General features: G+C 67.8%; 57 protein-coding genes (1 of these 57 only partly in view). 32 read left to right on the top strand and 25 right to left on the bottom strand.

Annotated features, from left to right (window positions below):
* From WEE69_08995 to WEE69_08970, 6 genes are all read right to left on the bottom strand, one after another.
* Positions 1–1,452 carry the 5' portion of an acyl-CoA dehydrogenase gene (locus WEE69_08995; GenBank protein ID MEX1145427.1) on the bottom strand. The gene continues 738 nt to the left of window position 1, outside the view, so the window shows 1,452 of its 2,190 coding nt (coding positions 1–1,452); its start codon is at positions 1,450–1,452; the stop codon falls past the left edge of the window.
* Positions 1,453–1,456: 4 nt separating this feature from the next.
* A complete protein-coding gene (locus WEE69_08990) occupies positions 1,457–1,666 on the bottom strand; it encodes a ferredoxin (protein ID MEX1145426.1) in 210 nt (69 codons plus the stop codon).
* A gap of 101 nt (positions 1,667–1,767) precedes the next feature.
* Entirely contained in the window at positions 1,768–3,015 is a 1,248-nt protein-coding gene (locus WEE69_08985; protein ID MEX1145425.1) for a cytochrome P450, read from the bottom strand.
* Positions 3,016–3,111: 96 nt separating this feature from the next.
* Complete coding sequence (locus WEE69_08980) at positions 3,112–4,461, bottom strand: FGGY-family carbohydrate kinase (protein MEX1145424.1); 1,350 nt, start codon at positions 4,459–4,461, stop codon at positions 3,112–3,114.
* A complete protein-coding gene (gene hisN, locus WEE69_08975; GenBank protein ID MEX1145423.1) occupies positions 4,458–5,246 on the bottom strand; it encodes a histidinol-phosphatase in 789 nt (262 codons plus the stop codon). The genes WEE69_08980 and hisN overlap by 4 nt, the downstream gene beginning before the upstream one ends.
* 24 nt (positions 5,247–5,270) lie before the next feature.
* Positions 5,271–6,455: a thiolase family protein gene (locus WEE69_08970; protein MEX1145422.1), complete on the bottom strand. Its 1,185-nt coding sequence runs from the start codon at positions 6,453–6,455 to the stop codon at positions 5,271–5,273.
* A gap of 92 nt (positions 6,456–6,547) precedes the next feature.
* Between WEE69_08970 and WEE69_08965 the strand changes: the two genes are divergently transcribed.
* The 4 genes from WEE69_08965 to WEE69_08950 all read left to right on the top strand — a co-directional run bounded on the left by WEE69_08965 (position 6,548) and on the right by WEE69_08950 (position 9,764).
* On the top strand, positions 6,548–7,003 hold the full coding sequence (locus tag WEE69_08965) for a MaoC family dehydratase N-terminal domain-containing protein (protein ID MEX1145421.1): 456 nt from the start codon (positions 6,548–6,550) through the stop codon (positions 7,001–7,003).
* 6 nt (positions 7,004–7,009) lie between these two features.
* Positions 7,010–7,456: a VOC family protein gene (locus tag WEE69_08960; GenBank protein MEX1145420.1), complete on the top strand. Its 447-nt coding sequence runs from the start codon at positions 7,010–7,012 to the stop codon at positions 7,454–7,456.
* Between the two features lie 77 nt (positions 7,457–7,533).
* Complete coding sequence (locus WEE69_08955) at positions 7,534–9,012, top strand: AMP-binding protein (GenBank protein ID MEX1145419.1); 1,479 nt, start codon at positions 7,534–7,536, stop codon at positions 9,010–9,012.
* Complete coding sequence (locus WEE69_08950) at positions 9,009–9,764, top strand: DUF2889 domain-containing protein (GenBank protein MEX1145418.1); 756 nt, start codon at positions 9,009–9,011, stop codon at positions 9,762–9,764. Before WEE69_08955 ends, WEE69_08950 begins: the two co-directional genes overlap by 4 nt.
* A 6-nt stretch (positions 9,765–9,770) precedes the next feature.
* Here the strand turns inward: WEE69_08950 and WEE69_08945 are convergent, their stop codons facing one another.
* Together WEE69_08945 and WEE69_08940 are read right to left on the bottom strand one after the other, a co-directional pair.
* Positions 9,771–10,613 (bottom strand): TIGR03619 family F420-dependent LLM class oxidoreductase, encoded by an 843-nt coding sequence (locus tag WEE69_08945; GenBank protein MEX1145417.1) that lies wholly within the window; start codon positions 10,611–10,613, stop codon positions 9,771–9,773.
* Positions 10,610–11,413 (bottom strand): SDR family oxidoreductase, encoded by an 804-nt coding sequence (locus WEE69_08940; protein ID MEX1145416.1) that lies wholly within the window; start codon positions 11,411–11,413, stop codon positions 10,610–10,612. The genes WEE69_08945 and WEE69_08940 overlap by 4 nt, the downstream gene beginning before the upstream one ends.
* A gap of 68 nt (positions 11,414–11,481) precedes the next feature.
* Here WEE69_08940 and WEE69_08935 point away from each other — a divergent pair, with 68 nt between their 5' ends.
* Entirely contained in the window at positions 11,482–12,276 is a 795-nt protein-coding gene (locus WEE69_08935; GenBank protein ID MEX1145415.1) for an SDR family oxidoreductase, read from the top strand.
* Between the two features lie 68 nt (positions 12,277–12,344).
* Here the strand turns inward: WEE69_08935 and WEE69_08930 are convergent, their stop codons facing one another.
* The 3 genes from WEE69_08930 to WEE69_08920 all read right to left on the bottom strand — a co-directional run bounded on the left by WEE69_08930 (position 12,345) and on the right by WEE69_08920 (position 15,625).
* A complete protein-coding gene (locus WEE69_08930) occupies positions 12,345–13,265 on the bottom strand; it encodes a hypothetical protein (protein MEX1145414.1) in 921 nt (306 codons plus the stop codon).
* Positions 13,266–13,351: 86 nt separating this feature from the next.
* On the bottom strand, positions 13,352–14,122 hold the full coding sequence (locus tag WEE69_08925) for a class II aldolase/adducin family protein (GenBank protein MEX1145413.1): 771 nt from the start codon (positions 14,120–14,122) through the stop codon (positions 13,352–13,354).
* A 27-nt stretch (positions 14,123–14,149) separates the two neighbouring features.
* Positions 14,150–15,625, bottom strand: a complete 1,476-nt coding sequence (locus tag WEE69_08920) for an aldehyde dehydrogenase family protein (protein MEX1145412.1) — start codon at positions 15,623–15,625, stop codon at positions 14,150–14,152.
* Positions 15,626–15,679: 54 nt separating this feature from the next.
* On the opposite strand from WEE69_08920, the gene WEE69_08915 reads away from it, so the two are divergent.
* Positions 15,680–17,236: a Ppx/GppA phosphatase family protein gene (locus tag WEE69_08915; protein ID MEX1145411.1), complete on the top strand. Its 1,557-nt coding sequence runs from the start codon at positions 15,680–15,682 to the stop codon at positions 17,234–17,236.
* On the opposite strand, the gene WEE69_08910 is transcribed toward WEE69_08915, so the two are convergent.
* On the bottom strand, positions 17,217–17,855 hold the full coding sequence (locus WEE69_08910) for a TetR family transcriptional regulator (protein MEX1145410.1): 639 nt from the start codon (positions 17,853–17,855) through the stop codon (positions 17,217–17,219). The two genes, WEE69_08915 and WEE69_08910, sit on opposite strands and share 20 nt — an antisense overlap.
* A 57-nt stretch (positions 17,856–17,912) precedes the next feature.
* Between WEE69_08910 and WEE69_08905 the strand changes: the two genes are divergently transcribed.
* The 6 genes from WEE69_08905 to WEE69_08880 all read left to right on the top strand — a co-directional run bounded on the left by WEE69_08905 (position 17,913) and on the right by WEE69_08880 (position 24,251).
* Positions 17,913–18,815: a hypothetical protein gene (locus tag WEE69_08905; GenBank protein ID MEX1145409.1), complete on the top strand. Its 903-nt coding sequence runs from the start codon at positions 17,913–17,915 to the stop codon at positions 18,813–18,815.
* An 11-nt stretch (positions 18,816–18,826) separates the two neighbouring features.
* Positions 18,827–19,624, top strand: a complete 798-nt coding sequence (locus WEE69_08900; GenBank protein ID MEX1145408.1) for an SDR family NAD(P)-dependent oxidoreductase — start codon at positions 18,827–18,829, stop codon at positions 19,622–19,624.
* Between the two features lie 31 nt (positions 19,625–19,655).
* Positions 19,656–20,795, top strand: a complete 1,140-nt coding sequence (locus WEE69_08895; protein ID MEX1145407.1) for an amidohydrolase family protein — start codon at positions 19,656–19,658, stop codon at positions 20,793–20,795.
* Positions 20,792–22,483 (top strand): amidohydrolase family protein, encoded by a 1,692-nt coding sequence (locus tag WEE69_08890; GenBank protein MEX1145406.1) that lies wholly within the window; start codon positions 20,792–20,794, stop codon positions 22,481–22,483. The genes WEE69_08895 and WEE69_08890 overlap by 4 nt, the downstream gene beginning before the upstream one ends.
* Positions 22,484–22,761: 278 nt before the next feature.
* Positions 22,762–24,003: an amidohydrolase family protein gene (locus WEE69_08885; protein ID MEX1145405.1), complete on the top strand. Its 1,242-nt coding sequence runs from the start codon at positions 22,762–22,764 to the stop codon at positions 24,001–24,003.
* A complete protein-coding gene (locus WEE69_08880) occupies positions 24,000–24,251 on the top strand; it encodes a hypothetical protein (protein MEX1145404.1) in 252 nt (83 codons plus the stop codon). Before WEE69_08885 ends, WEE69_08880 begins: the two co-directional genes overlap by 4 nt.
* On the opposite strand, the gene WEE69_08875 is transcribed toward WEE69_08880, so the two are convergent.
* Positions 24,218–25,396 (bottom strand): lytic transglycosylase domain-containing protein, encoded by a 1,179-nt coding sequence (locus WEE69_08875; protein ID MEX1145403.1) that lies wholly within the window; start codon positions 25,394–25,396, stop codon positions 24,218–24,220. The two genes, WEE69_08880 and WEE69_08875, sit on opposite strands and share 34 nt — an antisense overlap.
* Before the next feature lie 131 nt (positions 25,397–25,527).
* Here WEE69_08875 and WEE69_08870 point away from each other — a divergent pair, with 131 nt between their 5' ends.
* The 4 genes from WEE69_08870 to WEE69_08855 are packed head-to-tail and all read left to right on the top strand — an operon-like array spanning position 25,528 to position 27,888.
* Positions 25,528–26,241, top strand: a complete 714-nt coding sequence (locus tag WEE69_08870) for an alpha/beta hydrolase (GenBank protein ID MEX1145402.1) — start codon at positions 25,528–25,530, stop codon at positions 26,239–26,241.
* Between the two features lie 23 nt (positions 26,242–26,264).
* The gene (locus WEE69_08865; protein MEX1145401.1) at positions 26,265–26,663 is read left to right on the top strand and encodes a hypothetical protein; all 399 of its coding nucleotides are present in this window, start codon (positions 26,265–26,267) and stop codon (positions 26,661–26,663) included.
* A 14-nt stretch (positions 26,664–26,677) separates the two neighbouring features.
* Positions 26,678–27,424 (top strand): class I SAM-dependent methyltransferase, encoded by a 747-nt coding sequence (locus WEE69_08860; GenBank protein ID MEX1145400.1) that lies wholly within the window; start codon positions 26,678–26,680, stop codon positions 27,422–27,424.
* Positions 27,421–27,888, top strand: a complete 468-nt coding sequence (locus WEE69_08855) for an OsmC family protein (protein ID MEX1145399.1) — start codon at positions 27,421–27,423, stop codon at positions 27,886–27,888. Before WEE69_08860 ends, WEE69_08855 begins: the two co-directional genes overlap by 4 nt.
* Positions 27,889–27,975: 87 nt before the next feature.
* Here WEE69_08855 and WEE69_08850 read toward each other — a convergent pair whose 3' ends face one another.
* From WEE69_08850 to WEE69_08840, 3 genes are read right to left on the bottom strand one after another with little or no spacing between them, the layout of a single operon-like run.
* Positions 27,976–29,499: a carboxyl transferase domain-containing protein gene (locus WEE69_08850; protein MEX1145398.1), complete on the bottom strand. Its 1,524-nt coding sequence runs from the start codon at positions 29,497–29,499 to the stop codon at positions 27,976–27,978.
* A gap of 9 nt (positions 29,500–29,508) precedes the next feature.
* On the bottom strand, positions 29,509–30,429 hold the full coding sequence (locus WEE69_08845) for an acyl-CoA dehydrogenase family protein (GenBank protein MEX1145397.1): 921 nt from the start codon (positions 30,427–30,429) through the stop codon (positions 29,509–29,511).
* A complete protein-coding gene (locus WEE69_08840) occupies positions 30,426–31,577 on the bottom strand; it encodes an acyl-CoA dehydrogenase family protein (protein MEX1145396.1) in 1,152 nt (383 codons plus the stop codon). The genes WEE69_08845 and WEE69_08840 overlap by 4 nt, the downstream gene beginning before the upstream one ends.
* Positions 31,578–31,678: 101 nt before the next feature.
* Between WEE69_08840 and WEE69_08835 the strand changes: the two genes are divergently transcribed.
* Positions 31,679–32,098, top strand: a complete 420-nt coding sequence (locus WEE69_08835; protein ID MEX1145395.1) for a hypothetical protein — start codon at positions 31,679–31,681, stop codon at positions 32,096–32,098.
* Here the strand turns inward: WEE69_08835 and WEE69_08830 are convergent.
* Positions 32,095–33,567, bottom strand: coding sequence for an alpha/beta hydrolase (locus tag WEE69_08830; GenBank protein ID MEX1145394.1), 1,473 nt, complete (start codon positions 33,565–33,567; stop codon positions 32,095–32,097). The two genes, WEE69_08835 and WEE69_08830, sit on opposite strands and share 4 nt — an antisense overlap.
* An 81-nt stretch (positions 33,568–33,648) precedes the next feature.
* Between WEE69_08830 and WEE69_08825 the strand changes: the two genes are divergently transcribed.
* The 4 genes from WEE69_08825 to WEE69_08810 are packed head-to-tail and all read left to right on the top strand — an operon-like array spanning position 33,649 to position 37,564.
* Positions 33,649–34,557, top strand: a complete 909-nt coding sequence (locus tag WEE69_08825) for a TIGR03619 family F420-dependent LLM class oxidoreductase (protein MEX1145393.1) — start codon at positions 33,649–33,651, stop codon at positions 34,555–34,557.
* Entirely contained in the window at positions 34,554–35,378 is an 825-nt protein-coding gene (locus tag WEE69_08820) for an SDR family oxidoreductase (protein ID MEX1145392.1), read from the top strand. Before WEE69_08825 ends, WEE69_08820 begins: the two co-directional genes overlap by 4 nt.
* Positions 35,379–35,393: 15 nt before the next feature.
* Entirely contained in the window at positions 35,394–36,188 is a 795-nt protein-coding gene (locus WEE69_08815) for a glucose 1-dehydrogenase (GenBank protein ID MEX1145391.1), read from the top strand.
* On the top strand, positions 36,185–37,564 hold the full coding sequence (locus WEE69_08810) for a glutamine synthetase family protein (protein MEX1145390.1): 1,380 nt from the start codon (positions 36,185–36,187) through the stop codon (positions 37,562–37,564). The genes WEE69_08815 and WEE69_08810 overlap by 4 nt, the downstream gene beginning before the upstream one ends.
* A gap of 19 nt (positions 37,565–37,583) precedes the next feature.
* On the opposite strand, the gene WEE69_08805 is transcribed toward WEE69_08810, so the two are convergent.
* Complete coding sequence (locus tag WEE69_08805) at positions 37,584–39,122, bottom strand: AMP-binding protein (GenBank protein MEX1145389.1); 1,539 nt, start codon at positions 39,120–39,122, stop codon at positions 37,584–37,586.
* A 97-nt stretch (positions 39,123–39,219) separates the two neighbouring features.
* The gene (locus WEE69_08800; protein MEX1145388.1) at positions 39,220–39,972 is read right to left on the bottom strand and encodes an SDR family oxidoreductase; all 753 of its coding nucleotides are present in this window, start codon (positions 39,970–39,972) and stop codon (positions 39,220–39,222) included.
* A gap of 81 nt (positions 39,973–40,053) precedes the next feature.
* On the opposite strand from WEE69_08800, the gene WEE69_08795 reads away from it, so the two are divergent.
* Positions 40,054–41,559, top strand: a complete 1,506-nt coding sequence (locus tag WEE69_08795) for an AMP-binding protein (protein ID MEX1145387.1) — start codon at positions 40,054–40,056, stop codon at positions 41,557–41,559.
* Entirely contained in the window at positions 41,556–42,365 is an 810-nt protein-coding gene (locus tag WEE69_08790; GenBank protein ID MEX1145386.1) for a hypothetical protein, read from the top strand. The genes WEE69_08795 and WEE69_08790 overlap by 4 nt, the downstream gene beginning before the upstream one ends.
* 6 nt (positions 42,366–42,371) lie before the next feature.
* Here the strand turns inward: WEE69_08790 and WEE69_08785 are convergent, their stop codons facing one another.
* Complete coding sequence (locus tag WEE69_08785) at positions 42,372–43,847, bottom strand: hypothetical protein (GenBank protein MEX1145385.1); 1,476 nt, start codon at positions 43,845–43,847, stop codon at positions 42,372–42,374.
* Between the two features lie 30 nt (positions 43,848–43,877).
* Here WEE69_08785 and WEE69_08780 point away from each other — a divergent pair, with 30 nt between their 5' ends.
* The 3 genes from WEE69_08780 to WEE69_08770 are packed head-to-tail and all read left to right on the top strand — an operon-like array spanning position 43,878 to position 45,997.
* Complete coding sequence (locus WEE69_08780; protein MEX1145384.1) at positions 43,878–44,885, top strand: TIGR03617 family F420-dependent LLM class oxidoreductase; 1,008 nt, start codon at positions 43,878–43,880, stop codon at positions 44,883–44,885.
* A complete protein-coding gene (locus WEE69_08775; GenBank protein MEX1145383.1) occupies positions 44,882–45,619 on the top strand; it encodes an SDR family NAD(P)-dependent oxidoreductase in 738 nt (245 codons plus the stop codon). Before WEE69_08780 ends, WEE69_08775 begins: the two co-directional genes overlap by 4 nt.
* Positions 45,620–45,637: 18 nt before the next feature.
* On the top strand, positions 45,638–45,997 hold the full coding sequence (locus WEE69_08770; protein ID MEX1145382.1) for a hypothetical protein: 360 nt from the start codon (positions 45,638–45,640) through the stop codon (positions 45,995–45,997).
* On the opposite strand, the gene WEE69_08765 is transcribed toward WEE69_08770, so the two are convergent.
* From WEE69_08765 to WEE69_08755, 3 genes are read right to left on the bottom strand one after another with little or no spacing between them, the layout of a single operon-like run.
* Positions 45,994–46,455: a cupin domain-containing protein gene (locus tag WEE69_08765; protein ID MEX1145381.1), complete on the bottom strand. Its 462-nt coding sequence runs from the start codon at positions 46,453–46,455 to the stop codon at positions 45,994–45,996. The genes WEE69_08770 and WEE69_08765 overlap by 4 nt on opposite strands.
* Positions 46,456–46,477: 22 nt before the next feature.
* Entirely contained in the window at positions 46,478–47,404 is a 927-nt protein-coding gene (locus WEE69_08760; GenBank protein ID MEX1145380.1) for an LLM class F420-dependent oxidoreductase, read from the bottom strand.
* Positions 47,405–47,418: 14 nt separating this feature from the next.
* Positions 47,419–48,960, bottom strand: coding sequence for an MDR family MFS transporter (locus WEE69_08755; GenBank protein MEX1145379.1), 1,542 nt, complete (start codon positions 48,958–48,960; stop codon positions 47,419–47,421).
* Between the two features lie 51 nt (positions 48,961–49,011).
* Here WEE69_08755 and WEE69_08750 point away from each other — a divergent pair, with 51 nt between their 5' ends.
* The 4 genes from WEE69_08750 to WEE69_08735 all read left to right on the top strand — a co-directional run bounded on the left by WEE69_08750 (position 49,012) and on the right by WEE69_08735 (position 52,160).
* The gene (locus WEE69_08750) at positions 49,012–49,470 is read left to right on the top strand and encodes a nuclear transport factor 2 family protein (GenBank protein ID MEX1145378.1); all 459 of its coding nucleotides are present in this window, start codon (positions 49,012–49,014) and stop codon (positions 49,468–49,470) included.
* A gap of 70 nt (positions 49,471–49,540) precedes the next feature.
* Positions 49,541–50,731 (top strand): LLM class flavin-dependent oxidoreductase, encoded by a 1,191-nt coding sequence (locus WEE69_08745; protein MEX1145377.1) that lies wholly within the window; start codon positions 49,541–49,543, stop codon positions 50,729–50,731.
* A gap of 10 nt (positions 50,732–50,741) precedes the next feature.
* Positions 50,742–51,578: an SDR family NAD(P)-dependent oxidoreductase gene (locus tag WEE69_08740; GenBank protein ID MEX1145376.1), complete on the top strand. Its 837-nt coding sequence runs from the start codon at positions 50,742–50,744 to the stop codon at positions 51,576–51,578.
* Between the two features lie 21 nt (positions 51,579–51,599).
* The gene (locus tag WEE69_08735) at positions 51,600–52,160 is read left to right on the top strand and encodes a dihydrofolate reductase family protein (GenBank protein ID MEX1145375.1); all 561 of its coding nucleotides are present in this window, start codon (positions 51,600–51,602) and stop codon (positions 52,158–52,160) included.
* A 27-nt stretch (positions 52,161–52,187) separates the two neighbouring features.
* Here WEE69_08735 and WEE69_08730 read toward each other — a convergent pair whose 3' ends face one another.
* Positions 52,188–52,895 carry an NUDIX domain-containing protein gene (locus tag WEE69_08730; protein MEX1145374.1) on the bottom strand — a complete coding sequence of 236 codons (708 nt, stop codon included), beginning with the start codon at positions 52,893–52,895 and terminating at the stop codon, positions 52,188–52,190.
* Positions 52,892–53,914, bottom strand: a complete 1,023-nt coding sequence (locus WEE69_08725; GenBank protein MEX1145373.1) for a Gfo/Idh/MocA family oxidoreductase — start codon at positions 53,912–53,914, stop codon at positions 52,892–52,894. Before WEE69_08725 ends, WEE69_08730 begins: the two co-directional genes overlap by 4 nt.
* An 88-nt stretch (positions 53,915–54,002) precedes the next feature.
* On the opposite strand from WEE69_08725, the gene WEE69_08720 reads away from it, so the two are divergent.
* Together WEE69_08720 and WEE69_08715 are read left to right on the top strand one after the other, a co-directional pair.
* Positions 54,003–56,327 (top strand): CoA transferase, encoded by a 2,325-nt coding sequence (locus WEE69_08720; protein MEX1145372.1) that lies wholly within the window; start codon positions 54,003–54,005, stop codon positions 56,325–56,327.
* Positions 56,324–57,435, top strand: a 1,112-nt coding sequence (locus WEE69_08715; protein ID MEX1145371.1) for a thiolase family protein, incomplete at its 3' end; no start/stop codon positions are given. The genes WEE69_08720 and WEE69_08715, both read left to right, overlap by 4 nt.

Raw genomic sequence — 57,435 nt, 5'->3', positions numbered from 1 at the left:
GCTCGCAAGGTCAGAGCCAGCACCCGGCTCGCTGAACAGCTGACACCAGGAGATCTCGCCCCGAAGCGTCGGCGGGATCCAGCGCTCCTGTTGCTCGGTGGTGCCATAGAGGATCACCGGCGGCAAGGCCCATGAACCCACCATGATCCCGGGGCGCGCCACCTTCGCCCGACGGAACTCTTCGTCGATGACGATCTGCTCCACGGCGTTGGCGCCGCGACCCCATGGGGCCGGCCAGGCCGGGACGAGGTAGCCCGCGTCGGCGACGGCCCGGCGCTGCTCGTCACCCGCGAGCCCTCTGACGTCGTCGATGAACGCCCGCGCCTCGGCGCGCGTCGCGTCCGCGTCCGGACCCAGGTCAACGGTGAGCTTGCGCCGGACGCCCTCGAGTGCGAGCGAACACACGCGGGCGCGCCAGCGGCTCACCGGGCCGAGGATGTTGCGAAGGACCATGGCGCGCTTCAAGTACATGTGCGCCTCGTGCTCCCACGTGAAGCCGATCCCACCGAGGATCTGGATGCAGTCCTTGGCGTTCTCGAACGCGGCGTCGATCGCCAGCGCGATGGCCGTCGCAGTAACGAGCGAGCGCGTTTCGTCGTCATCCGCGGCGCGAGCGGCGTCCCACGCCGCCGCGCGTGCGAGCTCGACTCGGCAGAGCATGTCGGCGCACTTGTGCTTGACACCTTGGAACTGACCGATAGGGCGACCGAACTGCACCCGCTCCTTCGCGTATGCGGAGGCCGTGTCGACGCACCACTGCGCAACGCCCACGGCCTCTGCCGCCGCGAGGATGTTCACGAGGTCGATGACCCGTGCGCCGTCCACCCCGGTGAGTCGCTTCGAATCAGGGACGAATGCCCCGTCGACGGTGATCTCGGCGACCCGGCGGGTGGCGTCCACACTGGACAGCTCGCGACACGTCACCTGGGTGGCGTCGAGCACCACCCAAGCGGCGCCACCCTCCATCCCCGCGGGCGCGACCAGCAGCGCCGCGAGGTTGCCGCCGAGCACTGCGCGCGCGGTGCCCGAGACTCGAAGCCCGTCCGCCGTCTGTTCGGCCCACAACCCGCAGCCGTCGCCCCCCGCCACCGCCGCGGGCGACGTGCCGCTCGCAAGCATCGGGAGCAGCTCCTTGCGCGCCGCGTCGTTGTCGGACATCTCGATCACCGCGGCCGCGAGCATCGTTGGAAGGATCGGCCCTGGAGCAAGCGCCCGCCCGAGCTCCTCGGTCACGATGGCGGCCTCGAGCAGCCCGTAGCCCGATCCACCGTGCGCCTCGTCGATGTGCAGGCCAAGCCATCCCTGGTCGGCGAGCTCGCTCCAGAACGGCGGCAGCGTCTCCGCCGGCGCGTCAAGCAACGCGCGCGGCACCGCGGGCGAGCAGTGGCGTTCGACCCAGCCGCGTACTGCCTCGTGCAGCGCGCTGTGCTCTTCGGTGATCCCGATCGGCATGGGCCTACGCGAGCCGCTCTTCGTCTCGCCAGACAGCAATCGCCTGGGTCGGGCACCCTTGTGCGGCGAGGACGATCTTCTCTTCAGGGTCGCCGGCAGGATCGACGACGTGCGAGATGTTGTCGTCACCGAGCTCGAAGGTCTTCGGTGCCCAGAACTCGCAGTTGCCACCGCCCATGCACTTCTCGGGGTCGACCTCGATGCGCAGCGCCACGACCGGACCTGGATCTCTACTGGCCTGGTCGCGGGGGGGGGGGGGGGGGGGGGGGGGGGGCCGGGGGCGGGGGCCCCCCCGCCCCCCGCCCTTCGGGCCGCTCACGTGCTCACCGCAGCGTCGAAGAGGACGGGGAGCGTGGTCGGAGAGCGGAATGTCTCCCCGTGGATGTGTGGGCTGTCTCGCTCGAAAGCCTCCGGATCGAAGCGCAGGTTTGCGCAGCGATCGAGCAGTCGGTTCACGGCGACTCGCATCTCGAGGCGCGCCAAGTGCATGCCGAGGCACATGTGAGGGCCGGTGCCGAACGAGATCATCGGCTTCGACTCGCGAAACAGGTCGTAGTCGTCAGCACGCTCCCACCGCGTCTCGTCGCGGTTCGCCGAGCCGACGTTCGGCACCAGCTGCATCCCCGCGGGGATCGGCGTGCCGGCAACCTCGGTGTCGCGGAGCGCCACGCGTGAGGTGATGATGAGCGGCGGCTCCCAGCGGATCGCCTCCTCCACCGCTTGCGTCATCAGCGAGCGGTCGGCGCGCAGTCGCTCGAGCTGGTCGGGGTTCGTGAGCAACCCAAACAGGAAGTTGCCGGTCGCCCGGTACGTGGTCTCGGCACCGGCCGGGAGCAGCAAGCGCAGGAACGAGAAGATCTCCTCGTCACCGAGACGCTCACCGTCGAGCTCCGCAGCCGCGAGCTCGCTGATGAAGTCGTCACGCGGCGCACGGCGGCGATCTTCGAGCATGTCGGCCAGATACGACCGCAGGGCCTCCGAAGACCGGATCCCGTACATCGGGTCCGCCGAGACATTGGTGATCGCGTTCGCCCATTCGTGGAACTGCGCGTGGTCTTCGACGGGCAGGCCGAGCACTACCGCGATCACCTGGACCGGGTAGCGGAAGGTGAACTCGCGTACGAGCTCGGCGCTCCCCCGAGGCGCGAAGGCGTCGATCATCTGATCGACGACGTCGACGACGAGCTCGTCCTCCCAGTGGGCGAGCGACTTCGGGCGGAACGGCACCGCGACCAGGTCGCGCAAGCGCTTGTGCTCCGGCTCGTCCATCCCCACCAGGACGTAGGGGCCCATCACGATGCTCATCCCGTCGCGGATGCTCGCCGACGAGAAGGTCTCGTTGTCCCGCAGGACCGCGGCCACATCGTCGTAGCGGTACACCTCGAACGCCTCGACTCGCTCTCCGGTGTCGCTCCATGCCGCGCGCCGGCCGATCGGCATCGTGCGCCGACATTCAGCCAGCCGAGGGTGTGGATTGCAGGCGCCAGGAGGGTCGATCGGATACTGCGCGAGCGGATCCCAGTCGGCGTACTGACCGGACGTGTCGACCGACGCCTTCGTCACGAGGCCAGAGGCTACCGGTCGCGCCGCAGGTACCCTGCGGTGCAGGTAGCCGGGGCCTGAGCGGCCCGGCGCTCAGCGCCGAGAGCGGGAAGCAGGTTACGACAGGTCGAGGAAGCGGCGGTAGCGAGCCTCCATCGGCGCGACCCACCGGTTGTCGGCCTCGAAGCGCCGCCCGATACGCGCCCAACGCCGTCCTTCCGTCACCGCGGTGACGTCTTCGAGACCGGCGGCGATCCGAGCCAGCCATGCCGACCCGAGCGCCCCGCCTTCGGGGACGGCGACGCAGTCGATCGGGAGCTGCGTCGCGTCGGCGACCGCCTGCACCCACTCATCGACCCGCACGCCGCCGCCCGTTGCGACGATGCGACGTGGCTCCAAGCCGATGTGTTCGCGCGCGGTGTCGAGCACTCGGCGTACGACAAATGCTGACGCTTCGAACGCGGCGCGTCGGATGGCTGCCGCGTCGTGGGTGAGATCGAGGTCGGCGAGCACCGCACGCCTCGATGGGTCGTGCAATGGCGCGCGCTCACCGCGCGCGTATGGCGCCCAGACCGGAACGCGGTTCGGCTCTGCTGTGCCGCCGTCACCGATCCAGCCGGAGACCCAGTTGCAGAACATCCCGCCGGCGTTGCTCGGACCGCCGACGAGCAGCTTGCCCGGTGCCGTGTGCGGGATCGTCCAGTACCCCGGCACGGGGTCCTGGCTGGTGGTCACCGCCCAGATGATCAGCGTCGTGCCGAAGATCACGAGCACATCACCGTCGTTGTCGGCCCCGGCCACGATCTGCTCGGCCAGCGCGTCGATCGCGCCGGATGCGAGCGGCGGACCGTCACCGTAGATCTGACCTCCCTTCCATCCGGGCGGCAAGACGCGCGGCATCTGCTCGGTGCCGACGCCGAGCTGCTCGCCGATGTCGGGACTCCACCCCGTCGCGTAGTCGTAGAACGGGTGCGCCGTGGCGGCCGTCGTCGCGTCGATCACGGCTTCACCCGAGAGCGCCTTGTTCGCCACGCCCTGCGCGGGCCAAAAGCCAGCGGCGTTCGGCGCTTCGCGCTTGGCCCATGTCATGAAGCCGAGCAGCTCACCGCGTTCGGTGGGCGCCTTCGCCGCATCCTTGCCGGCCGTCGCCTCGCGCCCGCGTTCATCGCCGTACAGCAATCCGGGAACCAGCGGCGCGCCTTCGGCATCGACCGCGGTGAGCGACGGCACCATTGCCGCGACGCTCACGCCTTTCACATCGAGGCCACTCGAGACCTCGGCCAGGGCCTGACTCGGACCGCGCCGCCAGGCAACGTTGGCGTCGTGTTCGAATCGGCCGGGTGACGGCACGTGAACGTCATGCGGTACGCGCGCGCTGGCCACCACATTCCCGTCGCCGTCCGCGGCGATCGCCTTCACCGAAGACGTGCCGATGTCGACGCCGACCGTGACCTCCGAGCTGCTCACGAGCCGACTCCGCTGCGGTTCAGCACCGAGAGCAGCTCGTCGTGCAACAAGCCGTTCGTGGTCACGCACGGCGCCTCGTTCGCCCACCCGTCGCCGGTCAGATCGCTGGTCCGCCCGCCAGCCTCTTCCACGATCGGGCGCAGGGCCGCGACGTCCCACACCGCGAGCACTGGCTCGATCATCGCGTCGGCCGCACCTTCCGCGACGAGCATGTGGCCCCAGAAGTCCGCGAAGCCGACGGGGCGCCAGCACCGTCGTGCGATCTCCCGCCACGCCGCGTCGAGCTCGCGCCACTCGAACTCACGCTCGTTGGGCGCGCAGACCTGCGCGTCCGCGAGATCGTGGACCTTCGACACCCGGATCGGGTCGCCGTCGGCGAACGCTCCCTGTCCGCGTGCTGCCCACCATCGTCGACCCAGTGCGGGGGCCGACACCACACCGACCACCAGGTCGCCGTCAACCTCGAGCGCTAGCAGGGTCGCCCACACCGGCACGCCGCGCACGTAGCTCTTCGTCCCATCGATCGGGTCGATGATCCACCGGCGTGGCGCGCCCGCACCCGACTCCCCCATCTCCTCGCCGAGGATGCCGTCGTCGGGACAATCGACGGCCAACCGCTCTCGGATCGCCTGCTCGACGGCGCGGTCGGCCTCACTCACCGGAGTGAGATCCGGCTTCGTCTCGACGTGGAGATCGTGCGCGCGGAACCGCGGCATCGTGATGGCATCGGCTGCGTCAGCGAGCGCGAGCGCGAGCGCGAGATCGGATTCGAGATCGGGGGGGATCGCCGGAATGTAGCGCCGGACGGCCTACGTGGCCGGAAGCACTTCGAACACGGTTGCCGAGCCCATCCCGCCGCCTGCGCACATGCTCGCGACGGCGTTACCACCGCCACGCCGGCGCAGCTCGTAGATGAGCGTGGTGACCATGCGCGCGCCGGTGCTCGCCACCGCGTGACCAAGCGAGCAGCCACTCCCGTTCACGTTCACGATCTCGTGTGGGAAGCCGAGGATTCGACTCGACGCGACCGCCATCGCTGCGAACGCCTCGTTGATCTCGACGAGCGCGATGTCATCGACCTTCAGCCCGGCGCGGTCGAGCGCCTTCGGGATCGCGACTGTCGGCCCGAGGCCGGTGTCGGCCGGCGGGAGTGCCGCCGACGCCCACGAACGAATGATCGCGAGCGGCTCGAGGCCGTGGTCCTGCGCGTACTCGGCGTCGCACACAACCATCGCGCACGCGCCATCATTGAGCCCTGATGAGTTGCCAGCAGTAACCGAGAAGCCAGGAATCTCAGGGTGCAGCGGCGGGAGCGCGGCGAGCTTCTCCATCGTGGTGTCGCGGCGGGGATGCTCGTCGGCGTCGAAAGCGCGCGTCTCCCCCTTCGCGACCGGCACGTCGACCGCAAGGATCTCGTCTTTGAAGCGGCCGTCGTCGGTTGCGGCGATCGCACGCATGTGCGAGTGGTACGCCCAGTGGTCCTGCTCTTCTCGTGTCACGTTGGCCTTCTGGGCTGTGTTCCACCCGACGGTGATGGACATGTCCATCGTCGGTGCGTCAGGAGTCTCGGGATGGCTCGGCGAGAGCCACTGCTGCACGCCGGAGTACGGGCCGCCCACCTTCTTGAACACCTGTGGTGACTGCGTGAGGCTCTCGGTGCCACCGGCGATCACTACACGATCCATCCCTGCGCGGATGTTCGCGGCTGCGGTCTGCACCGACGCCAGGCTCGACGCGCAATGCCGGTTGTGCGCCATCCCGGGCACTTCCATCATCCCGAGCTCAATCGCGGCGTAGCGCGCGATGTCGCCACCACCCTGGAGCACCTCGCCCAGCACGATGTCGTCGACGTCGGCGACGGGGATGCCGGAGCGCTTCAATGCCTCCTCTATGACGAGCTTGCCGAGGTCGAACGCGCTGAACGAGGCCAGCGACCCTTTGCGCGCGGTGCCGATCGCAGTACGGGTCGCAGAGACGATGACGGCGTCGCCCATTGAAAGTGCTCCTGTCCGGTGGCGTGGTCGGTCCTCCAGCGTATCGACTACCTTGCGCGGCTGACAGCGCGTCAGGGGCAGGGAGAGTTCTCGTGGCACTCACCGAGTTGAAGGGCCAGGCGACCGGTACCCAGAAGGTGGTCATCGAGCGCGGACCGGTGCGTGTGTTCGCCGAGGCGCTGCTCGACCCCGACGAGATCTACAAGCAGGACGCGGCGCCCGTACCGCCCACGTTCGCGTTCGTGATGCCGTACTGGGGTTCCATCGGTACCGGCGGCGCGGCAGGGCTGCCAATCGAGAAACTTCGCGGACCCGGGCGGGCGATCCTGCACGGCGAGCAGGCCTTCGAATACTACCGCTGGCCAAAGGTGGGCGACGTGCTCGAAGGCACGGGCACGATCAGCGACGTCTACGAGAAAGAGAAGTCGAGCGGCGGCAAGCTCGAGTTCTACGTGACCGAGACGGAATGGAAGGACGCCAAGACCGGCGACCCGGTGTGCAAGACGATCTTCACACTCGCGATCAACGTGCGGCCGCCGAAGGACTGAGGCAGCGTGCCGGTCGTCTTCAACCACCTCGGGCACTGCGTCGCCGACCTCGGGCGGTCGCGTCGCTTCTACGAGGAGCTCTTGAAGTTCGAGTTCCTGCGTGAGATCAACCCGCCTGACGACCCGTCGAACAAGTTGTTGCGGCTGAAGAACCCGATGGGCATGACCGCGTGCTACCTGAAGCGCGACGGGTTCATCCTCGAGCTGTTGCACTTCGCTGGCGAAGGGGCGAAGGCGCTGCCGCCACGCGAGCGGGCGATGAACGAGCCGGGGCTCACGCACATCTCTGTGAGCGTCGCCGTCGATGACATCTGTGCCCGCATCGGTGACTTCGGCGGCGAGGTGCTCGAAGACACCAACATCGGCTTCGGCGTGTTCGTGAAGGATCCCGACGGCCAGCTCATCGAGCTGCTCCCGTTGACTTACCGCGACAGCCTCGAGGCCGGCCACTGACGTCTTCCGCCATCGATCTCCTCCACGGCGCGACACTCGGCGACCAGCTCCGCGAGCACCGCCGCGCTCGGCCGCAGGTGCTCGGCGCCGTCGACGGTGACTGGCGGTTGACGTATCCGGAGCTCGATGACCGCGTCAATCGGGTCGCGAACGCGCTCGCCAGCGAGGGTGTCGCCGCGGGCGAGCGCGTGCTCTGGCTCGGTCAGAACTCGTTCCGGGTCCTCGAGCTGCTGCTGGCGTGCTCGAAGCTCGGCGCGATGTTCTGCCCGGCCAACTGGCGCCAGAGCCCCGACGAGCTCGCTTTCGTGATCGACGACCTCGCGGCGCGTGTCGTCTTCTGGCAGGAAGAAGAGGTCGGCGACACGGTGCGCGCGGGTCAGGAACGGGCCACGACCGCGGCGCACTGGATCCAGCACGACGACACCGGCCCTGAGGGTTACGAGGCGTTCCTCGCCTCCGGCGACGTTGCCGACCCTGAGATCCCCGTCGATCCAACGAGCGCGGCGCTCGTGATCTACACCGCCGCCTTCGGTGGACGACCGAACGGCGCCATGCTCAGCCATACGGCGTGCATGACGCAGGGCATGGTGTACGGCCCCATGACCGGCACGACCGGCGAGTCGATCTTCCTCAACAGCGGACCCCTCTTCCATCTCGGCACGCTGATGAACACCTTCTCCGTGTTCGTCGCCGGGGGTACCAACGTCTTCCTACGGCGGGTGGAGGGCGAGGAGCTGTGCCGCGTCATCGCTGAGGAACGGTGCACGGGCGCGTTCCTCGTCGGACCGATGATGGACCAGCTCGTGGAGCTGAACGCCGACGGTCGCTACGACCTGTCGAGCTTGCGGCTCCCCCGCGGCCGGCGTGAGCTCGACGCGATGTGCAGCCCTGACGAGAGCCCGTGGGCCGCCGCGCCCGGCGGCTACGGGCAGACCGAGACGATGGGGATGATGACGTTCACCTGCCTCGGCCTGGACGCGATCGGGACACACGGACGCCCGTCGCCGGTCGTGCAGATCCGCATCGTAAACGAGGAGGACGAGGACGTTCCGACGGGTGAGACCGGCGAGATCGTGACGCGCGGCCTGACGGTGATGAGCGGCTACTGGAACCGTCCCGAGGAGAACGCGGCACGCGGTCGCGGCGGTTGGCACCACACGAACGACCTCGGCTGCCGCGAGACCGACGGATCACTCAGCTTCGTGGGACCCAAGACCCGCATGATCAAGTCCGCAGCCGAGAACATCTACCCGATCGAGGTCGAGCGCTGCATCGCTTCGCACGACGCGGTCGCCGAGTGCGCGGTCATCGGCATCCCCGACCCGAAGTGGGTACAGAGCGTGAAGGCAATCGTCGTCTGTCACGAGGGCGCGTCGGTCACCGAGAACGAGATCATCGAGTACTGCCGCGTGGAGATCGCGTCGTTCAAGAAGCCACGCAGTGTGGAGTTCGTAAGCGAACTGCCGAAGATCGGTGGCTTTGCCATCGACTACGACGCGCTCGACGAGCGCTTCGGTGGGGGCAACTATCCGGGTGGGCGGGTTCGCAGCGCATGACGCATTTCCCCGAGGGCGCGTACCGTCGGCGGATCCGCCTGGTTGTCACCGCACCCGGTGTCGTCGAAGGCGGCCTCGAGGACGACTTCCACCACTTCGTGGTCACGCTTCGTCACGACGGTGAGCGCGTGACGGCAGCAGAAGCGGGTGCCGAGCGGTGGCCATGGACCACCTGCCCCGACGCCGCGGGCCCGCTGCGAACGGTCGCGGGCATGCCGTTGTCACTTCGGTGTCTCGCGATCGGCGAGCACGCCGATCCCAAGCAGAACTGCACCCACATGTTCGATCTCGCTGGGCTGGCGGTGGCTCACGCGGCGCGTGGCGGCCCGGTCGGCACGTCACGTCAATACGACGTCGAGGTGCCTGCCGGCGGGCTCGAAGGCGAACGGATCGACATCCGGCTCTGGCGTGACGACGAGCTCCTCCACACCTGGACCGTGGAAGGGCGCACGTGCCTCGCACCACCACCGTTCTCGGAGGCGCAGTGGCGCGGTGGCTTCCTCCGCTGGGCCGACAAGACGTTCCCACCGGAAGAGTCGGAGCCAGTGATCGTGCTTCGGCGCGGGTGTGACATCGGCATCGGACGGGGCATGGACCTCGACGCGGTCGAGGCGGCGACGGAGCTGGAGCCACTCATGGCCGGCATCTGCTACTCGATGCAGCCCGAGCAGATCGCGGTCGCGCTCCGGAACAAGGGAACGATCCGGGACTTCGATGCAGATCCTTCGGCGTTGCTGAAGGACGGACCGTAGGCGCGGCTAGCCGAGTCCGATCTCGTCCGCGAAGCGGCGGATTCCGTCGATGGCCTCGCGGGAACGACGCCACGGGCTGACGACCATGCGGGTGACGCCGATGTCCTCCCAACGCTTCACGTCGTCGCGCGAAGCCACCCGCCCGCCGAGGCAGAACTGGAAGTTGGTGTCGTCGCGCCCGCTCTCGGCGAGGAGCTCCCGGAGCTGCCCGATCAGCATTGCGCCGCGTTCGAAGTCGCTCTGCATGCCGATCCAGCCGTCGCATTGCTTGGCGGCCCGGCGGAGCGCAGCCTTGCTCTCGCCACCGATGAGAAGCGGCGGCCACGGCTTCTGCACCGGCTTGGGTTCGAACATGACCGTGTCGAACTGGAAGAACTCTCCCTCGTGGCTGATCTCCTGTTGCGTCCAGAGCTTCTTGCAGACCTCGATCGCCTCGTCGACGCGCCGACCTCTCGACTTGAAGTCAAGACCGACGGTCTTCCACTCCTCTTCGAGCCAGCTCGCGCCGATGCCGAACTCGACGCGACCGCCCGAGAGGATGTCGAGCGTCTGCACGCCACGCGCCGTCGTGAAGGGATGACGGAGGCCGATGTTGTAGACGTGCGTGCCGAGGCGGATCTGCTCCGTCTGGGCCGCGAGGAACGCTAGGTACGCGAATGCGTCGTAGATCGGCACGTTCGGCGGCACTGGAGGGTGCTCTTCACCCGGATGCGGTGAGCGGCTCATCTGTGCAGTGAGCACGAGGTGCTCGGGCAACCAAACGGATTCGTAACCGACCTCGTCGGCCACGAGTGTGGCCTCGACGAACGCCTTGTGGTGCAGCGCACCGAGCGCGATGCCGAACTTCACGCGCCGGGCCTCATCGCTGGATGCGTGAGGTAGCTGCCATCGTCGTTGCGGTGCCAGCCGCCCGCGACCAAGTTGCCGCCGTCGACATGGATGGTGGTGCCGCTCACGAATCGACTCATGTCGCTCGCGAGGTAAACCGCGGCGGCGGCGATGTCGTCGACGTGACCTTCGACCGGGAGCGGCGTGTGTACACCCATCTCACCGCCGATGCCCGGCGTCGGGATCACGTCAGGCGCGATGCAGTTGACCCTCACGTGCTGAGGCCCGAGCTCGAGGGCGAGGCTCTTCGTGAGGCTGGCGACCGCCGCCTTCATGGCCGAGTAGACGGCGAAGCCCGGTGCAGCCCGATGCGCCTCGATCGACGTGAGGTTGATGATCGATCCACCCCCCTGCGGCATGAGCGGCACGACGCCGCGGATGAAGTGGGTGACACTCACGAAGTTCTCTCGAATGAGCGAGTCCTGACCCTTCGCGTTGACGTCCATGAAGTTGGCGTAGAAGCCGCCGCCGGCGTTGTTGACGAGAACGTCGACTGCGCCGAGCTCGGCATGGACGGTCTCGAGGAAACCTGTGACCGCGTCGCCCTCTCGCACGTCCAGCTCAGCCGCGACGACACGTCGCCCTTCGCCTTCGATCACGCTCGCGGTCTTGTCCATGTTCTTGACGTCGCGGTCACAGATGGCGACGTGTGCACCGAAGCGAGCGAATGCCGTGGCAATCGCTTCGCCGATCCCGACCGCTGCACCCGTCACGATCGCAATACGGTCGGTGAGCAGCGCAGTCGATGGGTCGAGCGGCACGGCGGCGAACCCTAGTCCGGTGGTCGGACGGGCTGACGCCCACGTCAGGGTTGTGCGAGCATGCCGCCATGACGTACTCACTCGAAGGCAAGAAGGTTCTCGTCACCGGGTCATCGGCGGGCATCGGCGCGGCGCTCGCGGAGGGCTTCGCGGAACGTGGCGCGACCATCGGCATCTGCGGACGGCGCACCGACCGCCTCGCCGAGGTGCTCGAGCGCGTGCAGAAGCACGCCCCCGATTCGCGTTCGTGGGCGATCGACCTCAGTGACCTCGACGGCATCGCTCCCTTTGCCGCGAAGGTCGAGCAGGAGCTCGGCGGTGTCGACGTGCTCATCAACAACGCCGGCATCCCCAAGCGCCGCCACGTGACGCGCCTCACTCCGGACGAGTCCGAGACGGTCATGCGCATCAACTACTTCTCGCCTGTCCGGCTGACGATCGCGCTGCTTCCCGGGCTGATCGAGCGCAAGGGACACATCGTGAACATCTCGTCGGTCGCTGCTCGGCTCGGCCCACCGATCGAGTCGTGCTACGCGGCCAGCAAGGCCGCGCTCACCGCCTTCAGCGAGTCGATGGCGGTGGACTTGCGTGACACCGGCGTGGGCGTGCACATCGTGAACCCGGGCGTGCTCGACACCGAGTTGTTCCACCTCCCCGACAACGAGGAGGGGTTCCACAGCACCGACATCATGGTGCCGGTCGAGACGATCGTGGAGCCGGTGGTTGCGATGCTCGACTCCGGCACGATCGAGGGCTACGTCCCCGACTGGTTCAAGGACGTCACCGCCAACAAGTTCCAAGACCCCGACGCGTTCATCGCCGGCACCAAGTCGTACGCCACCCAAGTCGAATCGGAGCGGTAAGGAACACACTCTTGCGTCGCTGCTCCGGAACCATTCCGGTTGAGCGACGAAAGAGCGCTTGCGTTGCACTACGACGCGAGTCGTGCGGTTGCGCGGATCGCCGCGGTCAGAACGAAACCACCGTTCCGGAGATCGGCGGCGGTCGCAGTGATCGGCGCCCAGCCGAGCGACACGAGCCGATTTCTGCGGGCGCTGTCGCGTACGAGCGCGAGGCGACCCGTGTGATGCTCGTAGCTGTCGTACTCGATGGCGATCTTCAGATCGACGTACGCCGCGTCAACCCTGGCGACAAACGTGGAGCCATTATGGATGGAGTGCTGCAGCACCGGCGCAGGAAGCCCGTTCTCGCGCAGCACGCGAACTAGGAGCCTCTCAGCCTCGCTCTCCGACATGCCCTTCTCGGGAGCGTAGAGGTCCAACACCCGTCGGAGACGCTGCACGCCACGTCTCCCGGGCTTCGCCAATCGCATCAGCGTCGCCCGGACCGCAGCCGCCGTCGTCAGCCGTCGTCTCTCGGCAGCATCGAGCGCGAGCTCCACGGTTCGGTCGCCGCTCACGGCGGCAAGGTCGAGGAGAGTGCGCTCCACGCTCGTGGCTGGGATCCCGTCGACCGACGCCAGGTCAACTCCCTCGACGGCCATGGTCTCGTGCACCTCGACGCTGGGGTGCCGAGCGCGTAACCACCGAGGCGTGGTGATCTCGGCCGGCATGGTTCGACCGCCCGGTAGACCCCAGAGCGCGGCGGAGGACCGATGCGAAGCCACGGCACGGAAGCCACCTGCCCAACATGCCGCGAGCAGATCGCCCTGCCACGTCGGTGGCACGCCGGCAAGCCGGTACGAGTTCAGGTACAGCGCGGTCCACCGACCCGCTGCCAATCGGTGCTCGATCAGGTCATCGGTGAAGCCCAGCAACCGGGCGTGAGTTGTGGAGAACGTGCCGTGATTTCGAGCCGCGAACTCGGCGAGGCGAACGTCAGGCTTGGACATGGCGGAAATGCCATCACCAGGGTGTGACACCCCACGCTCTTGCGTCGCTGCTCCGGGACTATTCCGGTGCAGCGACGCAAATGTGGTTACTCCAACAGGTCGGGTTGCTCTCTGGTGATCTTGGCGTACATGGGCTGGAAGCTGAACCAACCGGCGAGGTGGCCGCCCACCTGCCTCGCGGTGAGGCGGGCGCGCTCGCCGTCGATGTGGACAGGCGTGCCTGCGGCCTCGGCGAGGAGCTGTGCCTGACACGAACGTTCCATCGTGATGAACCACCAGGCGGCTTCGTCGACCGAGTGGCCGACGGTGAGCAGCCCGTGGTTACGAAGGATGACCGCCTTCTTCTCGCCGAGCGCGTGGGCGATGCGCTTGCCCTCTTCGGGGTCCAGCACGACGCCCGTGTAGTCGTCGAACACGGCGTGGTCTTCGTAGAAGGCGCACGCGTCTTGGGTGAGCGGGTCGAGCTGGCGACCCAGCGTCGACCACGACTTGCCGTAGATGGAGTGCGCGTGCGCCGCCGCGACCACGTCGGGGCGCGCCGCGTGCACCTGCCCGTGGATGGCGAACGCCGCCGTGTTGACCGCCGCCGAGCCTTCGACGACCTCACCCTTGTCGTTGACGAGGATCAGGTCGGACACCCGGATGTGGCTGAACGACATGCCGAACGGGTTCACCCAGAAGTGGTCTGCGTGCTCGGGGTCGCGGGCAGTGATGTGCCCGGCGACTCCCTCGTCGAACCCGAAGCGGCCGAAGAGGCGGAACGCAGCCGCGAGTCGCTCCTTGCGGTGCTGGCGTTCCTCTTCGACCGTGTCGAATGTCGGTAGGTACGACGCGAGCACGTCGAGAGCATTGGCCATCAAGAACCCTCCTGCATCACAACCAGGCTACGCCGCAGGGGCGGGCAAGCCGAGCGTCTTGATCTCGAGGTACTCCTCGAAGCCGGCGACACCGTGCTCACGGCCGATGCCGCTCTCCTTGTAGCCGCCAAACGGTGAGTCGGGACCGAACCACGCCCCGCCATTGACCGAGACCGTCCCGGTGCGGATGCGCCGAGCGACGTTCATCGCGCGGTCGAGCGACGCCGAGGCCACCGACCCCGATAACCCGAAGCGCGAGTTGTTAGCAATGCGCACTGCGTCGTCATCGTCGGTGTACTTCAGGACGGCGAGCACCGGCCCGAAGATCTCCTCCTGCGCGATCGTCGAGTCGGGATCGACATCGACGAACAGCGTGGGCTCGACGAACCAGCCCTTCGGGAGGTGCTCGGGCCGCCCGCCACCCACGACCAGCTTCGCACCCTCGGCCGTGCCCTTCTCGATGTAGTCGAGCACTCGCTCGCGCTGACGCTCGTTGATGAGCGGGCCCATGATGTTGCCGGCATCGGTTGGGTCGCCGTACGGGAACGCCTCGAACGCGGCCTTCAGGACGTCGATGCCCTCGTCATAGCGGGATTCGGGCAGCAACATGCGAGTGGTGATCGCGCAGCCCTGCCCGGCGTGCACGCACGTCATCGCGCCGCCGCCCACCGTGGACGCGAAGTCAGCGTCGTCAAGGATGATGTTGGCTGACTTGCCGCCCAGCTCGAGGAACACGCGCTTCAGCGTGTCGGCACCGCGCGCCATGATCCGACGACCGGTCACCGAGGATCCAGTGAAGCTGATCATGTCGACGCGCGGGTCACCAGTCAGCACCTCACCGACCTCAGCCTTGTCGCCAGCAGTCACGATGTTCACGACACCCGGTGGGATGTCGGTCTCTTCGACGATGATCCGGGCGATCGCGGTTGCGCTCCACGGCGTGTCGGGTGCCGGCTTGAGCACGACGGTGTTCCCCGCGGCGAGCGCCGGACCGAGCTTCGACAGGTTGAGCATGAACGGGAAGTTCCACGGCGTGATCGCTCCGCACACGCCTACCGCCTCACGCAGCACCCGACGCGCGCTCCGCATCCCCATGAACTCGTGGACGGGGAGGTCGGTCTCCCACTCGTAGGCATCGATCTGGTCGATGTCCCACTGGAGGTCGTCGATGCACGAGTCGAGCTGCACGGCGTAGGTCAGCGCGATCGGGGCTCCGACCTCGGCGACGATCTGCGGGCGCAACTCCTCGCGGTGCTTGTCGAGACCGGCCTTGAGCTGTTCCAGCGCGCGCTTGCGTTGGGCGCGGTTGGTCGACCAATCGGTCTCGTCGAAGGCCTGGCGCGCCGACGCGATGGCGCGGTCCATGTCCTCGGCGGTCCCATCGGCCACCTCCCCGATGACCTCTTCGGTCGCCGGGTTGATGTTGGGGAACGTCTTCCCCGACGCGGCGTCAGTGAGCTTGCCGTCGATGAGCATGCGCGGCTCTGCCTGCAGATCGGCCATCGGTTCCTCCAAGGCGTTCGCGTTCTGGCGTGAGCGTACCGGTACCCTCGACCGATGCGCATCGCGGCGCTGGATCTCGGGACCAACTCGTTTCACCTGCTGGTCGCCGACGTGCATGCCGACGGCCACTTCGAGGCCATCACGCGCGAGAAGGAGATGCTCCGGCTGGGGGACGTCGTGAGCCGAGAGGGTCGCATCACCGACGCCGCCGCCGATGCTGCGGTCTCGACCGTGGGGCGCTTCAAGCGCATGGCGGAGGCGGCCGGCGCGACCGAGCTGCACGCTTGCGCCACCAGCGCGATCCGGGTCGCGTCGAACGGTGATGCGCTCGTCGACCGCATCGAGGACGAGACCGGCGTCGGCGTCGAGGTGATCAGCGGGATGCGCGAAGCGGAGCTCATCTTCGGCGCAATCCGGGCGAGCGTGCTCCTGGAACCCGCGCCGGCGCTGTGCTTCGACCTCGGTGGCGGAAGCGTCGAGATCATGGTTGGTGACGCCGGTGGCCTTCGCTGGGCCACGAGCGAGAACCTCGGCGTCGGTCGGCTGACCGCCGAATTCGTCTCCACCGACCCGATCAGCAAGGACGAACGCCGCCGGCTCCGCGCTCACCTCGTGGACGTGCTCACTCCTGTGGCGAGCGAAGTCGCCGCGTTCCACCCGAAGCTCTTCGTCGGGAGCAGCGGCACCCTCGGCGATCTCGCGCACATGGCCGCGGCCCGCCGAGCCGAAGACGTGCCGATCTCGCTCAATCAGCTCGCGGTCAGCCGCGACGAGCTCGAGCCACTGCACAAAGAGGTCCTCGCCTCGACCGCCGACCAGCGAGTGCGCCTCGACGGGCTCGAAGCTCGCCGAGTCGATCTCATCGCCGCGGGGTCGATCTTCCTCACTACCGCGATGGAGCTGTTCGCGTTCGACGAGCTCACCATCAGTGAGTGGGCACTCCGAGAAGGCATCGTCCTCGACGCAATCCGTCGCCACGATCCGGAGGACTGGTCCGACGACCCACGCGCGCTCCGACGCGCGTCTGTGCATGGCTTGGCGCGCCGCTGCAACTGGGACGAGGCACACTCTCGCCAGGTCGCAACCCTCGCCCTGGCGCTCTACGACCGCACGCAGGAGCTCCACCAGCTCGGGTCGGAGGACCGAGAGATCCTCGAATACGCCGCGTTGCTGCACGACATCGGCGAGCACGTGTCACCGTCGGGCCACCACAAGCACGGCGCGTACCTCGTGCAAAACGGTCGGCTCCGTGGATTCGCTCCCGGGGAAGTGCAACTGCTCGCAGCGATCGCGCGCTGGCACCGCCGCGGCACTCCAGTCACGGGCGACGAGTACGGGATGGTCGACGAATCCCGCCTCCGTAGCCTGACGGCACTGCTCCGCATCGCCGACGGCCTCGACCGAGGCCGCTCCGGCGCCATCGAGACGATCGAGGTGAACGTGGGGCCGTCGTTGGTCGTCGTCCAGGTACACGCGCACCACGACGTGGAGCTCGAGGTGTGGGGCGCTCGGCGCAAGCGCGAGCTCTTCGAGAGGATCTTCGGACGCGACCTAGAGCTGACGGTCAGAACGAATACGGCGCGTGGCGACCTCAGCCCGACGAGCCAGTGACCGTCTGGTAGATGATCCGGGCCGTCGTCTCGACGAGATCTCGTCGTTCGACACCCCAGAGCTCGAGGTCGAGGTGAAACGCGGCCATGCGCTCCATCATGGCGGCGAGCGCAGCGGCCGCGGCCATCGGTGTGAGCTCCGACGACACCCGACCCGATTTCTGCGCCTCCTCCACCTTCGCCGCGAGTCCTTCGCGCAACGGCCGGAGCGCGTCATTCCGGACCGCACGGAAGCGTTGGTCACCCTCTTGAGCCGCGAGGTTGCGCGTGCGTAGCACCGCACGGTGCATGTCCCAGTAGCCGACGAACGCGTCGACGAGCTCCCGCGCGCTTGCGAGCCCGTGACTCCCCTGCCAAGGTCGAGCGAGCAGCTCGCCGATCGGCGCGAGATCCTCCCCCACCTCGGCCGCAAGCGCGAGCACGGCCTCCTCCACATCTCGGAAGTACTGGTAGAAGGTCGCGGGAGACGTTCCGACCTCGCGCGCGATGTCGACCACCCGAAGGTCGCGTACGCCCCGTGTCTCCAGCAGCGTGGCGGTGGCATCCAGTAAGCGCCGTCTGGTGGCCGCGCCTCTCTTTCCGAGTGCGCGCCCGTCGAGCGCGACCACTTCCGAGCTCACGCGGCTCAGGCTACCGGTCGGTAGTGAAGGCCGGCATGCCTCGGTACTGTGCGCGACGTGCAACCTCGTTCGGGTCAGATCGTGGTGCTCGCGGGCCCGGGAGTGATCGCGGACGACGCCATCGACGGCCTGCGCGCCTTCGCCACGGCCGGGGATCTCGGCGTGGCCAACACCTGGGGCGCGAAGGGTGTGTTCGCGTGGGACAGCCCGCACCACCTCGGCACGTGCGGGCTCCAAGCGCGTGACTTCGAGCTGCTCGGCTTTGCCGACGCCGACCTCATCGTCACCACCGGCATCGACAACGCGGAGTCGCCACCTTCCCGGTACGCACTCGCGCCCACCAAGACGGTTGCCCCTCGCAAGCTCGCACGGCTCGCGGGGAAGTTCAGCTTCCGGGGCGAGCCGTTGCGCAACGATCTGTACCCGCGTCTCGCGGCGATCGCGCAGCCAGGATTCGTCGACGACAAGGTCCCGATGCATCCGGCCCGCGCGGTCGCTGACCTCGGCGCGATGCTTCCACCCGGCGGACTCCTCACCGCCGAGCCTGGTGTCCCGGGGTTGTGGGTGGCGCGCACCTTCCCGACTCCTGCCCTCGAATCCGGCCAGCCTCGACGGGTTGTGGTTCCCGCGCACCATGAACCCGGGCGCGTCACAGCCCTCGCGCTCGAAGCCGCTCGTCAAGGCCGTCCCGCGATCGCGGTGATCACCGCGCCGCTCGATGCTCCGACCACGGCGATGCTCACCGCGGAGGAGAACGCGGCAACGAATCTCGTCGTCGTGATCTGGGGCGAGTCCGGCGAAGCGCGTAACCCGGCCGACCACCGCTCGAGCCTCGCGACCGCGCTCGCGATTCCCGCTCCATCGATCGTCACCGTCGGCATCGCGCTCAATGACACTGATCTCCTCATCGAGGCGGCCGGCGAGGTCGTGGCGTGGGGTGGCCTGGATCCGTCGCCCTAGTGTCTGGCGCTGTGGACGACCCGCGGACAGCCATCGTGACCGGCGCGGGCTCGGGCATCGGCGCCGCGATCGGCACCGAGCTCGGGCGGCTCGGGTGGCGAGTCGCGCTCGGGGGCCGCCGCGTGGAGCGACTCGAGGAGACAGCCGCCGCGGTGCGCGCTGCAGGCGGTGAGCCATTCGTGCACGCGCTCGACGTGTCCGACCCGGACTCGGCGGCCACGTTCTTCGCCGCCACCGAGGAGGCCGTCGGACCGGTTGACGTGCTGATCAACAACGCCGCAGTCGCCACCCCGGGTTGGTTCCATGAGGTACCGGTCGGCGCCCTGCAACGGGAGGTCGCGACCAACCTGCTTGGTCCGATCCTCATGTCGCGACTTGCGATCACGTCGTTGCGTGCACGCAACGCCCGCGGTGACGTGGTGTTCATCACGTCGGACGCGACGCGAAACCCTCGCCCTCGCCTCACCACTTACTCCGCTACCAAGGCCGGCGTCGAAACCCTCGCCCACACGCTCTCGCTTGAGCTCGAAGGTACCGGGATCCGCTCGATCACGGTTCGCGTCGGGCCGACGTTGAGCGAGTTCGGGTTCGGGTGGCCGATGGACGAGCTCGAGGACCTGATGAGCTATTGGCCGCGCTTCGGTCTCGGGCGCCACGCCCATGTGCTCGATGCGGAGGCGGTAGCGCACGCCGTCATCGTCGCCGTCAGCGCGCCACCCGGCGTGCTGCTCGACACGATCGAGGTGCAACCCCAACCCCCGGTCGGCGATTACGGCCCCGCGCAGGCCTTGGAGCGCCCGGGAAGTTGACGGGCGACGGCGAGACGGGAATCCTGCGCTCATGACACAAGCGTCAGCCAACGACTACATCGTCGATGCCGACGGGCATGTTTGCGAGCCCGCCGACCTCTGGGAGAGGAACCTCCCCGCCGATCTGGCGGATCGCGGCATCCGGCTGCGCTGGAACGAGAGCACCGGGTACGACGAGTGCCATGTGGAGGACGGCATGGCCACCGACCGCGGCCTCGTCGGCCTCGGCAACGCGGGCGAGAGCTTCGATGACTTCGGGCGCGGCCGGCACTACGAGGAGCTGAACCCGGCGGGCTTTGACCCTCGCGAGCGCGTGAAGGTTCTCGACGCCGAAGAGATCGACCTGTCCGTGATGTACCCCGGACTCGGTCTCAAGCTCGGCGGCATCAAAGACCCAGAGCTCGCGGTGTGGTCGTGCAAGGTCTACAACGACTGGCTCGCCGAGTGGTGCGCCACCGCGCCCGACCGTCTCAAGGGTGCCGGCGCGCTTCCGCTCCAGGACCCGAAGGCGGCCGCAGACGAAGCCCGCCGAGTGCGCGAGCTCGGACTCGTCGGCACGTTCGTGCGACCGAACGCGTACAACGACAAGCCGTTCCACCACTACGACTACACACCGGTGTGGGAGGCGCTCGAGGAGACGAACCTCCCGCTCGGACTGCACATCGCCGGGCTCGCCGATATGCCCGGCGCGTCACTCGCGATGCGCCACCTCATGGCACCCGGCACGCACCACGCACTGATTCCTGTGATCGACCAGATGATGACGCTGTCGAACCTCGTGTACGGCGGCGTGCTCGAGCGGCACCCCACGCTCAAGGTGGTGGTGCTCGAAAGCGGCGGCGGTTGGATCGCACACTGGATGGACCGCCTCAACGAGTTCGAGGAGAGCTACCGGTGGGCCGCGGCCCCGATGTCGCTGTCGCCCGAGGAGTACTTCAAGCGCCAGTGCTGGATCAGCTTCGATCCCGGCGAGCGGACGCCCGGGCCACTCGCCGCGCTGGTCGGTACCGACCGATACATCTGGGCGTCGGACTTCCCGCACAACGACGCGAAGTACCCGGGGGTGGTCGACGAGCTGCGCGAGCACAACGACGACCTGCCTGACGACGCCCGCAAGGGTCTTTACGGCCTGAACGCGCTCGAGATGTACGGCATCCCCCTCCCTACGTGAGCGAGCAGCCGTTCGACCTGATCGTCCGCGGCGGTACCGTCGTCGACGGCACCGGTGCGCCAGCGCGCACGGCCGACGTCGGAGTTCGCGCTGGGCGCGTCGTCGCGGTCGGAGAGCTCGACGCCGGGGCGGAGCGAGAGCTCGACGCAGACGGCCTCCTTATCACCCCCGGATTCGTCGACGTGCACACGCATTACGACGCACAGCTTCATTGGGACCCGACCGCGTCCCCCGCGTCATGGCACGGGGTGACCACACTCCTCACCGGCAACTGCGGGTTCACCATCGCGCCGTCGAAGCCCGAAGACCTCCCGTGGTTGCTCCAGATGCTGAGTCGGGTCGAAGGGATGTCGTCGGACGCGCTCAGCGAAGGGGTCACGTTCAAGGGCGGGAGCCTCGGCGACTTCCTCGCGGGACTCGAGGGTCGGGTCGGTGTGAACGTGGGCGCCAACGTCGGACATTGCGCCGTCCGCCGCCACGTGATGAGCGACGACGCATCCGAGCGCGTGGCCACCGACGATGAGGTCGCGGCGATGCAGGTCCTCGTGCGCGACGCGCTGGCCGACGGCGCGGTGGGGTTCACGTCGTCGCAGCTCGAGCTCCACGTGGCCCACGACGGCCGCGGCGTGCCGTCGAACTACGCGTCGCCTGATGAGCTCGTGGCGCTGGCGTCCGTGCTCGCGGAGCGGGGTCGAGGGTCGATCGAGTTCATCCCCCGAACGTTCCTCAACGGCTACGACGATGACGACCGCGAGCTGATGCTCGCGATGGCGCGGGCGTCGGGCCGACCGGTCCACGTGAACACGTTGACGATGATGCCGCACGCACCCGACGGTTGGTCACGGAGTCTCGAGTTCGCGGAGACGGCGGCAGGGGACGGCCTCGAGATCCACCCGATGTTCGCGAGCAACCGGCAAGGGGCGCACTTCTCGCTCGGCTCGACGTTCCTGTTCGACGAGATGCCGAGCTTCCGCGACACGCTCACGCTCCCCTCCCCCGCCCGCGAGGAGCGGCTGCGCGACCCGGCACTGCGCGAGCAGATGCGCGGCGAGATCGCCGACCCGCGCGGCCGATCGTTCGTGTTCGTGTGGCAGGTGCTCAAGGTCGAGCAGGTCGTGAAGCCAGAGAACGAGCGCTGGCTCGAAAAGTCAGTGAGCGACGTTGCCGAGGCAACCGGCGCCGACCCCCTCGACGCCTTCCTCGACCTCTCGCTCGACGAAGGGCTCGAGACACAGTTCGTGCTGGCCGGCCCACCCAGCCGCTCGCGCCAGGAGGCGGTCGAGCGGATGATCCGGTCGCCGGTCATGATGGCCGGCTCGTCCGATGGTGGCGCGCACCTCCTCTCGTTCTGCGGCGCCGACTACACGACGCGACTGCTGACCGAGTGGGTGCCCGAAGTCCTGAGCCTCGAGGAGGCCATCGCTCGCATCACGTCGATCCCGGCACGCGCGACCGGCATCGAAGGGCGCGGCGTACTCGCCGAGGGTATGGCCGCTGACATCCTCCTCATCGAGCGGGACCGATTGAGCACGCCCGATGCGCCGCGCTACGTGCGCGACTTCCCTGCCAACTCGGGTCGCTACGTCGTGGACGCCGAGGGCTACCGCGCCGTCATCGTCAACGGTGAGGTACTCCTCGACGAGGGCGTGTGGACGGGCGCGACGCCCGGCGAGGTACTCCGGGGCTGATCGACCAGCCGAAGGACTGCGCTACCCCGCGGTGAGGTAGCGGTGCACCTCGAGAAGGTCATCTTCGGCTCGGACAGGCCGACCTGCGCCGTCATCGGCCCGATCTTCTCTTCACCGAACTTCTCGAACACTTCCTTCGTCTTCCACACGTCGGTGACGCGAATCCCGTTGTCGGTCTTGGTTCTTCTCGTCCGAGTGGTTGCGGATGTGCACGCGCCAGCGCCAGGGGTACCCTCGTCGAGGAGCCCGCCTGGAGCTCACGAGCGTAAGGGGACGCCGTGCACCTCGACGACATGATCCTCGTCAGCGTCGACGACCACGTGGTCGAGCCGCCCGACCTCTTCGAACGACACCTCCCCGCCAAGTACAAGGACTTCGCACCCCACGTCGTACACCGCGAATCCGACGGCGCCGACGTGTGGCAGTTCATGGAGATGCAGCTGCCCAACGTCGGCCTGAACGCGGTCGCCGGTCGACCGCTCGACGAGTACGGCATGGACCCCACGTCGTTCGACGAGCTGCGCGAGGGCTGCTTCAACATCGAGAAGCGCGTCCTCGACATGAACGCGAACGGCCTTCTCGGCTCGTTGTGCTTCCCGTCGCTCCCCGGCTTCGCCGGGCGCCTGTTCGGCAACCTCGAGGACAAGGTCGCGGCGTGCATCCTCACCGAGGCGTACAACGACTGGCACATCGACGAATGGTGCGGCACGTTCCCCGGCCGGTTCATCCCGCTCGCAGTGCCGATGATCTGGGACCCCGAGGCGACGGCGGCAGAGATCCGGCGCGTCGCGAAGAAGGGCTGCCACGCGATCACCCTGCCCGAGAACCCCGTGCCGCTCGGCCTGCCGAGCTTCCACACCGACCACTGGGACCCGGTCTGGCAGGCATGCGTGGACGAGGGCACCGTCGCGTGCATGCACATCGGGTCGTCGTCGAAGCTCGCGATCACCGCACCAGACGCGCCGTTCGACGTGACGATCGTGCTCCAGCCGATGAACATCGTGCAGTGCGCGGCCGATCTCACGCACTCGCCGATCTGGAAGAAGTTTCCCGATCTGCGCGTGGCGCTCTCCGAGGGTGGCATCGGGTGGATCCCCTACTTCTTGGAGCGGCTGGACCACTCCTACAAGACGCACCGCGCATGGACCCACGCGGACTTCGGCAACCAGATGCCGAGTGAGTTCTTCCTCGAGCACGTCATCCTGTGCTTCATCACCGACCCGGTCGGCCTGAAGCTGGTGCGCGACCACATCGGCGTCGACCACGTCACCGTCGAGATCGACTACCCGCACTCCGACACCACGTGGCCGCGTGCTCCCGAGCGCATCATGGCTGAGTGCACCGACGCCGGGCTCACGGACGACGAGATCAACAAGATCACGCACCTCAACGCCATGCGGGAGTTCTCCTACGACCCGTTCTCGGTGCTCCCCCGCGAGGAGTGCACCGTCAAGGCGCTGCGCGCCGGTGCGATCGGGGTCGACACCGAGCCCAAGGCGATGGCCCGGCCGCGAGTGTGAGCATTGAGGAACCGCACGACGACCTTCCGCCCCGCGAGCCACGACCGCTCGGCGTGCACGTCGCCGCCGACGCGGCGATCGCATTCCTGGTGCTCGTCGTTGTGCTGCTCGTCTTCAGCGTCTCGATCTGGGTGATCCTCGGGGTCGCCGGCCTCCTCGGCTTGCTGGCTGCACCCTTCACGCGCCGCGCGGAAGAGCGAGCACTGGCCCGTCGCTATGCGACCGGGGGCGGAAGCCCGAGCGCCTGATAGCCACGCGCGAGCTCGAGGACTCGCGCGGCGTACACGTCGGAGTGGTTGTACGCGAGGTACGCCCGGGTCAACGAGCCGTCGTTGCCAAGATGCCCCGCCGCGGAACACAGGTACCTGCCCGCGCCCGTGGCCGCGTCGTAGAGGTTGTTCGGGTCGCTGGCACGGTCGCCGTTGCCGTCGACCGCATACCGCCGCCACGTCGACGGGATGAACTGCATCGGGCCGACCGCTCGATCCCAGGTCGCGTCACCGTCCCATGTGCCGTCGTCGGTGTCGTGGATCGCCGCGATGCCAGGGGAACCATCGAGCGGGATCCCGACGATCCGCGGCGTCACGTTCCCGCGCAGACCGGGTTGCGCTCCTCCATACCGGCCGTGGTTGGACTCCACGCGCCCGATGCCCGCGAGCATCCACCACTGGAGCGCACACTCGGGACGCTCCCGGGCCAGCGAAGCTTCGGCGCGCAGGTACGCGTCGATCGTTGCCAGAGGGATGCCGAGTCCGTTCACGGACGCTCCAGCCAGGGTGGCGGCCGCGCTCACGCTGAGCGCCTGAACCTCGCGCTGGGCTCCCGGCAGCTCGACGACCTCGACTTGGAGGAGCCGCGTGTCGGCCTCGACCCGTTGGGTGGCCACCTTGGCGGCGAACGCGGACGCTTGCTTCCGCAGGATGCGGGCGCGCTCCTGGGCCGCGACAAGCTCGGCCGTCAGCGTCGTTCCGATCTGGTCGACCCGTTCCGCCGCGAATGCATCCTCGATCGCGAGGAAGGGGGTCGTCGACCAACCGGTGTTGCCCTTCATGTAGACGAGCGCGGTCAAGCGATCGAGGTTGAGCTCCGCCGCGATCAGGTCGCGCGCCGCCTTCTGCTGCGCGTTCGTGAGGAAGGTGAGGCGCTGCTCCAACTCGAGCTGACGGACGTGCAGCGCCGCTTGCTCGGCAACCAGTGCGTCGAGACGCACCTGCGCCGCTCGAAGCGCGGTGAGGTCCCCGGACGACGTCGCGTACTCGAGGCCGACACCGACGAGTCGGGCGTCGAGACCGGGGAGCAGACCCGCGCCTTCCGCCGGAGCGGTTGGCGGCGTCGGGGCCTGCGCACCCGCACCGGCCGCAGCGACGGCCGCGAGCCCGACACCGAGCACCATCGATCCGCAAGCCGCTCGGAGCGCGCGAGATCTCCGTGACGTCCGCCGGCGTGCCATGGCAGTTGGATCGGCACGCTCACTCCTCCCCTTGACCCGGCCGAAGGAGCCATGGCTGTCATTAGGCTGACCGCGTGAGCGCGACGGCAGTCCTCGTGCACGGTGCGTGGCACGGGGCTTGGTGCTGGGAGAAGGTCGTGCCGCTGCTCGACCGCGCCGGCATCCCCTCGATCGCCTTCGACCTGCCGGGTCACGGCGACAGCTCGGCACCACTGACCGATCTGGCCGGCGACGCCGCGGCGTTGCGAGCCGTGCTCGACACGGTCGACGACGCGGTCGTGTGCGGGCACTCGTTCGGTGGCGCCGTCGTGAGCGAGGGCGCCGCCGGCCATCCCGCGGCACGCCACCTCGTGTTCCTCGCCGCCTTCCCGCTCGCGCCGGGCGAGTCCCTCGCGCACGCGGCCGTGGATGACGCCACACGCGAGGACGGAGCATCCGAGCTCGTCAACGCCATGCGCTCCCATGAGGACGGCACCTTCACGCTGGACCCCGAACAGGCAATCCGTGGTCTGTACGCGGACTGCGAGCCCGACGATGCAGCCAAGGCCGTGGCTCGCCTCGGTCCGCAGGCAATCGCCGAGCTCCGCAGTGTGGCCACCCGGGCGGCTTGGCACGACATCCCCAGCACGTACGTGATCTGCACGCGGGACCGAGCCGTCGGTCCAGGGCTCCAAAGGGTGCTCGCGCGCCGCTGTACCCGTACGATCGAGTGGCCGACGAGTCACTCTCCATTCCTCTCTCGACCCGAGCTCGTGGCCGACCTGCTGATCGAGCTGGCCGGGCCCTGAACACCGCAACCCAAGGAGGAGCCATGGCCGACGCGGCCGACCAGACCACATACCAGGAGCAAGCGCAGTCCGCGCTCGACAAGATCAAGACCCAGATCGACGAATTGCGCGTGCAGGCCGACCTTGCCCAGGCCGAAGCGCGCGATCGTCTCCAACAAGGCGTCGAAGCGCTCCGCAAGCGCCAGGGCGAAGCCAAGGCCAAGCTCGACGAGGCGCAGAAGGCCGGCGCGGGCGCTTGGAGGTCAGTCGCACAACAGGCCGAGTCGGTGGTGTCAGACCTCGGTGACGCATTCTCGAAGCTCGCCGGCGAGGTGCAGTCCGCCGCGGGTGCCGCGGGCTCGGCTGCCAACAAGGGCCGCGAGGCGTTCCTCGACGAGTGGCGCAAGGCGCGCGACGCGCGCCAGAAGCTTCTTGGCAAGTAGTCAGACTTCCGCTCGTGACGTCCGAGCACGAGCGGACGAACCGCGAGTTCTGGGACGCCGACGCCGACGACTACCAGGCGGCGCACGCGGAGCAGATCGCTCGCAATGGTTGGGGCGTGTGGGGGCGCCCCGAGACCGAGCTCGCGCTCTTCGGCGACGTCACGGGCCTCGACGTGCTCGAGTACGGGTGCGGCGGTGCACAGCGCTCGATCCCGCTTGCGCACGACGGTGCCCATGTGGTGGCGCTGGATCAGTCTTGGTCCCAGCTCGCACATGCAACCCGGAATGTCTCGACCGCCGCCCAATCCATCCTGTTGGTGTGTGCGAGCGGCGAGTCGCTCCCGCTCGCCGACGGCTCATTCGATCTTGTGTTCTGCGACCACGGGGCGATGTCGTTCTGCGACCCGGAACGTTCTGTCCCTGAAGTGGCACGCGTGCTGCGTTCAGGAGGACGGCTGATCTTCAACAAGGCCACGATCCTCTACGCACTCTGCTACGACGAAAAGAAGGAGCGACAGGTCGCCCGCTTGCAGCGTCCGTACTTTGGGAGTCGCATCTCTTACTTCGGCGAGGGCACCGTCGACTTCCAGATCCCATATGGCGAGTGGATCCGATTGTTTCGGACGAACGGTCTCATCGTCGAGGATCTGCTCGAGATTCAGCCGCCTGCTGATGCTTCCACCACGTACAACGACTTCGTACCGCTCGAATGGGCGCGGCAGTGGCCAGCCGAGGAGATCTGGGTGGTGCGCAAGCAATGAGTGCCACCCAGCACACGTATTCGGTCACCTGCTCGTGGACCGGTTCGACCGCGGTTGGCTACGAAGCGTATGACCGCAGTCACCGCGGCACTGCGTCGCCCGCCGCCGCGACGCTCGACCTGAGCTCCGATCCGGTCTTCCGGGGGGACCCGAAGTTGCTGAACCCAGAGCAGCTGCTCGTACTCGCGGCGGCCTCATGTCAGCTGCTGTCGTTCCTCGCGGTGGCCTCGAAGGCACGCGTCGATGTCGTCGGCTACGTGGACGAAGCCCACGGCGTCATGCCCGAGGATCCTCGGCCGATGCGAATCACGCGCATCGAGCTCCGCCCTCGCATCACCGTGCGCACTGACGTGAGCGAAGAGCGTCTCCGACACCTGTGCGAGGTGGCCCACGACGAGTGCTTCATCGCCAACAGCCTCACGACCGAGATCGTCCTCGAACCCGAGTTCGTGTTCGCGGACTGACGCGGCGACTGAGCGGAGCGAAGAAGCTCGCCTAGCGAGCGAACGCCCGCGGGCCGGGTATCCCGGACCGCAGAGAGCGAGCGAGATCTACGGTCGGATCGAGTGGTGGGCTGCGGGCTCGACTGGAGCACGTCGGCGCGCAGACGTGAGTCGGAGTGCGCTGAGGAGCGCGTTGCGCAGCTCACCGGGCTCGATGACGTCGTCATAGCCCATGGTGTCAGCCGACGAGTACGCCCCACCGAGCTCGGCGTGCTCGAGGAGCGCTTGGGTGTCGGCTTCGAGGCCAGCCGCCTGGCCACCGCCGTCGGCCGGCATGGCGCCGAGGCGCGCGCCGGGAAGCGCCAAGGTCACGGTCTGCGCGTCGAACGGGTTCATCGCCATCAACGACGAGCCGAAGCCGTAGGCCTTGCGCAGCGTCACGTGCAGCTTCGGCGTTCGTAGGCGCGCCTGGGCCGCGAACATGCGCGCGGAATGGCGAAGGATCCCGGCGCGCTCCGACGCGCGGCCCGCGAGAACCCCAGGGTTGTCGGCGAAGAAGACCACCGGCAGGTGAAAGGCATCCGCAACCTCGAGGAAGTGCGCGGCTTTGTCGGCGGCGTCGGCGTCGATCGACCCTGCCTTGGCGGCAGGTTGGTTGGCCACCACACCCACCGCGGTGCCGCCGAGATGGGCCAACGCGGTGACGATCGGTCGAGCAAACGCGGGCTGAAGCTCCAGCACCGACGCGGCATCGAACGTCGCGCTCAGCAGCGGAGAGATGTCGTAGCCCTTGCGGGGATCGGCCGGGATGAGATCGATCAGCTCGGGGACGTCCCGCGGCCCGAGATCTTCGGCACCAAGCAAGCCGGGAGGATGCTCCCATGCGTTCGATGGAAAGTAGGAGAGATATCGGCGCACGAGGTCGATGGCCGCTGGATCGTCGGAGGCGGAATTGTGCGCGACACCACTCGCGGCGGTGTGCACGGCCGTGCCGCCGAGCTCCTCCTTGGTGACTTCCTCTCCCATCGATGAGCGGACCAACGGGGGCCCGGCCGAGAACAGCGCCGCGCCTTCGACCATCACCACGAAGTCCATCAGTGGCGCGGTCAGCGCGCCGTGGCCGGCCGAAGGGCCCATCACCACGCACACCATCGGCACCAAGCCCGAGAGCCGTGCGAGGGCTTGGAGATCGTTCGGTGCCCGGCCGCGTCGTTCGAACGCATTCTGCGTGCGTTCACCGGCGCCTTCGAGCAGCATCACGATTGGCACACGCTCCTGCCGCGCGAGCTCGGCGAGCCGCTGGCGCTTGGCCGTTGTGCCGAGACCGATCGAACCGCCCATGACCGTGAAGTCCTCCGCGGCCGCGAGGACCGGGCGCCCGTCGATGAGCCCGTGCCCGGCCACCAAGCCGTCGGCCGGCGTCGGAGGCGTGACGCCACGGTGGACGGATCCCACGAGCGAACCGAGCTCGACGAACGTGCCGGGGTCGAAGAGGTGATCGATGCGCTGGCGCGCGTCGAGACGCCCACCCGCGCGGTGTCGCTCGAGCCGCTCCGTGCCACCCATCGCCCGCGCGGCCTCGCGGCGCGCGGCCAGATCCTCGAGCAGCAGCTTCCAATCCGAGCCGGCCATCTCCAACCCTCAGAGTCGCGCCGCGAGCGCGTCGGCGTGCTCGTTCGCGCTTCCGAATGCGGTGTTCAGCACCCAGGCCCGCTTGAGGAACAGGTGCACGTCGGACTCCCACGTGAAGCCCATGCCGCCATGAACCTGCATCGAGCTCTTGGCGTTCTTGAGCGCGGCCTCCGCGGCTAGCAGTCGCGCGCCCGCGAGGACTCGGTCCAGGTCGCAGACGCCGGGATCGTCCAGCGTGACCGCGGCCGCGTGCACGGCAGCGCGCGCCACCTCGGCTCGCACGACCATGTCTGCCAACAAGTGCTTCACCGCTTGGAACGACCCGATGGGGCGATCGAACTGCCGCCGAGCGAGCGCGTACTCCGTTGCGGCATCGGTGCACGCCTGAGCCATGCCGATCTGGAACGCGGCCGTGAGCACACCTCCACCGCGTCGCCACATCGCAGCCACGTCGGCGCCGGCCACCCGCTCTCCCGCGGGGAGCGCTTCGACGCGGTGCACCGGAGTGAGCGGGTCGAGCGGCCAATCCAGTGCGGCGGCTTCGCGGATCGCGTCCGTCGGCACCAGCGATACGCCGTCATCGTCGAGCACCGCGATCACGTCGGCCGTCACGAGATGCTCGATGAATGCCGCAGCGCCCGGCTCTGGACGGGCCAAACCCGAGATCGTGCCGTCGGCGACGCCGTGAGCGAGGTGCGTCCACACGAGCGGGCCCGGCACCACGGCCCGCCCGAGCTCTTCGAACGTGATCGCGGCCTCGGCCCATCCGAAGCCATCGGCGCGGAGCGAGAAGACGCCAGTGCTCTCGAGCTCCTCGTGCATCGCCTGGTCGAAGCCCTTGCGGATTCGCTCGCTCGTGAACCGACCGCGGCACAGTGCTCGGATGCCGTCGCGAAGCGCGAGCTGATCCTCGCTCAAGTCGAAGTTCATGGCACCTTTGCCCAGGGCTGTTCCTTGGGGAGCCCGAGCACGCGCTCACCGATGATGTTCCGCTGGATCTGTGACGTACCCGCCGCGATCGGGATCGACAACGTGCGGAGCCGCTCCTCGACGCGCTCGTCGTGAACGTCGAAGGCGGCACGGTCGAGGACGCGCATGCACAGCTCGCCGAGCCGGTCACGCGCCTCGGAGTACGCGAGCTTCAACATGAACGCGCCCTGCCCAGGACTCCCGTCGCGTGCCGCCTGCGACACGTTCCGCTTCGTCAGCGCCCACAGCGCGTCCAGCTCGGCCACGACGTGAGCGAGCTCGCGCCGCTCCGTCGGGTCGTGGACGTCGGGGGCCAGCTCTTCGGCCATCCGGAGCGCATCAACCATCTCGCTCACGAACGCCGTGCCGCGCTCGAACGAGAGCGTGACGTTCGTGACCCGCCACCCGTCGTTCTCGTCGCCGACCCGGTTCTCGACGGGCACGCGCACCTCGTCGAGGAACACCTCGCAGAACTCCGACGACCCGAGGACGGTCTCGATGGGTCTGACGTCGATGCCGGGCAGATCCATCGGGAGGATGAGCCAAGTGATGCCTCGATGCTTGGGGACATCCGGGTCGGTGCGGACGAGGAGCTCGCCGAAGTCGCCGATGTGTCCGAACGAACACCAGACCTTCTGCCCGGTCACGACATAGTGGTCGCCGTCGCGTTCAGCCCGGGTGCGCAACCCGGCGAGATCCGAGCCGGCATCCGGTTCGGAGAAGCACTGGCACCACACCTCCTCACCCTTGAGGATCTTCGGGAGGTGCGCGGTCTTCTGCGCGTCGGATCCTTCGGCGATGAGCGTCGGGCCGCAATGCAGCGTGCCCACAAAGTTCACGCCCACGTACGGCGCGCGAGCGCGGGTCGTCTCCTCGAGAAAGACCAGCTGCTCGCTCGGCGACGCATCGCGCCCCCCGTACTCCTTCGGCCACGAGATGCCGGCATATCCGGCGTCGTACAGGAATCGTTGCCAGTTGGTGTCGAAGCGGACCCGCGCCGGCCAGTCGTCGCGGGCCGGCGGACTCGGGAGGTCGGGCAACGCGCGCGCGAGCCAGGCGCGCAACTCGGCGCGGAACGCTTCGTCGGTCTCCGAGTACCGAAGGTCCATCCGGTGCCGGAGTGTAGGCGGGCGTCTCTAGGACGCCTCTGGTCATCCGCTCGACGCGCTCGTCCCGGAACCACAATGACGCGACTCCCAAGGAGGAAGACATGGTCTCGACGGCGACGAGCAGCACACGCATCCCGATGGCGGTGGTGCTGAAGGCCAACGCGCTCGTGTCGTTGGTCTTCGGCGTTCTCATGCTCGCGGCGACCTGGGAGGACCTCTACGCCGAGCTCGACATCCCGGTGCCGCGACCCTGGGTGTACGCACAGCTGCTTGGTGCGGTGCTGGTTGGGCTCGCCTACGTCGCGTGGCAGGCGGCTCGAGACGAAGGCCAGACGCGATTCGTTGCGCGCGGGCTGGCGCTGATGGACGCCATCGGCTTCGTCGTCATCTCCGTCTGGGTGTTCTCCGACGATCCCGGTGTTCCGAGCAGCGGCTCGCTCGGCTCGTGGATCTTCGATCTCACGGCCGCCGGGCTCGCGATCCTGGCCGTGCTCGAGGCGCGCGCCTTCCGCAAGCGCTAACAGCTCGTCCCCTTGTCGGGGACGTCGAGGCGCACGAGATACTGCTCGACGACGCGATCGACGCAACGGTTCCCTGCGTCGAAGGACGTGTGCCGTCCACCGTCGACCGAGAGCAGCACTCCCGACTCGAGCTGTCTCGCAAGTGCCTTCGCCCACGGGAACGGCGTTGCCGGGTCGCGGGTCACGCCGATCACGAGTATCGGCGCGGCGCCCCCTGCTCGAAGCTGACGCGGGGGCGCGGGCATGACCGGCCAGAGTGCACACGGCAAGCTCCCGTTGACGATCGATCGCCCCAATCGAGGTGCGGCTTCGGCCGCCGCGTCTTCGATCGCGCGCATCCCGTCCACGCCCCCCACGGGCGGACCGTCCGCGCATCCGATCGCTATGAACTGCTCCTGCGTGTTCTCGTACTGCCCTCCACCCTCTCGGCCGGTGTAGAAATCGGCATAGAAGAGGAGCTCGGACCCGTCTCCGCGTGCGGCGCGTTCGAGCGCAAACGCGAGGCTGTCCCACTCTGCGCGTCCGTCGTACAAGAGCTGAGTGACCGCGAGGTCGAAGCGCGTGCCGTTGAGGCTGCGCTCCTCCTCGCCTTGCTGGACGACGAGAGGCTCGGCCCCCACCTTCGCGCGCAGCTGGTCGTAGACCCGCTCCGACCGTTCGTTGTGGTGGAACGCGCACGTGCGGCGCTGGGAACAGTCGTCGAGGAAGGCATCGAGGTTGCGCTCGAAGCTCACCGATTGCTCCACCTGGAACGCGAGCCCATCGAGTGCCGGGTCGATCGGGCCGTCGAGGACCAGCGCGCGAACCCGGTCGGGGAACTGCTCGGCATACCAAGCCCCGAGCAGCGTGCCGTACGAGTACCCGAGGTAGGTCAGCTTCGGCTCGCCGAGCGCGCGGCGGATCCGATCCATGTCCCGTGCCACGCGCTCGGTCTGGAGGTACGGGAGGACGGCGCCCTCGGACCGCTCACATGCCGCAACGAGCCGGGCCACCTCGGCGAGGAGGTCTTCGCGCTCTTGACGGTTGTCAGGCGCCCACTCGACGTCGAAGAACGGGTCGAGATCTTCCGTGCAGTCGACCTCGGCGCTCCGGCCGATACCGCGAGGATCGAAGCCGACGATGTCGAATCGCTCCTGGATCTCGTCGGACAATGACGACGCGATGGCGCCGGCGAAGTCGACGCCGGATGCGCCCGGGCCGCCCGGGTTGACTAGGAGCGCACCGATGCGCCGGTCGGGGTCACGCGCCAAGTAGCGCACGAGCGCGATGTCGATGGTCGGTCCGTCCTGCACCGTGTCGTCGAGCGGCACGGGTAGCAGCGCGCACTCCGCATCTCCCTCGCATGGCTCCCATGTGAGCGATGACTGTCCCCCTGATGCTGCACTCGACCGCACGCCCGCGTCGGCCACCGGAACGAGTGCGGCGAGGCAGCACGCGACGACAACGAGGAACGGACCAAGACGGCGCATCAGTGGCGAGCGTATGCGCCGTGCTCACGAACTCCAGCGCGTCGCAGAATGCCTGGATGGCGAACGGTTAGGTTGCAGCGCGTGAAGCCAGGAGTTCTCATCTCGTTGCCAGTCGGCACACACCGGTTCGGTGACGACCCTCGCGCGCTCGTCGACCTCTCTCGACGGGCGGAGCGGACCGGCGTCGACGGCGTCGTGCTCGCCGATCACGTCCTGCTCGGCAAGCACGTGGACCGCTATCCGTGGGGCACGTTCCCGTTCCCGTCGGACGCGCCGTGGCTCGAGCCGATCACGGTGCTCACCGCGATCGCGGTCGTGACCGAGCGCTTGAAGCTCACCACCGGCATCCTGATCGTGCCCTTGCGCCCTGCACCCCTGCTCGCGAAGACCATCGCAACCCTCGACGTCCTCTCGGGCGGTCGAGTCGAACTCGGCGTCGGCACCGGATGGCAGGAGGAAGAGCTGACCGCGCAAGGCATCGACCCGGCGAAGCGGGGCCAGGTCTTGACCGACCACATAGCCGCGTGCCGCGCGCTCTGGACCGACAGCCCGGCCACGTTCCGCTCGGCATCGGTCTCGTTCGAAGACGTGTGGTCGGTGCCGAAGCCGCTGCGACCCGGAGGTCCCCCGATCCTGTTCTCCGGCACGCTGACGAAGCGCAACCTCGATCGGATCGTGAATCTCGGTGACGGTTGGATCCCGATCATGGGCGAGACCACCGAGGGCATCGCCTCCGGCATCGAAACGCTGCGGAGAGCGTACACCGCTGCCGGTCGCGCTCCTGGCGATCTACGAGTGCGCGCACCTCTCCCGATCGCGCGCGGTGCAGACAAGAAGCCCTCCCTCGGCGCCACCCTCGACGGCATGGACGCGCTTGCCGATGTTGGCGTCAACGACGTGTACCTGACGTTCACTTCCTTCGCGTCTGACGAGGCGAGCACAGATCGCTTCTTCGATGAGCTCGGCCAACGCTTGGGTGGCACGCGATGAGCGTGGAGATCCGGCTCGACGACCGCGTGGCAATCGTGACGGGTGGAGCCGACGGGATCGGCGGCGCCGTCAGCGACGTGCTCGCCGGCGCAGGTGCTCACGTGGTGGTCGTCGACATCGACGGCGACCTCGCTGCCACACGAGTGGCGGCAATCCAGACCGCGGGCGGGAGCGCGGAGGCCATTGTCGCCGACGTCCGTGATGGCGACGCGGTCGCGCACATGGCCGAAGCCGCGTGCAAGGCAACGGGCCGAATCGACATTCTGATCAACAACGTCGGGCACTACCTCGGCGCGAAACCGTTCGTCGCAAGCGACGAAGACCATTGGACCGCGCTTCATGACATCAACTTCCTGCACGTCATGCGGTGCTGCCGAGCCGTCGTGCCCGGCATGGTGGAACAAGGGTCAGGCTCGGTCGTCAACGTCTCGTCCGTCGAAGGCATCCGCGGGTATCCACCCGATCCCGTCTACGGCGCGTACAAGGCCGCGGTCATCCACTTCACTCGCTGCCTCGCGCTCGAGACCTCACCGCGAGGGGTGCGCGTCAACGCCATCGCACCTGACGTCACCCAGACCACCCAGGTCGACTACTCGAAGTTCGTCCCGCCTGAGCTCGAGGACCATTGGCCGATCTGGGTTCCGATGGGTCGCGTCGGCGCCCCTCCCGACAACGCTGACGTAGTGCTCTTCCTCGCATCGGACATGTCGCGGTTCGTGACCGGGCATGTGATCCCCACCGACGGCGGCACAGTCGTTGCCGGCGGCTGGTTCCGCACCTTCGAGCGGGGCCGGTGGACGAACCGCCCTCGCAATCCCTAACCGATCCGCGGGAGCATGGGGTCGATGGAACGTCTCGTAGGCAAGGTCGCGCTCGTCACCGGCGCGGCGGGTGGGATCGGATTCGAGACGGCCAAGCTCTTCGCGGCTGAAGGTGCACGCGTCGTGGTTGCCGACGCCGACACGAAGAACGGGCCGAGCGCCGTCGAAGCTCTGCGCGCCGATGGTCGTGACGCGGCATTCGTAGCGGCCGACGTGTCCGACGAAGATCAGGCCCGGGCGATGGTCGACTTCACGGTGCAGACGTACGGCGCGATCCACGTGCTGTTCAACAACGCCGGCATCATGCCCGCCGATGACGGCGGCACCACCGAGACAACCGTGTCCACATGGGACCGCGTGATGGGCGTGAACCTGCGTGGCGTCTGGCTCGGCTGCCGTCACGGAATCCCCGCGATATTGGAGTCGGGCGGTGGTTCCATCGTGAACGCGGCTTCGATCGTCGCGCTCATGGGCGCGGCCACCGCTCAAATCGCGTACACCGCCAGCAAGGGTGGAGTGCTCGCGATGACCCGCGAGGTTGCCGTCGAGTACGCCCGCCAAGGGATTCGCGTCAACGCCCTCTGCCCGGGACCGATCGACACTCCCCTGCTCGCGGAGCTGCTCAGCGAGCCCGCCCAGCGGGCGCGGCGGTTTGTGCACATCCCGATGGGGCGGCTCGGGCAGGCCCACGAGATCGCGAAGGCTGCGCTGTTCCTCGCGTCCGACGAGTCCTCGTTCATGACCGGCTCCGCGCTCGTCGTCGACGGTGGCATCACGGCCGCGTACGTGACCCCGGAGGACCTGGAATGACCAACCAATCTCGCGGGCGCCTGAATGCCGAAACGATCACACGGCTGGTCGCCGACGGTGACGTCGACACCGTCCTCGTCTGCTTCCCCGACCTCCAAGGCCGACTCATCGGCAAGCGCGTCACCGGACACTTCTTCTGCGACCACGTCTTGGACGACGGCATCGAGGCGTGCAACTACCTCCTGGCCGTCGACATCGACATGACCCCTCTGTCCGGTTACGAGTACACGAGCTGGGAGCAGGGCTACGGCGACTTCGTCTGCCGCCCTGACCTGGGGACCATGCGTCGGATCCCGTGGCTCGAGAAGACCGCGCTCGTCCTGTGTGACCTCGAGACTGAAGACGGCGCTGCGGTCGAGGTCTCGCCCCGCCGAATGTTGCGCAAGCAGATCGAGCGTGCGGCGGCGATGGGCTACACGATCAACTGCGGGACCGAGCTCGAGTTCTTCCTGTTCCGCGACTCGTACGAGGAAGCGGCTGCAAAGGGGTACTCGAACCTCGACGCGCACTCAGCGGTGATCGAGGACTACCACATCTTCCAGACGACCCGAGACGAGTACCTCATCCGCGCCATGCGCAACGGCATGGACGACGCGGGCGTCCCGGTGGAGTTCTCGAAGGGCGAAGCCGGCCGCGGCCAGCACGAGATCAACCTCCGATACGCCGACGCACTCGAGATGGCTGATCGCCACGTGATCTACAAGAACGGCGTCAAGGAGATCGCGGCGTTGCAGGGTCGCGCCGTCACCTTTATGGCTAAGTACGACATGAATGAATGCGGTTCGTCCTGCCATGTGCACTCGAGCGTGTGGGATGCGGACGGCACGACGTCGTTGATGTGGAGCGACGATGGCGCTGACCACCTCTCCGACGTGTTCCGCGGTTGGCTCGGGGGGCTCGTCGCGCACAGCGGGGAGCTCGCATGGCTGTTCGCGCCCACGGTCAACTCGTACAAGCGCTACCAGCCCGGGTCATGGGCACCGACCGCCCTCGCGTGGGGACGCGACAACCGAACGTGCGGCTTTCGAGTGGTCGGCCACGGCGCCGGCTACCGCGTGGAGTCACGGATCCCTGGTGCCGACTGCAACCCGTACCTGGCGCTCGCCGCAACGATCGCAGCGGGCCTGCACGGCATCGAGCACGGTGAAGGGCCGCCGCCGCGCTTCGACGGCAACGCCTACGACGCTCCAGACGTGGCGCGCGTGCCATGGAACATCGTCGACGCGATCCATGAGCTCGAAGCGAGCGAGATCGCGGTCAAGGCGTTCGGTCATGACGTGCACCACCATTTGGTGAACACGGCCAAGCAGGAGTGGGCGGCGTTCGGCCAGGTCGTGACCGACTGGGAGCGCCGCCGCAACTTCGAGCAGTTCTAGGGCCCGAGGTCCCGATCGGTTACGAGCTGTACTTCGCGCGCAGCTCGTGCTTGAGAACCTTGCCCGAGGCATTGCGCGGGAGCGCCTCGACGACTTCGAGCTGCTCGGGAACCTTCTGGCGAGTCAGGCCCTTCTCGGAGAGGAAGTCGAACAGCTCGGCGAGCGTCGGCGCGTTCTCCCCCTCGGCGAGCACGACGACGGCGCACGCGCGCTCGCCGGTGCGTGGATCGGGAAGGCCGATCACCGCGGCGTCGGCAATCCTTGGATGCGTGAAGAGAAGGTCCTCGACCTCCTTCGCGGAGATGTTCTCGCCGTGACGGATGATCACGTCCTTCAAGCGGCCGGTGATGCGTACGTGCCCGTCGGTTCGGACGATGCCAAGGTCGCCGGTGCGGAAGAACCCGTCCTCGTCGAAGGCCTCAGCGTCGAGCGATGAATCGAGGTAGCCCTTGCACACCATCGGTCCCTTGACGCGCAACTCGCCTTCCTCGCCGGTGGCGGCTTCGGTGCCGTCGAGCTTCACGACCCGGATCTCCACGCCGGGCGTCGCCGGACCCTCGGTCTCTGCGAGCTGCTCGTCGGTCGCGTGGATCGAGTTCATCGTGAGGATCGGTGCCTCGGTGAGCCCCCATCCCGACTGGACGCCGACGCCGCCCAGCTCCGCCTTCACGTCGTAGTGCAGCTGGGGTGGCTTCGGTGCGCCGCCGCCGGGGAACGCCCGCGCGTGCGGGAAGAGCGGTGTGTCGGGTTGCTGTCGCTGGGCGGCCAGGTATGCCATGTGGAACGGCGTGCCCGCGCCGGGCAACGTCACGCGCTCTCGCTGGAGCATCGGGATGGTGGTCGCCGGGACGAACGACTCCACGAACAGCGCAGTGGCACCGGTGAGCGCCATCGTGTACAGCCAGCTGATGCCACCGATGTGCGTGAACGGGAACACCATCGCGGAGCGGTCTTGGGCGGTCACGTCGGTCGCTGCGATCATCCCGGCGGCGGACGCGCGCACTGTGTAGTCCGTATGGCGCGCACCCTTCGGGTCGGCGGTGGTGCCCGACGTGTAGAAGATCCAACGAACGGGTGCGTCGGCGGGATCGCTCGGCGCGGGCGGTGGCGGCAACGTCGCCGGGTCACCCTCTGGCAGGCTGCGATCGCAGACCATCACCTCCATGCCGATCTGATCCCTGGCTATGTCGCGCGCTTCGTCGGCATATCCACGGTCGCGCCACACCGACGGCACGATGAAGAGCTTGGCGCCGGTCTGGTTCGTGATGAAGCGCATCTCCCGGGGTCCGAGGATCGGGAGGATCGGGTTCTGGACCGCGCCGAGGCGCGCGAGCGCGGCCACGAGCACCGCCGACTCGAGCCACGTCGGCAGCATCCACGAGACCGGGGTGTCGGTCGTGACGCACTTCGCGTGGAACCCCGCGGCGGCGCGTTCGGCCGCGTCGCGGAACTCCTTGGCCGTGAACGAACGCCCCTCCTCGTCGACCGCCACCTGATGGTCGGGCGTGAGTCGCGCCCGCTCCTCCACCATCCCCCAGAGGCCGAGCTTCTCGTCCACTAATTCCGCTCTTGGCCCTGTGGGCCGGGCCGCTCGGGCCCCGGCTCGCTGCGGCGCAGGGTACCTGCGCCGCGGGCGCTCGCCTCTGGCACCTCCATCAGCCGCACGTGATGCCACCGTCCATCGAGACGATCTGGCCGACCATGTAGCGCCCCTCTTCGGATGCGATGAACGCGATGAGGCCAGCCTGCTCCTCGGGCTCGGCGTAGCCGATCGGCGAGGTGATCGCGGCGAAGTCCTGGGCGGTCGCGCCCTCGGGGAATCCGAAGGTCTGGATCATCGGCGTGTTCATACCTCCGGGAGCGATCGCATTCACCCGCACGCCGCGGGCGCGGTACTCGACACCCAGCGCGCGCGTGAGGTTCACGACGCCCCCCTTCGACGCGCAGTAGGCGGCCGAGTACGGCTGACCCATGAGACCGGCGTTAGAGGCCACATTGACGATCACGCCCCCACCGTCGAGCAGGTGCGGGAGCACCGCGCGGCACATGAGGAACGTGCCCGTGAGGTTCACGCCGATGATGCGGGCCCAATTCTCGGCCGTCTCTTCCTCCGAGCGCACGAAGGTCCCGACACCGGCGCAGTTGACGAGCACCTCGGGCCGACCGAGATCTCCGGCAGCAGCCGTCACCGTCGCCTCGACTGACGAGAAGTCGCTCACATCGACCGCGAACGCCCGACCCGAGCCACCGTCGCTCTCGATGGCGGCGGCAGTCTCCTTCGCGGCTCGTTCGTTGACGTCGAGGGTGGCCACCTTGGCCCCCTCAGAGGCAAGGCGGACCGCGGTCGCGCGCCCGAGTCCGGAACCAGCACCGGTGACGATCGCCACTCGGTCGGTGAAGCGCGCCATGAGTGCCCCCTTGCGTCGGTCGAGGCGCGAAATCTAATGCCTCGTCAGATTCTCCGGCAATGGGCCGGTACAGTCCGGCGCGTGTCGGGAACGCGCCTTGTCGCCGATCTCCTGCGCGACGCCGCGGCCGCGGAACCCGAACGCGAGGCATACGTGCACGCGGGCAAGCGCGTCACCTACGGCTGGCTCGACCGGGCCGCTGACGGGTTCGCCGCCACGCTCCTCGATCACCGGGTGAGCCGCGGTGATGTGGTCGTGCTGCTCCTCCCGTCTTCGATGAAGTTCGCGGCGTGCTACCTCGGCGCGCTTCGGGTCGGCGCGATCACCTCGGCCGTGAACCTGCGGCTGGGACCGGCGGAGCAAGCGAGCATCATCAGCCGCGCGGAGCCGAAGGTGACGGTCGTCGGCGACGGCGCGTCGCTGCCTGCAGGCCCCGATCCCGGTCACGTGCTCCCCGTCACGGAGCTCAAAGATGCGTTCGAGGCCGATCCGCCGACGCGGCTGCCGAACCTCGACGCAGCCGACCCGACCTGCATCGTGTGGACGAGTGGGACGACGGGCGCACCGAAGGGCGCGGTCTACGACCACGAGCGTCAGGCCGCGATCTCTCGCAACATCGGCGAGCTGACCCGACCCGGCGATCGCCGGCTCTCCGTGCTGCCGTTCCCCCACGTCGGTTACATGACCCGCGTGTGGGATGAGCTGGCCAACTCGACGACCGTCGTGCTGGCGGGCGAGCCGTGGTCGGCGACCGAGAGCCTGCGGCTGATCCGCGAAGAGGGCATCACCATGGCCACCGGCGTGCCGACGCAGTGGCAGCTCGTCCTCGAGCACCCCGACCTCGAAATCACCGACTTCTCGGGTTTGCGAGTCGCGGGGCTCGGTGCCGCCGCGATCCCGCCGGAGCTCGTCCGGCGGATGCGCGAGACGTTGGGTTGTCCGGTACTCACGCGCTACACGAGCACCGAGGCGGGGGTCACCACGAGCACGCGCATCGGCGACTCCGACGACGTCGTCGCGACAACCGTGGGCCGCCCGGCGCCCGACGTCGAGGTGAAGATCACTGCGCCGGCCGACGGCCACACCCTCCCGGACGGCGAAGTTGGCGAAGTGCTGAGCCGGTCCCCCGCGATGATGACCGGGTACTGGCGGGATCCCGAGCTGACGGCGACGGTCATCGATGACGAGGGCTGGCTGCACACCAGCGACCTCGGGTACGTCGGCGACGACGGCAACCTGCGCATCGTCGGGCGCCTGAAGGAGATGTACATCCGCGGCGGGTACAACGTGCATCCGTCCGAAGTCGAAGGAACCTTGACCGAACATCCTCTGATCGGGCGGGTCGCCGTCGTCGGTATACCCGACGCGGTGCTCGGCGAGGTCGGGGTCGCGTTCGTCGTACCGGCCGACAACACAGCGCCGGGCGCAGTCGATGCCGATGCTCTGCGCGCTTGGTGTCTAGATCGGATCGCGGACTACAAAGCACCGGATCGAGTGGTCGTCGTGGACGCGCTGCCAGTGACGGCCATGCTCAAGGTCGACAAGGCTGCACTCGTGGAGATGGCCCAGAAAGAGGAGACCTCGTGAACGTCTCAGAGAAGCGGTACCAGCGTCCGGACGTACCTCGTGACGATCGAAAGATCCGCGTCGGATCGCTGCTGTACACGATGGTCGAGCCACGGAAGGGCCACGAAGTCGCGTACAACCGCTGGTACGAACGCGACCACTTCTATGCCGGTTGCATGGTCGGCAAGTGGCAGTTCGCGGGCGCCCGGTACATCGCAACGAAGGAGTGCAAGCAGCGTCGTTACCCCAAGGACTCGCCCGTCACGCCCGACCCCATGATCGGCTCGTACCTCGCCGTGTACTGGGTGCTCGACGAGCACCACGACGATTGGAACGTGTGGGGGGTCGAGCAGGTCAACTGGCTGCATGCCAACGACCGGATGTTCGAAGAGCGCGATCACATCCACACCGGGCTCTACGAGTACGCCGGCGAGGCAAACGCGCCAGGGAGCACGATGCCGGTCGAGCTCGCGCTCGATCGTTCGTACGCGGGGATGATCACCCTCATCGGCGAGATGGCCGACGGTGTCGACGCAATCAAGGTGACCGCTTGGCTCCAAGCGCTCCCCTGCCCCGGCGACGTGGCGCTGGTCGGCACGCCGTTGCCGCTCCGAGGCGATCGCCCAGCCGATGTACCCGACACCCAGGCTGCCGACCGCGTGCTGATCATGGCGTGGGTGGAGAGCGACCCGATCGCAACGTTCGACAAGGAGTTCGCCGGGCTCGGCGATTCGTTCGCGGCAGCCGGGCTCGGTCAGATCGTGTTCGCGTCGCCGTTCCTGGCCACCGTGCCCGGCACCGACACTTATACCGATCAACTTTGGTGAGAAGTTCTACGCCTCGAACGTCGTGCTGTTCACTCGGATCGGGATGCCGATCAGCTCTTCTTTCGTGCCTTGCTCCGCGAGCTCGGCGTCTTCGGCGATCGCCACGCACCGATGACCATCGGGATCGTCGGCGATCGCGACCACGCTCGTCGGCTCGTCGCCGTCGTACATGACCGTGTACGTGGCGATCGTGGCCGGTCCTTGGTAGTTCGTGATGCTGTCGATCGTCGCGGTCTGGGCCTTCGCTTCAGATGCGAGATCGGCGACGACCGGTCCGTCGCCCCGGGGCGAGGTTGACCACGCCGACAAGCCGGGCTTGGTGAGCAAGCCACTCACCGCACCGACGAGCCCCGTGTCGCCGGGGTGCTCGCGAACCCGGGCGGCCATCTCGGCAGTCTCGTGCAGCACGAAGCTGTTCAGCGGTCCGCCCGCGAAAGCCATGCCACCGGTAATCGTGGGAACGCTGTCGGTCGGGAACCCGAGCTCACGCTGCTGTACGCGCACCGCGACCGGGAAGCAGCTGTAGAGCTCCGCGTGTTCGATGGTTGCCAGCGGTCGACCGAGACCGAGTGCCGCGACGCGCCCCAGCGTGCGCATCGCCGGCCATGCATGCATCTCGCGCCGACGCGAAAGCGAGACTGCTTGCGTCGACTCGAGTGCCACGTGCGGAAAGACCCACCGCTCGGGATCGATCCCGTGCGCGCGCGCCGCGTGGGCCGAGCAGAACACCAGCGCCACGGCTTGATCGACGTTCATCTGGGTGACATGCCACTTGTTGTAGGGGAACGCGATCGGCCGATTACCCGGGCCTGGCTCCCGCAGGAAAGCGGCGCTGCGCTCGCCGGGGAACGCAGCGCGCGGGTTGGCTCGGGCGACCTCGTTGAAGCCGGCGTACAGGGCGGCGACTTCGTCACGATGCTCGTCGAGCGTTCGCCCTTCGGCGTGGCGCAATGCGTTCTCGATCAGCGCGTACTGCTGGATGGGCAGGACGATCCGTGCTTCCCGTTCGGACGGCGCCATCAGCTCCTCGGCCACCGCGAGCGGGCGCTCCTCGTCGGGCTCGATCGAGCTCTGGTCGCGCTCCGGGAGATCGATCCCGGCGCGCCGGGCGAGCATCTGGCGGCGCCTGGCCTCACCACCCACCACCATCGCCACCTCGAGGTCACCGCGCATGATTGCGTGCAGCGCCTCGTTGATCAGGCTCTGCTGCGGGATCCCGAGCGAGGCACGCACGGGGTGCGCGTCGTCGGCACCGACGTGCTGCGCAACGAACCGCCCCGGCGCCGAATACGTCCACGTTCCCCGGGGCACCAGGATCCGCTCGACCGCAGGCAGGAGCTTGGCCGCGTCAGCATCGGCTCCTGCGGCATCGGCGGCCTGCGTCATCAGCTCGAGCACGTCGACCGCCTGCACGGGGTCGTCGACGTCCTGCATCGCGAAGCCCACACCGACGAGCACGGGATAGCGGCCTTCGATCGACATGAGGAGCGAGGCTACTGTCCGCGCCTTCGCATGCTGCTCGATCATCACCTACGCGGCGCCATCACCGACACGGCGCGCGTCGCGCGCGAGCTGGAAACGGCCGGCTTCGACGGTCTGTACACCGCCGAGGCGGCACACGAGCCGTTCTTTTCACTCGCGTTGGCCGCCGAGCACACCACCCATGCCACGCTGTTCACGAGCATCGCGATCGCGTTCGCGCGGAGCCCCATGGATCTCGCGCAGATGGCCGACGGCCTGCAGCGACTCTCCGGTGGGCGGTTCGCACTCGGGCTTGGCTCACAGATCCGCCCGCACATCGAGAACCGATACTCGATGCCGTGGACCGCGCCGATCCCGCGGATGCGCGAGATGGTGAGCGCGATCAAGGCCATCCAGCACACCTGGCAGGACGGTGCCCCGCTGTCGTTTCGCGGTGAGCATTATCAGCACACGCTGATGACCCCGTTCTTCGACCCGGGGCCGAATCCGAGCGGGCCTCCCCCGGTGTGGGTCGCCGGGCTCGGACCTCGCATGACGGCTGCCGCGGCCGAGACCGCCGACGGCTTGCTCGTTCACCCGTTCCACTCTGAGCGGTACTTCCACGAGTCGGTCGTGCCCACGGTCGAGGCCGGGCTGAAGAACACCGTCCGCGCGCGCGGTGAGTTCTCGCTCTCGGCGACGCCCATCATCTGTACCGGCCGCAACGACGAAGAAGTCGAGCGCGCAGTCGCCGGCGTGAACGTGCTGCTTGGCTTCTACGGATCGACCCCGTCGTATCGCGTCACGCTCGACGCGCACGGCTGGGGCGACCTCCAGACCGAGCTCAACCGGCTCACGAAGGAGGGTCGCTGGGACGTGATCCCCACGCTGATCGATGACGAGGTGCGCGAGACGATCGCGGTTTGCGGCAAGCCGGCCGAGATCGGCGGGCTCGTGGCCACGCGCTACGGCAGTCACGTCGACCGTGTCGGGCTCTCGATGCCCTACGAGACACCGATCGAGACCTTGGGGCTCGTCGTCGACGGGTTCCGAGCGTGAAGACCGGGCTCGAGGGGCGCGTCGCGCTCGTGACCGGTGCCGGACAAGGCGTTGGCGCCGGCATCGCGAGAGCGCTCGCCGCGGAGGGTGCCGCCGTCGCGGTGAACGACGTGCACGCCGAGCGCGCGGATCGGGTCGTGGCCGAGATCAACGCGGCCAGCGGACGTGCCGCGCCAGCCGTCGCCGACGTCACCGACCTCGATGCCGTCCGAGCGATGGTCGCCGACACCGAGCGCTCGCTTGGCCCCATCGACGTGCTCGTGAACAACGCCGGCGTGCCTGAAGGTTTCGCACTGCGCCGCTTCCGCGAGATGCCAGTCGAGGACTGGGACAAGTTCATCCGGCTCAACCTCTACGGCGTGCTCCACTGCATCCATTCGGTCGTGGACGGGATGGTCGATCGCGGATGGGGACGCATCGTCACGATCTCCTCGGAAGCCGGCCGCATCGGCGTCGGGTTCGGCATCTCGATCTACGGCGCGGCCAAGGCCGGCGCCGTCGGCTTCTCGCATCATCTCGCCACCGAGCTGATCGGCACCGGTGTCACGGTGAACTGCCTGTCGCTCGGGCTCATGGCGGTGGATGCCGACGACGCGCGCCGCCCACCGCCGCCGACCGCGCGCCTGGGTCGACCCGACGACGTCGCCGCCGCGGTGTGCTATCTCGCGTCGGATGCGGCAGAGTGGGTGACCGGCCAGACCTTGCCGGTCAACGGCGGCCACACCACCAGCTGATAACCCTTGAACTTGGAGATGACAATGCCCAAGGGAGTGTTCCTCGCACTGGCGAACGCGGCGAACGACGACGTTCACGATGACTTCAACCAGTGGTACGACGACGTCCACGCCAAGGAAGTGCTCGCGCTCCCCGGCGTGAAGTCGTGTCGGCGCTTCAAGCTGGCACCCGTGCAGATCATGCCGGGCGATGATGCCGCCGGGCGCCGCTACCTCGCGCTTTACGAAGTCGAGGTCGACGACTGGCAGGCGTTTGCCGACGCCCAGATGCAGGCCTTCGCCGACGGGAAGATCACGGTGAATCCCGATCTCCTCCAACTCGACCCGATGGTCATGACGATGGTCTTCGAGGAGATCTCCCCCGAGGTGCAGGCCTAGCGCAGGCTGACCATCACGGCGACCATCTTCACGGGGTGGTCGTTGCGGTTACGCCACGCGTGACGGGTGTTGCGCTGCACCACGCAGTCGCCGGGATGCAGCGTGACCTCACCGGTGTCGAGCTCGAGACTGATCTCGCCTTCGAGCACCATCACGTAGTCGATCGTCTCGGTGGTGTGGAAGCCGTCGGCCTCCATCCCGTCGATCTGCCCGACCGCGTTCTTCATCGCCTCGCGCATCTGTGTGTCGGGCGGCACCTCGAACACGCGCCACGCGGTGCCGCCAGCAGGTGGCTCCAGCACCATCATCCCGTCCTGTGGGTCGACGACGGCGCCGAGCCCCTTCACCGGATCGGTGACCCACACCTCCGCCCAGCGATCGCCGCCGAACGCGTCGCCGTCGGACAGGAACGTCGACCGACCCTGATCGTCGATCCCGGTCACCACTCTTCGCACCATGCGGCGCATGCTGCCAGAGCGGTCAGGCGTCGGCCACCGCGGGGAGGATGTCGCTCGCGAAGACGTCGATCCCGGCGCGCAACTCGGCGCGAGTGTCTCCCGGAACCGTGATGCACGCGTAGGTGACGCCGGCTCGGGACAGCTCTTGAATGTTGTCGATCACCGCATTCGGCTGCACCTTGGCGTTCGTGAACATGTCCAGCCCCATCGGCATGAACGCGACCTCGAGTGGGTTCGTGCGGCCGACGGACGCAGCGTGGGCCTTCGCCTCGTCGATGCGGGCCTGCAGGTCGGTGACGCTCTCGATGCCCGGGGTTCGCAGACGAGCGCTGGCCTTCGCCGGGCTTGGCATGGGCACCCAGCCATCCGCGAGCTCGACCGCGCGGCGCATCGCTCGACGCGAGTTGCCGCCGACCCAGATTGGCGGCCCGCCGGACTGAGCCGGCGCCGGCAACATCGTGTTGCCGGCCGCGCGGAAGTGGCTCCCCTCCATCACGACGCTCTGCCCCGTCCACGCGGCGCGCATCGCGGTGATCGCCTCGTCGGTGAGGTCGTTGCGTTCGTCGTACGGCACGCCGAGGGCGGAGAACTCGCCTTCCATGTAACCCGCGCCGATCCCGAGGATGACCCGACCCCCGGACAAGGCGTCGAGGGACGCCACCGTGTTCGCGATGAGGAACGGGTTGCGATACGCCAGGATGCAGAGGTTGGTCTGGAGTCGGACGCGTGTCGTGGCCGCGGACGCGAGCGCGAGGCACACGAACGGGTCCGGCGCATGATGACCGCCAGTCGCCAGCCAGCGATCCTCTGGGAACGGGTGCTCGGTGACGAAGACGGCGTCGAACCCCGCGCTCTCCGCCGCGATCGACAGCTCGGCGATCGCAGCCGCGCCCGCGAACTCGTCGAAGTGTTCGACGCGATGCACGGGAAGCTGCACCGAGACGCGCATTCAGCCGCCTTGCTTCATTCCAGCGCCACACCCTCGAGTGCGATGGCCAGGTCGTCGCCCGGGTCGGCCGAGCTGTGCTCGCGCAGCGGGTTCTCACGCATGAGCAACGCGAGCACGATGCCGATCACCGCGACGGGAACGCAGGCCAGGAACACCGTGTGCAAGGAACGTGAGAACGCCACGGCGACATCGTGCTTCACGCCAGGCGGGAGTCCTCGAAGCGTCTCGGGGCGCCCGCGCAGCTCAGCCACCGTGAGCCCGAAGCGGGCCGGCACGAGGCGGTGGAGCCACACCGCGAGGCGGTCGTTGAAGATGCTGCCGAGGAGCGCGAGCCCGACCGCACCGCCGAACTGCCTTCCGAACATCGACATCGACGTGGCGACGCCGATGTCGCGCAGCTCGACGGCGTTCTGGATGGCGAGGATGAGGACCTGCATCGAGAGGCCCATGCCGAAGCCGAGGACGGCGCCTGCTGCCAAGGCTTCCCACGCCGCTGCGCTCGCGTCGAGGCGCAGCAGGAGCAGCACACCCCCGGTTGCGACCACGCCACCGATGATCGGGTACACGCGGTACCGGCCGGACCGCTGGATGAGCCGCCCGACGATCATCGTCCCGATCACGGATCCGAACATCAGCGGGATCAGGTAGAGACCCGCGTCCGAGGGGCTCACGCCCCGCACGAACTGCAAGAACGCGGACACGAAGTACAGCGCGGCAAAGAAGATGAGGCCGGCAGCGACGTTGGAGAGGAGTGCCACCCGTGCCACTGACAAGCGGAACACGCGCGGCGGCAAGATGGGTTCGACGGCGCGCCGCTCGCGAACGATCAAGGCGGCGACGAGCGTGATGACTGCAACCGCGAGGGCGACGATGAGTGCGGAGCCCCACGGCTCGCGGGAGCCGCCCCAGCTCGTCAGCAGGACGATGCACGTCACCACACCGACTGACAGTCCAGCACCGGCCCAGTCGATGCGATGAACGTTGCGTCGCGCGGGGAGGACGAGCCGTCGCAGCACGATCGTCAGCGAGATCGCACCAAGGGGAAGGTTCACGAGGAACGCCCACCGCCAGGACGCGTGCTCAGTGAATACGCCACCGAAGAGCGGGCCCGCGACGCTGGCGAACGCGAACACGAACCCTGAGTAGCCGATCCACCGTCCGAGCTGCCGCGCAGGCACGAGGTCCGCGAGCATCGCCATCGGGAGCGAGACGAGCCCGCCCGCGCCGATACCCTGCAACGCGCGGAACAGGATGAGCCCCGTCATGGACTGCGCCGAGCCGCACAGTGCGGAGCCGAGCAGGAACAGCACCATCGCGACGGCGAAGATGCGTTTGCGCCCGTAGAGGTCGCCGAGCTTCCCGTAGAGCGGCATGCTCGCCATGCCCCCGAGCAGGTACGCGGTCGTGATCCACGAGAGGTCGCGGAGGCCGTGCAGGTCGCCCACGATCGTCGGGGTGGCCGTGGCCACCATCGTCGTGTCGAGGGCGGCCAGCGCGTTGCCCAGCATCAGGCCGACGAACACGATCACCACCTGCGGCGAGCTCCGCTCGGGCATACGATGCGGATCGTAGAACCTGTTCTAATGATCAGGCAGTGAGGGGGGCCCGTGGCCAAGTTCACGCGTGACGAGATCGAGAAGGCGTTCCAGCACTTCCAGGACACCGCCGACCGCTCGGCCAAGAGCGGCGACTGGCGCGAGTGGTCGGAGTGCTTCACCGAGGACGCCGAGTACTACGAGCACCACTACGGGCGGATGCAAGGTCGCCAGGCGATCTACGACTGGATCCAGGCGACGATGACCGAGCCTCTGTTCGCGGAGATGCGCGACTTCCCCATCGACTGGTACATGGTTGACGAGGAGCGCGGCTGGATCATGTGCCAAGTGGCGAACGTCATGGACGACCCCGGCGACGGCAGCGACCACCGGGAGTACAACTGGACGCTCCTGAGGTACGCAGGCGACGGGCAGTTCTCCTACGAGGAGGACATGTACAACCCCAACGAGTTTGGCGAGATGGTGAAGGGCTGGCTGGACATCAAGAAGAAGGCCGGGAAGAAAAACTAGAACGTGTTGCACTTTTGGGGGACCGTCGCTACGATTCCCCCGGTTCGTCGGGCCGAGGTAGGAGCGCTCCATGGAGTTCGGGATCTTCAACAGCCTCTACACGCCGCGACAGGCGTACGAGGGCGTCGACGACCAGTGGTCGGTCGAGACGCAGCGCCTCTGGAACGAGATCGACTGGACGGTCGCCGCCGACAAGGCCGGCTTCAAGTACTCGTGGGTCACCGAGCACCACTTCCTCACCGAGTACTCGCACCTCTCGGCCAATGAGGTGTTCATGTCGTACGCGCTCGCCAAGACCGAGCGCATGCACATCGGGAGTGGCATCATCAACGTCACGCCGCCGGTGAACCACCCGGCCCGCATCGCCGAGCGCGTGGCCATGCTCGACAAGCTGGGCGAGGGCCGCTTCGAGTTCGGCATGGGCCGCGGTTCGTCGTCGACCGAGCAACGCGGCTTCGGCATCGACGACCCGGAGCTGACCAAGGAGATGGTCGCCGAGGTCATCCCCGAGTTCAAGAAGATGTGGCGCGAGAACTCGTACAAGTTCGACGGCAAGTTCTTCAAGATGCCGCCCCGCAACGTGCTGCCCAAGCCGTTCAGTGATCCGCACCCGCCGATGTGGGTCGCGGCCGGCAACCCAGGCACGTTCGAGATGGCCGCGCGCATGGGCATCGGTGTGTTGTGCTTCACGATGGGCACACCTGAGCAGCTCGCACCGTTGATCGAGGTCTACAAGAACACCATCGAGAAGGCCGAGCCCGTCGGCGAGTACGTCAACAACAACATCATGGTGACGAGTCAGATGCTCTGCCTCGAGGACGGACAGAAGGCTCGCGACGTCTCGGTCAACATGACGTCGCGCTACCAGAACAGCCTGGTGTTCCACTACCTCGACACGTTCCCCTCCCCGCCGGGCCTTCCCGCCTGGCCGGACCTCATCCCCGAACCGACGCCGGCCGAGCTCGACGCCGACATCGCCGCGGGCAACGTGTGCATCGGGACACCCGAAGAAGTCGAGAAAGCCGTGAAGCGCTACGCCGACTGCGGCGCCGACCAGCTCGTCTTCGGGATGCTGTCAACCACGATGCCGATCGAGACGTGCATCGAGGCCACGGAGACCTTCGGCAAGCACATCATCCCGGTCTTCGACAAGGACCCGAAGCACTCCACGACGCGTCAGCGTGAGGAGTTCGTCGCCAAGCGCGGCCCGCGCACGAAGACCGAGCTCAGCAAGGCCATCGACAAGCTCCCGGTCACCTAGTCAGCGACCGATGGGCGAGCTCGACGGTCGGGTCGCGCTCGTCACCGGGGCCAGCCGCGGGATCGGTGCTGGCGTCGCACAGCGGCTCGCAGCCGAAGGCTCAGCGGTCGCGATCACGGCGCGGACTCTGAACAGCAGCCCCGACGCGCACCTCGCCGGTTCGCTGGATGAAACCCTCGAACTGATCCGAGCCGCCGGGGTACCTGGCGTCGCCGTGGCGGCAGACATCTCGGACGGTGACGACCGCGCTCGGATCGTGCCCGAGGTGGAAGCGGCACTCGGACCAATCGACGTGCTCGTGAACAACGCGGCCGCCGCCATGTACATGCCGAATGCGGAGATCCCGTTGAAGCGGCGTCGCCTCACGTATGAGATCAACGTGCATGCGCCGATGGACCTCGCGCAGGCCGTTCTTCCCGAGATGATCCGGCGCAAACAGGGATGGATCGTCAACATCTCGAGCGCAACATCGAAGCACCCGAAGGGTCCGCCCTTCGATCCCGGCTTCAAGGTGGGTTTCACGACCGGTACGTATGGGTCGTCCAAGGCTGCGCTCGAACGGTTCACGACCGGCTTGGCCGCGGAGGTCTACGGCGACAACATCGCGGTGAACTCGCTCGCGCCGGTCGCCGCGGTCCGCACGCCAGGTGCCGACATGCTCGTCGGCGATGTGATGGACGCCAATCCGAACATCGTCGAGCCGCTCGAGTTGTTCGTGGAAGCGGTGCTGGCGCTCGCAACCTGCGACCCAGCGGTCACGACCGGGCGCATCCTCTACTCCCGCCCGTTCCTCACTAACCTCGGTCGGGAGGTCCGGGCCCTGAATGGTGGACCGTTCGCTGGGTAAGACCTAGCAGGAGGTACCCCCATAGCCAAGCTCATCTACACCGCAATCACATCGCTCGACGGGTACATCGCCGACAAGGACAACAAGTTCGACTGGGCGGAGCCGGACGCGGAGGTACACGCGTTCATCAACGACCTCGAACGACCAATCGGCACGTATCTCTGCGGACGCCGCCTGTACGAGGTGATGGCGTACTGGGAGACCGCGCACACGCTCCCCGACCAATCACCCGTGGCGCTGGACTATGCACAGCTCTGGCAGGCAGCAGACAAGGTCGTGTACTCGACGACCCTCGCCGCGGCGTCCGCCGCCAAAACGAGACTCGAACGCGTCTTCGACCCCGCGACGGTCCGCGAGATGAAGGCGGGAGCCGATCGTGATCTCTCGGTCGGCGGTGCGCACCTCGCCGCCCAGGCGTTCGCGGCCGGGCTGGTCGACGAGTGTCACCTGTTCCTGAACCCCATCGTCGTGGGCGGCGGCAAGCGTGCGCTCCCCGACGATGTCCGCGTGGAGCTCGAGCTCCTCGACGAACGTCGCTTCACGAGCGGCGTGGTGCACCTCCGCTACGGCACGAAGGCGTAGGCGCGTCGAAGGGCGCCGCGACCTCGGTCAGCTGCGCTCCAGCCGCCAGCCGGATTTGACCATGTAGAGGCGGTGACGAGCACCGGGTGCGTCGAGGTCGCCTGACGCGTAACCCGCGTCACCACGCCAGAGCGCGGCCATCCCCTCGTCGTTGCGGCCCATCGCAGTCTCGAAGTACTCGGGCTCCCTGGCGTGGGCGTCAGCCATGAGCGCGTCGAGCGATTCGAACTCCGCGAGGTAGTGCAGGGTCACCCAGGTTGGTGGTGCGAGCTCGATCTCGAGCTTGTCGCGTCGAACGAGGGCGTCGCTCGGACGCATCCATGCTTCGTCATGGATCTCCCCCATGTCGATGGTGACTGCACCTTCCGGCGCCGGAGCGACGAAGAACCACGTCGCGAAGCGCTTCGGCGCCAACCCTGGCGGTGTCCAATGCGAGATGAACGCCAACGAGTCCTCGTCGACGACGAGTGCGGCCTCTTCCGTCGCCTCCCGCACTGCAGCTCGGCGCGCGGCGGCTTCAACGTTCTCGGTGTCTGCCCAGTCGGCATCGTCGATGCGGCCGCCAGGGAACACCCACATGCCTCCGAACGCGAGCTTCGAGTTCTTCTTCAGCATCAGCGTCTCGAGCTCGCCGTCGGCTTCGCGGACCAGGACGACGGTGGCCGCAGGGATCGGGTCGCCCTCTTCTCGGGTTCCCTCGCGGAACCAACGCTCGAAGTGTGTGCCGTCGCTCACGCGCTGGGCTCGCGCACGTGGAGCCCTGCGGCTCGGTAGATCGCATCGATCACCCGCATGTTGGCGATCGAGTCCGCTGGCGTTGTCGGGTAGGAAGCACCCTCTTGCACCGCGGCCACGAACGCCTTGAGCTGGTACCAGTACGTGGCCTCGCCCTTCACCTTCTCCTTGCGGCGCGCCTTCACCCCCGAGCGCGGATCAGTGGTGCGCACCACCACCTTGTGGAAGTACTGCGGGCCGGTCATGTTCACGATGTTCATCTCGCCATGCGACCCGGTGACCTTGCCGCGCAGACTCAAGAGTCGCTTCGACCACATCGAGGTCTCGATGCGTCCGGTGCGCCCGTCGGAGAAGCGCAGCTCAGCGTTCGTCGAGCCATCGACCTCGGGCTTGGGGCATTTCATCTCGGCCGAGACCACTTCGGGCTCCGCGCCCGCCAACGTGCGCAGCTGGTGCACGGTGTAGCAACCGGCGTCCATCAAGGCACCGCCCGCGAGGTCGAGCTGCCAACGGATGTCCTTGCCGGTAGGACCGAATGGCGGGAGCGGAAAGCACATTCGGGTCTCGATGCGGTGGATCTCACCGAGCTCGCCACTCTTGATGATCTCGAGCAATCGGTCGACGAGCGGGTGGTAGCGGTAGTGGAACGCCTCCATCACGACGAGACCCGTTCGGGTGGCGACGGCGGCAACCTGCTCGGCTTCCTCGGCGTTGGCAGTGAACGGCTTCTCGCAGAGCACGTGCTTGCCCGCCTCGAGCGCAGCGATCGTCCACTTGCCATGCAGACCGTTGGGTAGCGGGTTGTAGATCGCCTGGACGTTCGGGTCCGCGATGACCTCGTCGTACGTGTCGTGCACGGTCGGGATGCCGTGCTTGTTCGCCATCTTCTCGGCCCGGCTTCGGTCACGGGCGGCGATCGCAACGATCTCGGCTTCAGGGACGGTGGCGGCGGGCTTGAGCAACGCCATCGGCGTGATCTTGGCGGCTCCCAACGTCCCGATCCGCAGAGGTCCTGTCATGAGAGTCAATCTAGGAGCAGCCGAGCGAGTCCGCAGGACCGTCGCCCGGGCGACGAGCGAGCGCGGCCAGCATTTAGGCTCCGGACCGATGCTCACTGGCGTGCGGGTCGTCGACTGCTCTACCGGCATCTCTGGCGGGTATTGCACGAAAATGCTCGCCGACGCCGGCGCCGACGTGGTCAAGGTCGAACCGCGCGAGGGTGACCCACTTCGCACCTGGAGGTCGGGCGCGCTCTTCGAGTTCCTCAACACGTCGAAGCGGTCGATCGTCGGCGCGCCGGACGATTCCGACGTGCTCGATCTCTGCGCACGCGCGCACATCGTCATCGAGAGCGGCCAGCCCGGCGCGTTCCCGACCGAAGCGCTCTTCACGAAGCGTCCCGATCTCGTGATCACCTCGATCACGCCGTATGGCCAGGACGGGCCGTGGTCAGGGTGGGCCGCGACCGAGTTCACGCTCCAGGGCTGGTGCGGCTCGACCAGCTCACGCGGCCTCCCGGAGCAGCCTCCGATCGCGGCCGGCGGCCGCATTGGCGAATGGGTCTCTGGCACCTATGCCGCGGTCGGCGCGGTTGCCGCCGCCCGAACGGCTGCCCAGAGCGGAACTGGGGAGCACGTGGACGTGGCCTGGCTCGACTGCATGAGCGTGACCATGAACACCTTCACGTCGGTGTTTGCGGAGTTCGGTGGTTGGCCCGACATGCGCCGACCCATCCGCACAATCGAGATCCCGTCGATCGAGCCGAGCGCCGACGGATATGCCTCCTTCACCACCAACTCCGCACCCCAGTGGGCCGCGTTCCTCGTGCTCATCGGACGCGATGACCTCGACCACGACAAGGACCTCGCGAGCGCGATCGGCCGGTTCAAGCGCCGCGATGCGGCGCTCGAGCTGATCCGCGCGTACACGACGCAGCACACCACCGCTGAGCTGCTCGAGCTGGCGACGCTACTGCGCATCCCCTGCGGCCCGGTCGGTAACGCAGCGGTGGTCACCGGCTTCGACCACTTCGTCGACCAGGGCACGTTCGTACCGAACCCGAGCGGGCGCTTCGTGCAGCCGCGCGTCCCCTACCGGATCTCCGGCCTGTCGACACGCCCGTTCGACGCCGCGCCCGGCCTTGATGAGCACAGCGGAACCATCGAGTGGTCCGAGCCGGCGGCGCCGAACGCAGAGAAGCGCGCGCTCCCGCTCGACGGGATCCGTGTGCTCGATCTCACGGCGTGGTGGGCCGGCCCCGCGGCTACGACGATGCTGGGAAACCTCGGCGCCGACGTGATCAAGGTCGAGTCCATCACCCGACCCGACTTCATGCGCTACACGAGCACGAAGCCGCCGACCGAGGACCAGTGGTGGGAGTGGGCGCCTCTCTACCACGGCGCCAACAACTCGAAGCGCGGCGTCACGCTCGACCTCACCCGACCCGAGGGGCGCGCGCTGCTCTTGCGCATGGCCGAGGACGCCGACGTGATCCTCGACAACTTCACGCCGCGAGTGATGGAGCAGTTCGAGCTCGATTGGGAGCACATGCATGCCGTGAACCCGCGGCTGATCCAAGTGCGCATGCCCGCGTACGGCCTCGCTGGCCCGTGGCGTGACCGAACCGGCTTCGCCCAGACGATGGAGGCGATCACCGGCATGGCGTGGGTCACCGGGTGGCCCGACGGTCCGCCTGTGATCCCCCGCGGCGCGTGCGACCCGCTCGCCGCGATGCACGCGGTGTTCGCCACGATGCTCGCCCTTCGTGATCGCGAGGAGTGGGGGGAAGGCCGCTTCGTCGAAGTCACGATGATCGAAGCCGCGCTGAACGCTGCCGCCGAGCAAGTGGTGGAACACGGCGCGAGCGGCGACCTGCTCGAGCGCACCGGGAACCGCGGGCCGCTCGGAGCGCCGCAGAACCTCTACGCGTGTGCGGGTGACGAAGAGTGGCTCGCGCTCGCAGTCGTGACCGACGAGCATTGGGACGAGCTCTGTCAGGCGTTGGGTTCGCCCGATTGGGCCGACGATCCCGCGCTTGCGACCGCAGACGGTCGTCGCGGTGCGCACGATCACATCGACGAAGAGATCGCCCGCTTCTGCAAGGACCGCGATGCTCGCGAACTCGCTGAAGAGCTCGCCGCACGCGGCGTGCCGGCGGGATACGTCGCCGACGGCCGGGACATCGCAGTCAACCCGCAGATGGTCCACCGCGGTCTCTTCGAGATCGAGGACCACGCCGTCACGGGCCCACACAACATCCCGACCGTCCCGTTCCGATTCAAGCGCCACGACGACGCGTGGCTGCACCGGCCATCACCCACACTCGGCCAGCACAACGACGAAGTGTTGCGCGAGCTGCTCGGCCTCACCGATGATGAGCTCGATCAGCTGCGTGCCGACCAGCTGATCGGCGACCGACCGGTCGGAGCATGAGCACGCGCGCGACCGACGTCGACTGGGGCTGGGCGACCGAGTACGAGAGTGTCAGCGGCGAAGTGGCGATCTGCGGCGTCGGCGAGTCGGACCACTCGAAGGCGTCAGGACGCACGACGAGAGAGATCGTCCGGCAGGCCGTGGAGCGAGCCCTCGCCGACGCCGGCCTCGAGCCCACCGACGTCGATGGTCTCATGTACATCGGGATGCCCGACCAGCTCGATGTCGCCGGCTTCCATGAGTACTTCGGCACCAGCCACGAGATGTGGGAGTCGAAGGGCGGCGGTGGGATGACGCACGCGGCCGCAGCGCCGTACGAAGTCGCGCATGCGCTGCGCGACGGCAAGGCCAGCGTCGTCCTCAACACGTTCGGCGTCGCGTGGGCGACGCAGCGATCCCAGATGGTCGGCGGCCCCGGCGAGTCACATGCTCAGGAGCTGTTCAAGCAGAACCTCGAGATCCCAATGGGGTGGTTCCCCCAGCCCGTGTACTTCGCGACCGTGGCCCGTCGCCACATGTTCGAGTTCGGCACCACGCAGGAGCAGCTCGGGGCGATCGCGGTAGCTCAGCGACGGAACGCGAACCATACGCCGACCGCCGTCATGCACGCCAAGCCGCTGACGATGGAGCAGTACTCGAAGTCACCCACGATCGTGGCGCCGTTCCGAAAGGAGGACTGCTGTTTGATCTCCGACGGAGGCGGCGCGGTCCTCATGACATCGGCCGAACGGGCGCGCGACATGGCCAAGCCGCTCGTCGAGGTTGCAGGCGTCGGTCTCGGCAATTCGTCGACGGGCACGCACTGGGCCCAGCAGCCGGCGTTCACGTCAACGCCGCAGGTGTTCGCCGCGCCGGTTGCGTTCGACATGGCCGGCATCAGCCACGATGACGTTGATCTCTACACGTGCTACGACCCGTTCACGATCCACACGTTGATGCAGCTCGAAGACTCTGGCTTCTGCACCAAGGGTGAGGGTGGCGCGTTCGTAGAAGGTGACCGCCTCAACTTCGACTCGGGCAAGCTCCCGACCAACACGCACGGCGGACTCCTGTCGCACGCCTACGTCCTCGGCATCGCACACGTCGTCGAGGTCGTGCGCCAGCTCCG

It is taken from the genome of Acidimicrobiia bacterium, from assembly GCA_040881685.1.
Classification (GTDB): Bacteria; Actinomycetota; Acidimicrobiia; order IMCC26256; family PALSA-555; genus SHVJ01.
This window is presented reverse-complemented; position numbering and strand designations above follow the sequence as displayed.

What these genes read in the sequence shown, in the direction of transcription:
- WEE69_08970 (MEX1145422.1), bottom strand. Translation starts at nt 6,455, where the DNA reads ATGGGCGACGCCGTCATCGTCTCTGCGACCCGTACTGCGATCGGCACC.
- WEE69_08925 (MEX1145413.1), bottom strand. Translation starts at nt 14,122, where the DNA reads ATGGCCAATGCTCTCGACGTGCTCGCGTCGTACCTACCGACATTCGAC.
- WEE69_08875 (MEX1145403.1), bottom strand. Translation starts at nt 25,396, where the DNA reads ATGGTGCTCGGTGTCGGGCTCGCGGCCGTCGCTGCGGCCGGTGCGGGT.
- WEE69_08865 (MEX1145401.1), top strand. Translation starts at nt 26,265, where the DNA reads ATGGCCGACGCGGCCGACCAGACCACATACCAGGAGCAAGCGCAGTCC.
- WEE69_08720 (MEX1145372.1), top strand. Translation starts at nt 54,003, where the DNA reads ATGCTCACTGGCGTGCGGGTCGTCGACTGCTCTACCGGCATCTCTGGC.
- WEE69_08835 (MEX1145395.1), top strand. Translation starts at nt 31,679, where the DNA reads ATGGTCTCGACGGCGACGAGCAGCACACGCATCCCGATGGCGGTGGTG.
- WEE69_08740 (MEX1145376.1), top strand. Translation starts at nt 50,742, where the DNA reads ATGGGCGAGCTCGACGGTCGGGTCGCGCTCGTCACCGGGGCCAGCCGC.
- WEE69_08850 (MEX1145398.1), bottom strand. Translation starts at nt 29,499, where the DNA reads ATGGCCGGCTCGGATTGGAAGCTGCTGCTCGAGGATCTGGCCGCGCGC.
- WEE69_08895 (MEX1145407.1), top strand. Translation starts at nt 19,656, where the DNA reads ATGACACAAGCGTCAGCCAACGACTACATCGTCGATGCCGACGGGCAT.
- WEE69_08930 (MEX1145414.1), bottom strand. Translation starts at nt 13,265, where the DNA reads ATGTCCAAGCCTGACGTTCGCCTCGCCGAGTTCGCGGCTCGAAATCAC.
- WEE69_08785 (MEX1145385.1), bottom strand. Translation starts at nt 43,847, where the DNA reads ATGTCGATCGAAGGCCGCTATCCCGTGCTCGTCGGTGTGGGCTTCGCG.
- WEE69_08780 (MEX1145384.1), top strand. Translation starts at nt 43,878, where the DNA reads ATGCTGCTCGATCATCACCTACGCGGCGCCATCACCGACACGGCGCGC.
- WEE69_08755 (MEX1145379.1), bottom strand. Translation starts at nt 48,960, where the DNA reads ATGCCCGAGCGGAGCTCGCCGCAGGTGGTGATCGTGTTCGTCGGCCTG.
- WEE69_08725 (MEX1145373.1), bottom strand. Translation starts at nt 53,914, where the DNA reads ATGACAGGACCTCTGCGGATCGGGACGTTGGGAGCCGCCAAGATCACG.
- WEE69_08950 (MEX1145418.1), top strand. Translation starts at nt 9,009, where the DNA reads ATGACGCATTTCCCCGAGGGCGCGTACCGTCGGCGGATCCGCCTGGTT.
- WEE69_08810 (MEX1145390.1), top strand. Translation starts at nt 36,185, where the DNA reads ATGACCAACCAATCTCGCGGGCGCCTGAATGCCGAAACGATCACACGG.
- WEE69_08765 (MEX1145381.1), bottom strand. Translation starts at nt 46,455, where the DNA reads ATGGTGCGAAGAGTGGTGACCGGGATCGACGATCAGGGTCGGTCGACG.
- WEE69_08845 (MEX1145397.1), bottom strand. Translation starts at nt 30,429, where the DNA reads ATGAACTTCGACTTGAGCGAGGATCAGCTCGCGCTTCGCGACGGCATC.
- WEE69_08800 (MEX1145388.1), bottom strand. Translation starts at nt 39,972, where the DNA reads ATGGCGCGCTTCACCGACCGAGTGGCGATCGTCACCGGTGCTGGTTCC.
- WEE69_08935 (MEX1145415.1), top strand. Translation starts at nt 11,482, where the DNA reads ATGACGTACTCACTCGAAGGCAAGAAGGTTCTCGTCACCGGGTCATCG.
- WEE69_08770 (MEX1145382.1), top strand. Translation starts at nt 45,638, where the DNA reads ATGACAATGCCCAAGGGAGTGTTCCTCGCACTGGCGAACGCGGCGAAC.
- WEE69_08840 (MEX1145396.1), bottom strand. Translation starts at nt 31,577, where the DNA reads ATGGACCTTCGGTACTCGGAGACCGACGAAGCGTTCCGCGCCGAGTTG.
- WEE69_08820 (MEX1145392.1), top strand. Translation starts at nt 34,554, where the DNA reads ATGAGCGTGGAGATCCGGCTCGACGACCGCGTGGCAATCGTGACGGGT.
- WEE69_08745 (MEX1145377.1), top strand. Translation starts at nt 49,541, where the DNA reads ATGGAGTTCGGGATCTTCAACAGCCTCTACACGCCGCGACAGGCGTAC.
- WEE69_08920 (MEX1145412.1), bottom strand. Translation starts at nt 15,625, where the DNA reads ATGGCCGATCTGCAGGCAGAGCCGCGCATGCTCATCGACGGCAAGCTC.
- WEE69_08830 (MEX1145394.1), bottom strand. Translation starts at nt 33,567, where the DNA reads ATGCGCCGTCTTGGTCCGTTCCTCGTTGTCGTCGCGTGCTGCCTCGCC.
- WEE69_08855 (MEX1145399.1), top strand. Translation starts at nt 27,421, where the DNA reads ATGAGTGCCACCCAGCACACGTATTCGGTCACCTGCTCGTGGACCGGT.
- WEE69_08760 (MEX1145380.1), bottom strand. Translation starts at nt 47,404, where the DNA reads ATGCGCGTCTCGGTGCAGCTTCCCGTGCATCGCGTCGAACACTTCGAC.
- WEE69_08815 (MEX1145391.1), top strand. Translation starts at nt 35,394, where the DNA reads ATGGGGTCGATGGAACGTCTCGTAGGCAAGGTCGCGCTCGTCACCGGC.
- WEE69_08915 (MEX1145411.1), top strand. Translation starts at nt 15,680, where the DNA reads ATGCGCATCGCGGCGCTGGATCTCGGGACCAACTCGTTTCACCTGCTG.